The 57,671-nt window shown below is 44.3% G+C and carries 54 protein-coding genes and 1 other annotated feature (2 of these 55 cut by a window edge); of the genes, 16 read left to right on the top strand and 38 right to left on the bottom strand.

The features are described from left to right. The 4 genes from NL644_RS18430 to NL644_RS18415 form a co-directional block, all read left to right on the top strand. On the top strand, positions 1–60 hold the end of the coding sequence (locus NL644_RS18430; RefSeq protein ID WP_005381914.1) for a carbon starvation protein A. It extends 1,425 nt beyond the left edge of the window; only the last 60 of its 1,485 coding nucleotides appear in the window; its start codon lies off the left edge, out of view; the stop codon is at positions 58–60. 193 nt (positions 61–253) lie between these two features. Beyond that, positions 254–1,924 (top strand): sensor histidine kinase, encoded by a 1,671-nt coding sequence (locus NL644_RS18425; protein ID WP_253658698.1) that lies wholly within the window; start codon positions 254–256, stop codon positions 1,922–1,924. A gap of 31 nt (positions 1,925–1,955) precedes the next feature. Next, complete coding sequence (btsR, locus tag NL644_RS18420) at positions 1,956–2,684, top strand: two-component system response regulator BtsR (protein ID WP_006743107.1); 729 nt, start codon at positions 1,956–1,958, stop codon at positions 2,682–2,684. A 71-nt stretch (positions 2,685–2,755) separates the two neighbouring features. Then, positions 2,756–3,229, top strand: coding sequence for a low molecular weight phosphatase family protein (locus NL644_RS18415; RefSeq protein ID WP_253658697.1), 474 nt, complete (start codon positions 2,756–2,758; stop codon positions 3,227–3,229). Between the two features lie 46 nt (positions 3,230–3,275). On the opposite strand, the gene ispH is transcribed toward NL644_RS18415, so the two are convergent. The 6 genes from ispH to murJ all read right to left on the bottom strand — a co-directional run bounded on the left by ispH (position 3,276) and on the right by murJ (position 10,897). Further along, a complete protein-coding gene (gene ispH, locus NL644_RS18410; protein WP_047009110.1) occupies positions 3,276–4,241 on the bottom strand; it encodes a 4-hydroxy-3-methylbut-2-enyl diphosphate reductase in 966 nt (321 codons plus the stop codon). A 23-nt stretch (positions 4,242–4,264) separates the two neighbouring features. Then, positions 4,265–4,696 (bottom strand): FKBP-type peptidyl-prolyl cis-trans isomerase, encoded by a 432-nt coding sequence (fkpB, locus tag NL644_RS18405; RefSeq protein ID WP_012842130.1) that lies wholly within the window; start codon positions 4,694–4,696, stop codon positions 4,265–4,267. Between the two features lie 156 nt (positions 4,697–4,852). Then, positions 4,853–5,362 carry a signal peptidase II gene (gene lspA / locus NL644_RS18400; RefSeq protein WP_005397302.1) on the bottom strand — a complete coding sequence of 170 codons (510 nt, stop codon included), beginning with the start codon at positions 5,360–5,362 and terminating at the stop codon, positions 4,853–4,855. Between the two features lie 73 nt (positions 5,363–5,435). Continuing rightward, positions 5,436–8,264: an isoleucine--tRNA ligase gene (gene ileS, locus NL644_RS18395; RefSeq protein WP_167426875.1), complete on the bottom strand. Its 2,829-nt coding sequence runs from the start codon at positions 8,262–8,264 to the stop codon at positions 5,436–5,438. A 64-nt stretch (positions 8,265–8,328) separates the two neighbouring features. Further along, positions 8,329–9,264, bottom strand: coding sequence for a bifunctional riboflavin kinase/FAD synthetase (gene ribF / locus NL644_RS18390; protein WP_006743103.1), 936 nt, complete (start codon positions 9,262–9,264; stop codon positions 8,329–8,331). 70 nt (positions 9,265–9,334) lie between these two features. After that, positions 9,335–10,897, bottom strand: coding sequence for a murein biosynthesis integral membrane protein MurJ (gene murJ, locus NL644_RS18385; RefSeq protein WP_074192056.1), 1,563 nt, complete (start codon positions 10,895–10,897; stop codon positions 9,335–9,337). Positions 10,898–11,202: 305 nt separating this feature from the next. Here murJ and rpsT point away from each other — a divergent pair, with 305 nt between their 5' ends. After that, entirely contained in the window at positions 11,203–11,463 is a 261-nt protein-coding gene (gene rpsT, locus NL644_RS18380; protein ID WP_005381938.1) for a 30S ribosomal protein S20, read from the top strand. A 306-nt stretch (positions 11,464–11,769) separates the two neighbouring features. Here rpsT and NL644_RS18375 read toward each other — a convergent pair whose 3' ends face one another. Then, a complete protein-coding gene (locus NL644_RS18375; protein WP_005397309.1) occupies positions 11,770–12,072 on the bottom strand; it encodes a metalloregulator ArsR/SmtB family transcription factor in 303 nt (100 codons plus the stop codon). 289 nt (positions 12,073–12,361) lie between these two features. Next, a complete protein-coding gene (gene nhaR / locus NL644_RS18370) occupies positions 12,362–13,252 on the bottom strand; it encodes a transcriptional activator NhaR (protein ID WP_005381942.1) in 891 nt (296 codons plus the stop codon). 386 nt (positions 13,253–13,638) lie between these two features. Here nhaR and NL644_RS18365 point away from each other — a divergent pair, with 386 nt between their 5' ends. Next, positions 13,639–14,784: a Na/Pi symporter gene (locus tag NL644_RS18365; RefSeq protein WP_031780616.1), complete on the top strand. Its 1,146-nt coding sequence runs from the start codon at positions 13,639–13,641 to the stop codon at positions 14,782–14,784. A 148-nt stretch (positions 14,785–14,932) separates the two neighbouring features. After that, positions 14,933–16,075 (top strand): flavohemoglobin expression-modulating QEGLA motif protein, encoded by a 1,143-nt coding sequence (locus NL644_RS18360; RefSeq protein ID WP_237309061.1) that lies wholly within the window; start codon positions 14,933–14,935, stop codon positions 16,073–16,075. A 71-nt stretch (positions 16,076–16,146) separates the two neighbouring features. On the opposite strand, the gene NL644_RS18355 is transcribed toward NL644_RS18360, so the two are convergent. The 5 genes from NL644_RS18355 to rppH form a co-directional block, all read right to left on the bottom strand. After that, complete coding sequence (locus NL644_RS18355; RefSeq protein WP_005381947.1) at positions 16,147–16,998, bottom strand: thymidylate synthase; 852 nt, start codon at positions 16,996–16,998, stop codon at positions 16,147–16,149. Positions 16,999–17,007: 9 nt separating this feature from the next. After that, on the bottom strand, positions 17,008–17,829 hold the full coding sequence (lgt, locus tag NL644_RS18350; RefSeq protein WP_005381948.1) for a prolipoprotein diacylglyceryl transferase: 822 nt from the start codon (positions 17,827–17,829) through the stop codon (positions 17,008–17,010). Positions 17,830–17,916: 87 nt separating this feature from the next. Next, positions 17,917–18,708, bottom strand: a complete 792-nt coding sequence (locus tag NL644_RS18345) for a sulfite exporter TauE/SafE family protein (protein ID WP_006743341.1) — start codon at positions 18,706–18,708, stop codon at positions 17,917–17,919. Positions 18,709–18,714: 6 nt separating this feature from the next. After that, complete coding sequence (gene ptsP / locus NL644_RS18340; protein WP_047009107.1) at positions 18,715–20,961, bottom strand: phosphoenolpyruvate--protein phosphotransferase; 2,247 nt, start codon at positions 20,959–20,961, stop codon at positions 18,715–18,717. A gap of 2 nt (positions 20,962–20,963) precedes the next feature. Further along, positions 20,964–21,485 (bottom strand): RNA pyrophosphohydrolase, encoded by a 522-nt coding sequence (gene rppH / locus NL644_RS18335; RefSeq protein WP_005381953.1) that lies wholly within the window; start codon positions 21,483–21,485, stop codon positions 20,964–20,966. 619 nt (positions 21,486–22,104) lie between these two features. On the opposite strand from rppH, the gene mutH reads away from it, so the two are divergent. Further along, a complete protein-coding gene (gene mutH / locus NL644_RS18330; RefSeq protein WP_253658696.1) occupies positions 22,105–22,785 on the top strand; it encodes a DNA mismatch repair endonuclease MutH in 681 nt (226 codons plus the stop codon). A gap of 15 nt (positions 22,786–22,800) precedes the next feature. Here mutH and NL644_RS18325 read toward each other — a convergent pair whose 3' ends face one another. Then, positions 22,801–23,112, bottom strand: a complete 312-nt coding sequence (locus NL644_RS18325; protein WP_005397320.1) for a DUF6482 family protein — start codon at positions 23,110–23,112, stop codon at positions 22,801–22,803. 154 nt (positions 23,113–23,266) lie between these two features. Between NL644_RS18325 and NL644_RS18320 the strand changes: the two genes are divergently transcribed. Beyond that, on the top strand, positions 23,267–24,301 hold the full coding sequence (locus NL644_RS18320; protein WP_053808599.1) for an NADP(H)-dependent aldo-keto reductase: 1,035 nt from the start codon (positions 23,267–23,269) through the stop codon (positions 24,299–24,301). Between the two features lie 134 nt (positions 24,302–24,435). Here NL644_RS18320 and NL644_RS18315 read toward each other — a convergent pair whose 3' ends face one another. The 8 genes from NL644_RS18315 to xerD form a co-directional block, all read right to left on the bottom strand. Beyond that, positions 24,436–24,687 (bottom strand): hypothetical protein, encoded by a 252-nt coding sequence (locus NL644_RS18315; protein WP_005397324.1) that lies wholly within the window; start codon positions 24,685–24,687, stop codon positions 24,436–24,438. Positions 24,688–25,211: 524 nt separating this feature from the next. Next, positions 25,212–26,546: a cyclic-di-GMP-binding transcriptional regulator VpsR gene (gene vpsR, locus NL644_RS18310; protein ID WP_253658695.1), complete on the bottom strand. Its 1,335-nt coding sequence runs from the start codon at positions 26,544–26,546 to the stop codon at positions 25,212–25,214. 244 nt (positions 26,547–26,790) lie between these two features. Next, a complete protein-coding gene (lysS, locus tag NL644_RS18305) occupies positions 26,791–28,308 on the bottom strand; it encodes a lysine--tRNA ligase (RefSeq protein WP_005397328.1) in 1,518 nt (505 codons plus the stop codon). A gap of 34 nt (positions 28,309–28,342) precedes the next feature. After that, a protein-coding gene (gene prfB, locus NL644_RS18300) for a peptide chain release factor 2 (RefSeq protein WP_100068604.1) occupies positions 28,343–29,441 on the bottom strand; the annotation gives its coding sequence in 2 pieces (ribosomal slippage) (positions 28,343–29,365 and positions 29,367–29,441; 1,098 coding nt in all). 434 nt (positions 29,442–29,875) lie between these two features. Beyond that, a complete protein-coding gene (locus NL644_RS18295; protein WP_046873965.1) occupies positions 29,876–30,655 on the bottom strand; it encodes a hypothetical protein in 780 nt (259 codons plus the stop codon). A gap of 299 nt (positions 30,656–30,954) precedes the next feature. Further along, complete coding sequence (gene recJ, locus NL644_RS18290) at positions 30,955–32,694, bottom strand: single-stranded-DNA-specific exonuclease RecJ (protein ID WP_006742673.1); 1,740 nt, start codon at positions 32,692–32,694, stop codon at positions 30,955–30,957. Positions 32,695–32,738: 44 nt separating this feature from the next. Beyond that, positions 32,739–33,527 carry a bifunctional protein-disulfide isomerase/oxidoreductase DsbC gene (gene dsbC / locus NL644_RS18285; RefSeq protein ID WP_012842135.1) on the bottom strand — a complete coding sequence of 263 codons (789 nt, stop codon included), beginning with the start codon at positions 33,525–33,527 and terminating at the stop codon, positions 32,739–32,741. A gap of 59 nt (positions 33,528–33,586) precedes the next feature. Continuing rightward, positions 33,587–34,504, bottom strand: coding sequence for a site-specific tyrosine recombinase XerD (gene xerD / locus NL644_RS18280; RefSeq protein ID WP_005397336.1), 918 nt, complete (start codon positions 34,502–34,504; stop codon positions 33,587–33,589). 158 nt (positions 34,505–34,662) lie between these two features. Here xerD and fldB point away from each other — a divergent pair, with 158 nt between their 5' ends. Next, complete coding sequence (gene fldB / locus NL644_RS18275; RefSeq protein ID WP_005397338.1) at positions 34,663–35,181, top strand: flavodoxin FldB; 519 nt, start codon at positions 34,663–34,665, stop codon at positions 35,179–35,181. 84 nt (positions 35,182–35,265) lie between these two features. Here the strand turns inward: fldB and brnQ are convergent, their stop codons facing one another. Then, a complete protein-coding gene (gene brnQ / locus NL644_RS18270; RefSeq protein ID WP_006742676.1) occupies positions 35,266–36,576 on the bottom strand; it encodes a branched-chain amino acid transport system II carrier protein in 1,311 nt (436 codons plus the stop codon). Between the two features lie 330 nt (positions 36,577–36,906). Between brnQ and NL644_RS18265 the strand changes: the two genes are divergently transcribed. Further along, positions 36,907–37,626, top strand: a complete 720-nt coding sequence (locus tag NL644_RS18265; protein ID WP_253658694.1) for a tRNA1(Val) (adenine(37)-N6)-methyltransferase — start codon at positions 36,907–36,909, stop codon at positions 37,624–37,626. 107 nt (positions 37,627–37,733) lie between these two features. Beyond that, positions 37,734–38,957 (top strand): ATP-dependent RNA helicase SrmB, encoded by a 1,224-nt coding sequence (gene srmB / locus NL644_RS18260; RefSeq protein ID WP_114323164.1) that lies wholly within the window; start codon positions 37,734–37,736, stop codon positions 38,955–38,957. A gap of 109 nt (positions 38,958–39,066) precedes the next feature. Here srmB and yaaA read toward each other — a convergent pair whose 3' ends face one another. Both yaaA and NL644_RS18250 read right to left on the bottom strand, forming a co-directional pair. Then, complete coding sequence (gene yaaA / locus NL644_RS18255; RefSeq protein ID WP_114323163.1) at positions 39,067–39,843, bottom strand: peroxide stress protein YaaA; 777 nt, start codon at positions 39,841–39,843, stop codon at positions 39,067–39,069. Between the two features lie 111 nt (positions 39,844–39,954). After that, the gene (locus NL644_RS18250) at positions 39,955–41,388 is read right to left on the bottom strand and encodes a sodium:alanine symporter family protein (protein ID WP_005396293.1); all 1,434 of its coding nucleotides are present in this window, start codon (positions 41,386–41,388) and stop codon (positions 39,955–39,957) included. 721 nt (positions 41,389–42,109) lie between these two features. On the opposite strand from NL644_RS18250, the gene NL644_RS18245 reads away from it, so the two are divergent. Continuing rightward, a complete protein-coding gene (locus NL644_RS18245; RefSeq protein WP_005396294.1) occupies positions 42,110–42,295 on the top strand; it encodes a DUF3545 family protein in 186 nt (61 codons plus the stop codon). A gap of 234 nt (positions 42,296–42,529) precedes the next feature. Here the strand turns inward: NL644_RS18245 and NL644_RS18240 are convergent, their stop codons facing one another. The 3 genes from NL644_RS18240 to nfo all read right to left on the bottom strand — a co-directional run bounded on the left by NL644_RS18240 (position 42,530) and on the right by nfo (position 45,045). Then, entirely contained in the window at positions 42,530–43,081 is a 552-nt protein-coding gene (locus NL644_RS18240) for a hemerythrin domain-containing protein (protein WP_005396296.1), read from the bottom strand. Positions 43,082–43,193: 112 nt separating this feature from the next. Continuing rightward, positions 43,194–43,874, bottom strand: a complete 681-nt coding sequence (ung, locus tag NL644_RS18235) for a uracil-DNA glycosylase (protein WP_005396298.1) — start codon at positions 43,872–43,874, stop codon at positions 43,194–43,196. A gap of 283 nt (positions 43,875–44,157) precedes the next feature. Continuing rightward, complete coding sequence (nfo, locus tag NL644_RS18230) at positions 44,158–45,045, bottom strand: deoxyribonuclease IV (protein WP_114323162.1); 888 nt, start codon at positions 45,043–45,045, stop codon at positions 44,158–44,160. A gap of 326 nt (positions 45,046–45,371) precedes the next feature. On the opposite strand from nfo, the gene grcA reads away from it, so the two are divergent. Further along, positions 45,372–45,749, top strand: a complete 378-nt coding sequence (gene grcA, locus NL644_RS18225) for an autonomous glycyl radical cofactor GrcA (protein WP_005381814.1) — start codon at positions 45,372–45,374, stop codon at positions 45,747–45,749. Between the two features lie 90 nt (positions 45,750–45,839). Here grcA and NL644_RS18220 read toward each other — a convergent pair whose 3' ends face one another. From NL644_RS18220 to thrL, 5 genes are all read right to left on the bottom strand, one after another. Further along, on the bottom strand, positions 45,840–46,499 hold the full coding sequence (locus NL644_RS18220) for an NADPH-dependent FMN reductase (protein ID WP_114323161.1): 660 nt from the start codon (positions 46,497–46,499) through the stop codon (positions 45,840–45,842). Positions 46,500–46,614: 115 nt separating this feature from the next. Further along, positions 46,615–47,895, bottom strand: coding sequence for a threonine synthase (gene thrC / locus NL644_RS18215; protein WP_006742682.1), 1,281 nt, complete (start codon positions 47,893–47,895; stop codon positions 46,615–46,617). Further along, complete coding sequence (gene thrB / locus NL644_RS18210) at positions 47,892–48,848, bottom strand: homoserine kinase (RefSeq protein ID WP_253658704.1); 957 nt, start codon at positions 48,846–48,848, stop codon at positions 47,892–47,894. Before thrB ends, thrC begins: the two co-directional genes overlap by 4 nt. Positions 48,849–48,868: 20 nt before the next feature. Next, positions 48,869–51,328, bottom strand: a complete 2,460-nt coding sequence (gene thrA / locus NL644_RS18205) for a bifunctional aspartate kinase/homoserine dehydrogenase I (protein WP_114323160.1) — start codon at positions 51,326–51,328, stop codon at positions 48,869–48,871. Positions 51,329–51,381: 53 nt separating this feature from the next. Next, positions 51,382–51,501, bottom strand: a sequence feature (Thr leader region). Further along, positions 51,437–51,514 (bottom strand): thr operon leader peptide, encoded by a 78-nt coding sequence (gene thrL, locus NL644_RS18200; RefSeq protein ID WP_074192076.1) that lies wholly within the window; start codon positions 51,512–51,514, stop codon positions 51,437–51,439. (Overlaps the previous feature by 65 nt.) Positions 51,515–51,823: 309 nt before the next feature. Here thrL and NL644_RS18195 point away from each other — a divergent pair, with 309 nt between their 5' ends. Beyond that, positions 51,824–52,294 carry a ribonuclease regulator gene (locus NL644_RS18195; RefSeq protein ID WP_065645163.1) on the top strand — a complete coding sequence of 157 codons (471 nt, stop codon included), beginning with the start codon at positions 51,824–51,826 and terminating at the stop codon, positions 52,292–52,294. Here the strand turns inward: NL644_RS18195 and NL644_RS18190 are convergent. After that, complete coding sequence (locus tag NL644_RS18190; RefSeq protein ID WP_005396309.1) at positions 52,291–52,773, bottom strand: putative 4-hydroxy-4-methyl-2-oxoglutarate aldolase; 483 nt, start codon at positions 52,771–52,773, stop codon at positions 52,291–52,293. The genes NL644_RS18195 and NL644_RS18190 overlap by 4 nt on opposite strands. Before the next feature lie 55 nt (positions 52,774–52,828). Next, on the bottom strand, positions 52,829–53,236 hold the full coding sequence (locus NL644_RS18185; protein ID WP_031780532.1) for a DUF3293 domain-containing protein: 408 nt from the start codon (positions 53,234–53,236) through the stop codon (positions 52,829–52,831). Between the two features lie 361 nt (positions 53,237–53,597). Between NL644_RS18185 and arcA the strand changes: the two genes are divergently transcribed. Continuing rightward, a complete protein-coding gene (gene arcA, locus NL644_RS18180) occupies positions 53,598–54,314 on the top strand; it encodes a two-component system response regulator ArcA (protein WP_005381824.1) in 717 nt (238 codons plus the stop codon). Between the two features lie 83 nt (positions 54,315–54,397). On the opposite strand, the gene NL644_RS18175 is transcribed toward arcA, so the two are convergent. The 3 genes from NL644_RS18175 to NL644_RS18165 form a co-directional block, all read right to left on the bottom strand. Further along, positions 54,398–54,847: a hypothetical protein gene (locus NL644_RS18175; RefSeq protein WP_104971276.1), complete on the bottom strand. Its 450-nt coding sequence runs from the start codon at positions 54,845–54,847 to the stop codon at positions 54,398–54,400. A gap of 1 nt (position 54,848) precedes the next feature. Then, positions 54,849–57,203 carry an aerobic respiration two-component sensor histidine kinase ArcB gene (gene arcB / locus NL644_RS18170; RefSeq protein WP_253658693.1) on the bottom strand — a complete coding sequence of 785 codons (2,355 nt, stop codon included), beginning with the start codon at positions 57,201–57,203 and terminating at the stop codon, positions 54,849–54,851. A gap of 241 nt (positions 57,204–57,444) precedes the next feature. Continuing rightward, a protein-coding gene (locus NL644_RS18165) for a diguanylate cyclase (RefSeq protein WP_114323158.1) crosses the window boundary here: on the bottom strand, positions 57,445–57,671 show its 3' end. It continues 1,522 nt past the right edge of the window; the window shows 227 of its 1,749 coding nt (coding positions 1,523–1,749); its start codon lies beyond the right edge, outside the window; its stop codon occupies positions 57,445–57,447.

Here is a 57,671-nt window from a genome sequence, read left to right as displayed (position 1 = left end):
AAAGGTGAAACTGAACTGGCTGACGAAGAGAAACCACAAGCCGTATCAGAAACAGCGTAATACTCGTCACATCCGAGTGACTAAGATAAGAGCCTGCCAATTGCAGGCTCTTTTTGTTTTATACCCAAGTCACTTTAAGATTCAGAACTCGGAGCGCAGCACCACGTATTAAGCTGTCTTTATTTATCTGAGCCAAGTATCTTGAGGTGACTTAGGTATACAATAACAACATTGATTCTAGGTTAGGTTCACTATGGAACTGGTCATTTCCCTTTTACAACAGATGTGTGTTTACTTAGTTTTGGCTTACATGCTAAGTAAAACGCCAATCATCTTACCTTTGCTGAGTATTTCTTCGCGCTTAAGCCACCGCCTAATTTGTTACGTACTTTTTTCTGGCTTTTGTATTCTCGGCACCTATTTCGGTCTGCACATCAACGATGCTATTGCTAATACTCGTGCGATCGGCGCGGTCATGGGCGGGCTGTTTGGTGGACCTGTTGTAGGTTTCGCCGTCGGATTTACTGGTGGCATCCATCGATACTCTCTTGGTGGCTTTACTGACCTAGCCTGCGCAATTTCAACCACCGCCGAGGGCTTAATTGGTGGCTTGCTCCACGTTTATCTTATCAAGCGAAATAAAGGCGCATTGCTGTTTAACCCAAGCGTCGTATTCAGCGTCACGTTTGTTGCAGAAGTGGTGCAAATGATTTTGCTGCTCGCCGTCGCTAAACCCTTTGATCAAGCCTATGAGCTGGTGTCTGCCATTGCAGCACCGATGATCATCGCGAACTCATTTGGTGCGGCATTGTTCATGAGTATCCTGCAAGACAGAAAAGCGATCTTTGAAAAGTTTTCTGCGACGTTTTCGCGTCGAGCACTCACCATTGCTGATCGCTCAGTGGGAATTCTAAGCAACGGCTTCAACACCGAAAACGCAGAGAAAATCGCACGTATTATTTACGAAGAGACCAAAGTGGGCGCTGTCGCGATTACCGACCAAGAAAAAATCTTAGCGTTTGTGGGCATTGGCGATGATCACCATAAACCGAACACGCCGATTTCATCGCAAAGCACATTGGATTCCATGGAGAAAAACGACATCATTTATCTTGATGGCGCAGAACGTCCATACCAATGTTCCATCGCAAAAGACTGCAAACTTGGCTCCGCGCTGATCATCCCACTACGTGCGGGAAAAGAGGTCATTGGCACCATTAAGCTGTATGAACCGAAGCGTAAATTGTTCTCTACGGCCAACATGTCAATGGCGGAAGGGATAGCTCAGCTTCTCTCTAGCCAAATCTTGTATGGCGACTACCAACAACAACAAGCCTTACTCGCTCAAGCAGAAATCAAACTGCTTCACGCTCAGGTGAATCCACATTTTTTGTTTAATGCACTCAATACCATTAGTGCGATTACTCGTCGTGATCCTGATAAAGCACGTGAGCTGATCCAAAATTTATCGCACTTTTTCCGTAGCAATTTAAAGCAAAACATTAATACCGTGACGCTAAAAGAAGAGCTAGCGCATGTGAACTCGTACTTGAGCATCGAGAAAGCCCGCTTTACGGACCGCTTAGAGGTTGAAATCGATATTCAGCCTGAATTGCTGGACATCAAATTGCCAAGCTTTACACTCCAGCCTTTGGTTGAGAATGCCATTAAGCACGGCATTTCAAACATGCTTGAAGGTGGTAAAGTTCATATATACAGCGAAGCACACCCACAAGGTCATTTGATTACTGTCGAAGACAATGCAGGCAGTTTTGAACCGCCAAAAGAAAACCACTCCGGGCTAGGTTTGGAAATTGTCGACAAACGTCTCACTAATCAATTTGGGCGTGATGCATCGCTAAAAATTACGTGCGAGCCACATCAATTTACTAAAATGAGCTTTATCATTCCCCCAAAATCATAAAAGCACGCTGAAGCAATAAAGGTAATGTTGGATGTTAACCGCACTCGTCATTGATGATGAACAGTTTGCTCGTGAAGAGCTGACAGAGTTATTGGATGAAACAGGCCAAGTTGAAGTGGTGGGCAATGCCTCAAACGCGATCCTTGGTCTAAAAAAAATCAATGAGCTCAAACCTGATGTGGTGTTTCTCGATATCCAAATGCCTCAAGTCACTGGGATTGAACTACTTGGAATGCTTGATCCAGAAACCATGCCTTATGTGGTTTTTGTCACGGCTTACGACCAGTATGCAATTCAAGCGTTTGAAGACAACGCCTTTGATTACTTGCTCAAACCTGTCGACCCATGCCGTTTAACCAAAACGGTCAAACGGCTAAATAAAGTCATTAGTCAATCCGCCCTAACTCAACAGCTGTCTGCTATTACGCCCGATACTTTAGATCAGATTCCGTGCATCGGGCACAACCGTATCGTTATCATGGCCACCGACACGGTAGAATGTGCATACAGTGACATCAGCGGCGTGCATGTACGCTCCACCAGCCAAGCCGCGAGCACTCAACTGACATTAAAAACGCTAGAAGAGAAAACCCCACTGGTACGCTGTCATCGCCAATACTTAGTCAGTATTAAGGCCATCAGCGAAATCAAATTACTCGAAAACGGATTAGCAGAAATCATCACCAAAACTGGCTTTGAGATACCAGTAAGCCGCCGCTACCTTAAAGTGCTCAAAGAGATGCTGGGCATTAGCCACTAACACAAAAAGTTCACACATCGCCGCTGAGTTTCCGCTAGCGTATAAATAAGACGCTCCGAAAAGACGAGGCGATGATGTATAAAGTTTTGTTCATATGTAAGCACAATGCTGGACGAAGTGTGCTCGCTGAGTCGATCGCAACCCATATCCTGCCAGCAGAGTTTATTGTCGCCAGCGGTGGCTCTCATCCCACAGGCACAGTTCACCCGGTGGTGCAAAAATATTTAGATGACCACCAACTTCCCATTCCACATATCCACACCCACTCATGGGAAGAGCGAACTCAGTTTCTTCCTGACATCGTGATTATTCTCTGTGACTCTTTACATCAAGAGGCAGCTCCTCAGTGGCTTGCGGGTGGCGTTCGAGTAAACTGGCAAGTCGATGCCTTTCCAACTGAAGGTTCTGATGAAGAGGTGTACGCACATTGCGAAAGTGTTGCTCAGTCGCTTGAGCGAAGAATCACGAAGATGTCCGATATGATTATCGATGGCTTAGGGAAAGACCAAATTCGTGATTACCTAAATGAACTGAGAGAGATGTAAAAAAGGCGACCCACTGGTCGCCTTTTGAATATTCGATAAATGGAGATTAATCCACTTGCTTGATTTGCAGTTCTTTGGGTACTTCAAAGAACATATTCTCTTCACGACCAAGTACTTCATCAACCGCTTCGGCACCGACGAGTTCTTTGATTCGCTCTAGAATCTGATTAACGAGTTCTTCCGGAGCAGATGCCCCCGCAGTCACGCCGACCTTTGTTTTGCCTTCGAACCACTCAGGTTTGATATCTTCCGGACAGTCAGTTAAGTAGCCTGGTGTCCCTAGCTTTTCAGCTAGCTCTTTAAGGCGTGTAGAGTTTGATGAGTTTTTTGAACCCACAACAACCATCACATCTACGTCACCCGCTAATTCACGTACGGCATCTTGGCGATTTTGTGTCGCGTAACAGATATCGTCTTTACGAGGTCCTTGGATATCTGGGAAGACGCGGCGTAGTTCTTCGATAACATCGGCAGTTTCATCTACAGAAAGTGTCGTTTGGCTTACGTAATGAAGATCAGATGGATCTTTCACGATCGACTTCAGTTTCTCAACATCGGCCGGGGTTTCAACCAAGTACATACCACCGGTTTCACTCGCGTACTGCCCCATTGTGCCTTCGACTTCAGGGTGACCTGCGTGACCAATCAGAACCACTTCCATATTGCGGCGGCTTGCTCGCGCTACTTCCATATGCACTTTGGTTACCAACGGGCACGTCGCGTCAAATACCGTCAAATCTCGCTGCTTGGCTTCCTGACGAACCGCCTGCGATACACCATGAGCAGAAAAAATCACAATGTTGTTGTCTGGCACTTCATGCAGCTCTTCAACGAAGACAGCGCCACGTTGTTTTAGCCCTTCAACCACAAAACGGTTATGCACCACCTCATGACGAACATAAATCGGTGGCTGATACATCTCTAGCGCACGCTCTACGATGCTAATCGCACGGTCTACACCAGCACAAAAGCCGCGTGGGTTAGCTAATAGGATTTTCATTTCATTGCTCATGGAAATTATCTTTATTGGGTTCGCTATTCTACTGACAAAATTTCAACTTCGAAAGTCACGTCTTGTCCCGCTAGAGGATGGTTGAAGTCCACAGTGACTGAATCGCCAGCAATCTCTGTAATAATGCCCGGGATTTCCATGCCATCAGGACCACTGAACGCCATGATTGTACCCACTTCTACTTCTGCATCACCTACAAACTTAGTGCGATCCATATGGTGTACATGGTCTGGGTTTGGCATGCCAAACGCGTCTTCTGCTTTTAGCTCAATCGCTTTTTGTGCGCCTGTTTCGAGGCCTATCAAGCACTGCTCAAAGTTTTCACTCAAGCTGCCATCACCCATAACAAATTTCGCTGGTTTACCCATGTTATGAGTACTATCCGCAACCGATCCGTCTTTCATTTTAATTGTAAAGTGAAGGGTTACTACAGATTCATTGGTTATTGTTGTCACGTTACTGCTTCCTTGTTCTTGGGTTATTACGCTGTCAGCTTGGTCTTTTTATACATTGATATGCTGATTGGCGCTCCAACATAATAAAAAGCGTCGCTCGAATCAACGGGCGACGCTTAGGGTTATTCAACTTTTCGCAATATACACTGCCACTACTTAGGCTTTCGCCTCGTCTTTCTTTCGAAAGCCGTCAAGAATAATCATCGCGGCACCAATACAGATCGCCATGTCTGCAAGGTTGAACGCTGGCCAGTGATAATTACCCCAGAAAAAGTCCAAATAATCCACGACAAACCCATGTATTACTCGGTCGAATACGTTGCCTACTGCGCCACCAATAATCATGGCATAAGCAATATTATTCCATTTCTCTTTCGCTGGTAGTTTGCTCATCCAGTAAGTCAAAAGACCTGTAACGATAAAAGCAATACCTGTAAATAACCAACGTTGCCAGCCCGCTTGATCACTCAAAAAGCTAAAAGCAGCGCCATAGTTATGCACGTACAAAAGATTAAAGAATGGCAAAATTTCTATGCGGTTTGCCCAGCCATATCCCATGTTGTTCATTACAACATACTTAATACCAATATCAGCTAAAAAGATAACCACCGCTAACCATAACCAGCGAATACCAGATTGCTTTAAAGACAGTGCTTTTTCACTCATTACTTTACCTACAAACAGCCCCAGTAAATACTGGGGCTGTTAATTTTAAAAAAAGTTCAGTCGTTCTAGGCAATTACGCGAATTTACGTACTTCACCTTCGCCTTCTACGTTAGACACACAACGACCACAGATTTTCTCGTGACCTTCAATTGTGCCTACGTCTGGCGTGTGGTGCCAACAACGATCACACTTCTCGCCTTCAGCTGCTGCTACTTCAACAAACAAGCCTTCGATATCCGTGGCTTGTGCTGCATCAGTCTTCTCACCTAGAGGCTTAACTTTCGCCGCAGAGGTTAGTAGAACAAAGCGCAGTTCATCTTCAAGTTTGTTGATCTTCGCCGCTAAAGCGTCATCAGCAAATAGAGTCACTTCAGCTTGTAGTGCACCACCGATGGTTTTCTCTTTACGCGCATCTTCTAGAAGTTTGTTTACTGCACCACGAACCGCTTGGATCTCAGCCCAGAATTCATTGTTCAGCTCTTCACCTTCAGCAAGGCCGAATAGACCGTCGAACCACTCACCAGTGAATACGAACTTGTCGCGCTCGCCTGGCATTTCGTTCCAGATTTCATCTGCAGTGAACGACATGATTGGCGCCATCCAACGAACTAGCGCTTCTACGATGTAGTAAAGTGCAGTCTGGCAGCTACGTTGAGCGTTGCCGCCACGTTTTGCTGTGTACTGACGGTCTTTAATTACGTCTAGGTAGAAAGAGCCCATTTCGATCGAACAGAATTGCATTAGACGCTGAGTCACACCGTGTGTGTTGTACTCTTCGTATGCTTTAACAATCTCTTCTTGTGCTGCTAGCGCACGACCAACTGCCCAGCGATCTAGCGCAACCATCTCTTCAACAGGAACGATGTCTGTTTCAGGGTTGAAGCCGCTTAGGTTAGCAAGGAAGAAACGCGCTGTGTTACGGATACGACGGTAAGCATCTGCGCTACGTTTTAGGATTTCATCAGAAACCGCAACTTCACCAGTGTAGTCTGTTGAAGCAACCCATAGACGAAGAATGTCAGCACCTAGCTTGTTAGTTACGTCTTTTGGCGCAACCACGTTACCGATAGATTTAGACATCTTACGACCCTGACCATCAACCACGAAACCGTGTGTCAGTACTTGTTTGTAAGGCGCTTCGTCTTTCATCGCGATAGATGAAATTAGAGAAGACTGGAACCAACCACGGTGTTGGTCAGAACCTTCTAGGTATAGGTCTGCACTGTTGCCGTTGTACTCTTCACGAGCATCAACAACGGAGAAGTGAGTCACACCTGAATCGAACCATACGTCTAGCGTATCTAGTACTTTTTCGTATTGGTCAGCGTCAGCACCGAGTAGTTCAGCGGCATCTACATCCCACCATGCTTGGATGCCTTTCTCTTCAACCAGCTTAGCGACTTTCTCGATCAGCTCTAGCGTGTTTGGATGAAGTTCTGCTGTTTCTTTATGAACAAACAGAGCAATTGGCACACCCCAAGTACGTTGACGAGAGATACACCACTCAGGGCGACCTTCGATCATACCTTCGATGCGGCTTTGACCCCACTCAGGCATCCACTCTACGTTCTTGATTGACTCTAATGCTTTAGCACGTAGGCCAGCTTGGTCCATAGAAACGAACCATTGAGGTGTAGCACGGAAGATGATTGGAGTCTTATGACGCCAACAGTGTGGGTAGCTGTGCTCGTAAGCGTGGTGGTGTAGTAGTGCACCTTTTTCTTTCAGTACTTCTACTACTGCATCGTTCGCTTTAAATACGTGCTGACCAGCAAATAGCTCAGTGTCTGGAAGGTAAACACCGTTTGAGCCAACTGGGTTCGCTACTTCTAGGTTGTACTTGTTACCAACCGCAAAGTCTTCTTGACCGTGGCCAGGTGCAGTGTGAACAACACCAGTACCTGAATCAGTCGTAACGTGATCACCAAGGATCGCCGGTACAGTGAAATCGTAGAATGGGTGTTGGAACTGAGAAAGCTCTAGATCCGCACCTTTCGCAAAACCAAGGTTATGGAAATGCTCGATACCTGCGCGATCCATTACGTCTTTCGCCAGCTCAGCAGCAACGATGATACGTTCAGGTTGCTCGCCTTCAACTTGGATAAGTACATACTCAAGGTCATCACGTAGACACACAGCACGGTTCGCAGGAAGCGTCCAAGGAGTTGTCGTCCAGATGACAATAGAGATATCGCCTTTACCTTCATGGCCTTCAGTCAGCTCAAACTTAGACAGAAGCGCAGCTTCGTCAGCCGCTTTAAAACGAACGTCGATAGATGGCGATACTTTATCTTTGTATTCTACTTCCGCTTCAGCAAGAGCAGAACCACAGTCTGTACACCAGTGAACAGGTTTGAAACCTTTTAGCAGGTGACCATTGCTTGCGATCTTACCAAGAGCACGAATAATGTTCGCTTCAGTTGCGAAATCCATAGTGCGGTATGGCTTGTCCCACTCACCCATGATACCAAGGCGTTTGAAGCTCTCTTTCTGACCTTCAACCTGACCTGCTGCGTATTCACGACATTTCTCGCGGAATTCTGCTGCCGTCACTTTTTGGCCTGGCTTGCCTACTTTTTTCTCTACCATTAATTCAATAGGTAGACCGTGGCAGTCCCAGCCAGGAATGTAAGGTGCGTCAAAACCTGAAAGTGTTTTGGATTTAATAATAATGTCTTTAAGAATCTTGTTTAGTGCGTGACCAATATGAATGTCACCATTTGCGTAAGGAGGGCCATCGTGCAATACGAATGACTTTTTGCCTTTTTTAGCTTTACGGATTTCACCGTAAAGATCTTCTTTGTACCAACGCTTAAGCATTTCTGGCTCACGATTGGCCAGGTTGCCGCGCATTGGAAACCCTGTTTCAGGTAAGTTCAGGGTATCTTTATACTCACTCATCGATTCTTAATTCCGTTATATTGGGCGAAAATTAGACATTATGTTGAACGGTGGAATAAACCGCTCAACGCTTAAGCTGACGCAGCCACACCCTTGCCGCTTCAGCATCCAATTCGATTTGTTGTTTAAGTGCTTCAAACGACTCAAACTTTTGCTCATCTCGAAGTTTATGCAAAAGTTCCACTTCTAGTTGCTTGCCATATAAATTGGCATGAAAGTCGAATAAGTGTACTTCTAACTGCTGGCGAACGCCATTGACAGTCGGTCTTTGACCAATATTAGCAACACCACCAACTGGCTTATTTCCTAAGCCAAGCGCTTGAACAACATAGACTCCGGAAACCGGAGAAACACAGCGTTTCAAAGGAATATTCGCAGTAGGAAAACCTATCGTTCTTCCCAGCTTTCTTCCGTGAGAAACACGACCGCTGATGCTGTAGTTTCTTCCCAGCATCTGTTGCGCGGAATGCAAATCGTCACGCGCCAGCGCTTGACGGATAGCCGTACTGCTGACACGTAATTGTTGTAAACAAAAGCTCTGGGTACTCACGACATCAAAACCGTACTTTTCCCCTGCTTCCTGCAGCATTGCAAAGTTACCTGTACGGCCTTTGCCAAAGCAGAAATCATCACCAACGACAAGAAACTTAACACCCAAACGCTCGACCAACAAGTCACGGATAAATTCTTCCGCGGTTAAACTTGCAAAATGACGATTGAAATTGACGCAGAGCAAGCGATCAATATCGAGCTTACTCAATTGCACGAACTTATCGCGTAATCGCGTCAACCGTGCAGGTGCCTTATCTTTGGCAAACAGCTCCATCGGCTGAGGTTCAAAGGTCATCACAACAGAAGGCAATGATAGCCTGTCCGCTTGCTCAGACACTTGCTGCAATACTTGTTGATGGCCTTTATGGACACCATCGAAATTGCCAATAGTCAGCACGCAACCATGATGTCGCGGGGTGATATTGTGAATGCCTCTAATCAGTTCCATTGGATACTGCTTTCTGCCTCTGTTTTTACTTTACACTGTGTGAAACTGACGGATTATATACTAATCACCCTTAGTCTGTCCCAGCTTTTAGGTCTTTTAAGCGTGCACCAGTTAAAAATAGAACCACTAGGTAAACCACGGCTCCTAGAGCGATCAACATTCCTAGTACACCGCTGCGGTGAGCAAAGCTCCAATCGAGCCACACTGACATGTCTTCCAATTGCCATAAGATCGCAGCCACCATCGCCGCACCTGCAATAACCAAACGTATAATAAAGAAGACGGTTCGTTTGGTGATTTGGTATACCCCTGCGATATGTAGACCACGATACAGCAATGCCATATTCACAAACGCCGAAAGTGCCGTCGCGATAGCCAAACCAACGTAACCATAAAAGTACGCAAAAATTGCGTTAAATACCATGTTGGTCACCATCGCAATGATGCCGTACTTTACTGGCGTTTTAGTATCTTGACGCGAGTAATAACCTGGCGCGAGCACCTTAATCAGCATGAAGTTCAACAAACCTGAAGCGTAGGCAAAGAGCGACAATGATGCTTGATGTACGTCTTGAGGAGAAAATTCACCTCGCATAAACAGAACCATCAGCATAGGTTTTGCCAGTACCATCAGACCAAGCATTGCAGGAAGGCCAAGCAAGATCACCATGCGCACCCCCCAATCCATGGTTTGCGCGAAGCCTTCACTTTGTGCGTCAACGTGCTTACGTGAAAGCGCGGGTAAAATCACAGTCGCAATCGCAATACCAAACAAGCCTAAAGGAAATTCCAATAAACGGTCTGAGTAATACAGCCAGCTGATCGAACCGGTTTGCAAAAAACTGGCGATGAACGTATCAAACAACAGGTTAATCTGACTGACCGATACGCCAAATAAAGCGGGGATCATCAAAGTACGGATTTTCACTACACCCGGATCGCGCCAGCCCCATTTTGGCTTAACCATGACGCCTGCTTTAATAAGGAAGGGAATTTGGAATAAGAACTGGACCAAACCACCTAAGAAAACACCAATAGAAAGCCCTATTTCTGGCATTTCCATTTGCGGCGAGATAAACCACGCCGCCAAAATAATCATCACATTGAGGAAAACAGGGGTAAAGGAGGAGACCGCAAATTTACCTAATGTATTGAGGATAGCGCCCGATAGAGCGACAAAGGTAATGAACCATAAATAGGGAAAGGTGATTTTGAGCATCACGCTAGCAAGCTCAAACTTTGCTGCAGCCGGGCCACCATGCATCCAGTCAAGGAACCAACCAAAACCAAACACTGCAGTGACCACGCCGGAGCCTAGGACACCTAAAATGGTAACAATCGAGACTATCACCCCTAACGTACCCGCCGCTCTAGCAATCAGTTCCCGAGTTTTGTCCATGTCACCTTGAGCATGACTTTCCGTTAAAACAGGTACAAACGCTTGGGAAAAAGCTCCTTCAGCAAACAAACGTCGTAAAAAATTAGGGATTTTATTGGCGAAGAAAAAGACGTCTGCGCTTGCTCCTGCCCCCATTAAATTTGCCACTACAACATCACGAACTAGGCCAAGAACGCGGGAAATAAATGTCATAGCACTGACGATCATGCCAGACTTGAGTAGTCGTTTACTCACTGTAACCTCGGAATATCACCATAAGACAGCTAACCCTATACTGTTTCTCTGACAGGTGCTGTAAATAGACGTCAAAAATCTATCCGCGGGTTGTAAGGAATAAGTGTGCCTTTCGCGGATAATTATTAGCATTGGTATAAAAATGCTGTTAGAATCCCCGCCATCTTAACCGCGATAACCTCTCTTACCAAAATTTGTTTTGGCTTAGATCGGTTTTTGCACAAATCATTTGACATTTAAGCGCAAATGAGGGATATTCCTCGCCCTTAAATTGTCACAGAACTAAGTTTTTGGGAGTTAGACCCTTGGCAAATAGTAAATCTGCTAAGAAGCGCGCTATCCAAGCTGAGAAACGTCGTCAGCACAATGCTAGCCGTCGCTCAATGATGCGTACTTACATGAAGAAAACTGTTGCTGCTATCGAAGCAGGCGACAAAGAAGCTGCAACTGCTGCATTCGCTGTAGTTACACCTATCCTAGACCGCATGGCAACTAAAGGCCTTATTCACAAGAATAAAGCAGCTCGCCATAAGTCTCGTTTCGCTGCACAAATCAAAGCTCTTTAATAGAGTCCTGATTTTACAGTGAAGAAAAAACCGACCTTGTGTCGGTTTTTTTATATCTACAAAATTTTCTTAATAAAAAAGCTGGCAATGCCAGCTTTTCTTTTTTCTGCACGCCTATTCAAAGGCATCAGCTTATTTACCTTATAAAGCTCAAACTGGAAAGCACCAATAAAACACTTGAGAACAAAGCAAATTGGTCGATGCGCAACAACTCTACCATCAAAAGTTTAACGCCACTCTCAAATATTCCAACGAGTTAGATTCACAGCCTAAAATGAACGATATATTAGGTATATGTAATTAACGCTAAGCGCTTTCAGCACAATAAAGACTATGCAGTGTTTTTATTAACGCTTTCACTTCATCACTCTTTAATGTGTAGTACACGGTTTGTGCTTCTTTCCTTGTCGTGACTAACTCATCACGGCGAAGCCAAGCAAGATGCTGAGATAATGCCGACTGGCTTAGCTCTAACTTTGCACACAGCTCTCCCACGGACAGCTCTTGGTTATGCAGCATACAAAGGATTTGTAGGCGTCTCTCGTTTGCCATCGCTTTGAGCAACACGACGGCTTTTGCGGAGTTCTGCTCCATTTCTTGTAGATTCATGTGTTGGACCTCTAGCTACAACTTACTTATTCCAACCCTGGCCAGCTTGTTGTGTTGCACTGATTTATATATCTAAGAAAATCAAGATACACTTCCAGAGTCTTCATTATTAGAACCTCTAATTTAGTTGTTAGTGATACACCAATATTATCCACCAAAGTGGAGAATTGATGCGCCATCAATAATTAATAGTTTTGCTCACTAAAACAAGTATCTTGAGTTACTTAGGTATTATTTAGAATTATATTTTTATTGATAGTAATCTATTTATTTGCGCAACGATACGGGTTTACTCAAACATTTGACTGAAATCAGCATCACAAACATTTTTTACCGCTGGGTGTTGGATCATTCGTTCCGCAAAAATCACGTAGTACTCTTCTTTTAACCCATCGACATGACCAATTAGCTGTAGATTTCGGTCGTCCTCAATCTCCGACATGTATACGGTCGGCGCTAAGAAAATCACATCATCGTGATACCGTGCGAAAGCCTTCATCAACGCGACATCATCAAATTCTCCCAACACATTAGGCTGAAGACCTTGACGATCAAACCACTGAATAACCTTACGCCCCATTGCTGTTCGGCTTGCAGGAATCAAAAGCTTTTTCTGTTCCAGAATCTCAGGGAAACGCACATTTTCAATTTCAGAAGAGGCGAAAAAGCTCATGCTGCTCTCACCTAGCTTTTTGCTATAAAGGCCAGGGCTTTGAGTTGAGTCAACGGGACAATCCGAGAGGATCATATCCAGCTTGTGCTGAGACAGTCGTTCAAGTAGCAATTCGTGGGTTGACTCATAACAGCGTAAATGAATACTGTTATCTTCCGGGACAGTCGTCATTAGTACTTTACTGACCAAGCGCTTAGATAACGCATCGGCTACGCCAACTTCAAACAGAATGTTCGAGTGCTGACTGTAATTGACGATATCTAACATCTCATAACTCAAACCAAACATTCGGTCGGCGTACTTAAAAACAAGTTGCCCTAACTCAGTTGGCTCAACTGTACGACCATTTCGTTTGGTTAACTTTCCTTTCATGCGTTCTTCAAGCGCTTTAATCTGCCCTGTCACGGTTTGCGGTGTCAGGAAAAGCGCATCGGCCGCTTTAGTTACAGAGCCCTGTTTGCACACCATCCAGAAATAATATAGATGGTTGTAGTTTAGATGTGACATGATCAAGTCCCGAAAAGAAAGTGATGCTTTTTATACCAAATGTGACAGAGACAAACAATAAACTCGACAAAACCATACAATACATTACAAAAACATAAGTTTTACCGAATATATAAAATTAATACTGTCATAAAAGTTGAACTGAGGCGCATTTTCTCTCTAAAGAAAACGCAATAACCACACAAAACGAAAGCTAAATTTATTCATTAAATTCAAACATTTAAAAACCTTCATTTTTCCCTACTCACACCACTATCAAAAAGAACAATAAAAATTACTCACAGCAAGAAATCTGTAATATTACTGAAATATTTGTTCTCTAACATCGCCCGCAGTTTCAACTACAGACCGAAAAATGAACTGAAAGGTCAACGGAGAAAATTATGATGAACCAAGCTACTTCAACAGTGGCGCCAATTTCGAGCACTGCTCGTTGGTTACGCTGGGCTAACTTGGCATTCATGTTGTATCTGCTTCTTCTAGCAGTATCTATGGTTGGTAGTGGCTTCAAATGGGCAACTGGCGATCAAGCTAAGGTGCTATTTGAGTTTGCCGCTCACCCTGTTGCAGGTCTAATGATCGGCTTGGTGGCAACAGCCTTAATTCAGTCCTCAAGTACTGTTACGTCTATTATTGTAGGTTTGGTTGCAGGTGGCTTACCAGTAGAAACCGCGATTCCAATGGTGATGGGTGCCAATATTGGTACCACAGTGACCAATACGCTTGTTTCTCTTGGTCACGTACGTTGTAAAGAAGAGTTCAAACGTGCATTTGCAAGCGCAACTATTCACGACTTCTTCAACTTACTTGCTGTTGCTATTTTCCTTCCGTTGGAAATGATGTTCGGCATTTTAGAGAAAGTTTCTCATTGGCTTGTTTCTCCACTACTTGCTACTGGCGATATGAGCATTAAAGGCTTCAACTTCATTAAGCCAATAACAAAACCAGTTGTGGGTGCAATTAAAGAGCCACTTTCAACATTCGGTGATACTGTTGGTGGCATCATGCTTATCGTTTTGGGTATTGCGACAATCTTCGTTGCAATTACGGTAATGGGTAAGCTAATGAAGAGCCTAATGGTTGGCCGCGCACGTGAAATTTTGAAAAACGCGATTGGTCGTGGCCCTATTCACGGTATTGTATCGGGTTCAATCGTGACTGTGTTGGTACAATCTTCATCAACAACAACTAGCTTGATGGTTCCACTTGTGGGTACAGGCGTTCTTAAAGTTCGTGATATTTACCCATTCACGCTAGGTGCAAACATTGGTACTTGTATTACGGCGCTACTAGCAGCAACAGCCGTATCGGGTGAGTTTGCGGTATTCGCGCTTCAAATCGCTCTGGTACACCTAGTATTTAATATCATGGCAACGCTGTTTATCTTTGGTATTCCGTTCCTACGTGAAATTCCAGTGAAAGGCGCTGAGATGATTTCTGAAATGGCTATCAAGAACAAAGCTGTTGTCGGTGGCTACCTAATGTCTGTATTCGTTATTTTACCAGGCGCGATCTTAGCCCTAACGACATAACAATAACTTACATACCATCGCTTATTGTTTAGGCTCCACATTGTGGGGCCTTTTTTGCGTTAATGACGCTGTTCAAATTCGTTGTCTGGTGATAATTTGAGCCATACCAGCATACTTATGCTGAGCTACCTCATTTGGAGTCGACAACATGACGCAGCTTAATGGCACTATTTCTGATCAGCTACTCGCAATAGACGAAAACCTAACTCAACTGGTTGCTGATATTGATATCCTCAGTAGCGTGAATCCTCTCAATTATGCTCAGGAAAGAGAGCGCTTTATTAAGAACAAATACTCTCAAGAGCCTAACTTCCAATACTCAACTACCAATCTAGATACTCACAGCGCAAAGCGACGTTTGTATGAACTGCCTTTAGAAAATATTCAAGACACCCAATTACAAAAGCTGTACGCGGATGTGATTCAGTCTTACGCAGATAAATTGGATCAAGTGAATACTATCGGTACACAAGAGTTTCTTTATAACTCCTTGCGCTATTACGGAGAGCCGAGCGCCAAAGATATTGCCAACGCCCATTTCATTTTACACCTTCCCACGGAAGAAGAGAGCAAACCGCAGCATGATAGCCGTGCGATAGCACACTTCATGCAAAACTTTGCTCAACGTAATGGATATGAGTGTGAAATACAGGTGTTGGATGGGATGTTAGCAAACGCACTCGTTTCGGGGTCTCGAGTCAAAATTAACCACGCAGCATACATCACGACCGATGAGTTAGAGGCTCTCGCACATCATGAAATGGGTGTACACCTTCTTACTACGCTTAATGGTCGTCAACAACCGCTAAAGGTCCTGAGCTTAGGGTGCCCAGCCAATACCAACACCCAAGAAGGGCTGGCTATATTGTGTGAATATCTGTCAGGACATTTCAGTATCAAACGCCTAAGAACCTTAGCCTTACGAGTCCTGGCGGTAGAGTCGATGATCAAGGAACGAGATTTCCGCCATACGTTCATGCTATTAAAAGAACAGTATAAAACGTCTGACCTTCAAGCATTTACAACGACTGCTCGTGTGTATCGAGGAGGCGGTTTGACGAAGGATTACTTGTACCTCAGAGGGTTCCGAGAGGTGCTCAATGCCTACGATAAACTGGGCAATGACTTTTCATTGTTGCTATGTGGGAAAACAGAACTGAAGTATTTTGAGCTTATTCACTCATTAGTGAGCAAACAAATATTCACCCAACCCAAGTTTATTAGCCCGGCACTGTCTGCACCGAAGCAGACAAACCCTATTCACCGCTATATTGTCAGTGCACTCAAGTAATATCTTCAAAGTACGAAAAAGCAAAAAAGCTCCATTCGGAGCTTTTTTCATATCTTGAAGAACAACACTGGTTACACTGAGAATGGGTAACGAATAGGGTCGTGATGCTCGTATCCTTCAACCCAAAAGTCATCCAGTGTGACCCATGTTTCCAGATCTTCTAGAGATTTAATCTCTGGATTGATGTGGAACGTCGGCGCTTTTAATGGTTCACGTTTCAACTGAACATCACGCATCAGTTCAAGCTGATCTTCATAAATGTGCGCATTCACAATCTTATGAAATGCCTGACCAGGTTTCTTGCCCGTGATTTGCGCCATGATCGCCAAGAACACGTAAACTTGAACCATATTGAAGTTTAAGCCAAGCGGTACATCACACGAACGCTGAGTACTGTTCAGGTAAAGCGTATCATCCAGCAATGAAAAATGGTGGCTATACATGCAAGGACGCAAGCACCCCATGTGGAATTCACCCGGGTTGTAGAAGTTCAAGATTTCACCGCGATCATCAACACCACGCGTTAAGTCATCCACTATCTTGCGTAATTGGTCAACATGCCCGCCATCAGGCTTCGCCCATGCGCGCCCTTGGACGCCGTAGACACGGCCCATGTCGTCTTCACCTTTACGGTATGGATTATTTAACCAAGCATCATTTAGGTTGGCATTGGCATCCCAGGTTTTCGTGCCCAGCTTACGAAAATCTTCCGCATTATCGTAACCACGAATGTACCCTAGTAGCTCTGCAACGGCTGCTTTCCAAAAACTTTTACGTGTGGTGACCAACGGAAATTGATTGTTCGCAACATCGTAGGTTAAATCCGCGTTGATTACGGTCAGGCAGCGCTTGCCTGTACGCTCATTTTCAACCCAAACACCTTGGTCAACGATGCGTTGACACAAATCTAAATACTGTTTCACACCAATACCTTACTTCGTCTTTTGTGGTAACTCGTCTTTGTAATGACCACGTTTGTATGCCCAAACCATCATTAGGACACCGATAACCACCATTGGCAGGGATAGAATCTGTCCCATGGAAATAAAGCCACCGAATAAACCCAAATGAGCGTCTGGTTCGCGCACGTACTCAACTAGGAAGCGGAATGTACCATATCCAGCTAAAAATAGCCCTGAAACAGAACCTAGAGGACGAGGTTTCTTGATGAACCAATTCAAGATGAAGAAAAGTACGATACCTTCAAGCGCCATTTCATAAAGCTGCGATGGATGACGTGGCAGTGGACCGCCATTTGGGAAAACGATCGCCCAAGGTACATCTGTTACTCGGCCCCACAATTCGCTGTTCATGAAGTTACCTAAACGCCCCATACCCAAACCAAATGGCACAAGCGGCGCGATAAAGTCAGCAACACCGAAGAACGTTCGCCCGTTTTTGTGTGCGTACCAGAACATCGCGGTAATCACACCCAGTAAGCCACCGTGGAAAGACATACCACCGGTCCACACTTTAAACAGATACAAAGGGTCAGCCAAGAAGAGCTCAAAATTGTAGAAAAGCACGTAGCCAACACGGCCACCAATCACCACGCCAAGGAAGCCTGCGAACAACAAATCAGAAACCTGTTCTCGTGTCCAACCACTTCCCGGCTTATCCGCACGTCGGTTCGCCAACCATAGGGCGAACATAAAGCCCACAAGGTACATCAAACCGTACCAACGAACCGAAACAGGACCAATAGAGATTAAAACCGGATCAATATTGGGAAATTCAATATATCCCTGAGACATAAATCATTCTCTTCTTATCACAACAAAATAAATATACCCAAGTAACCTCTAGATGCTTGGTTCAGCGAGAATGACTTGGGTACAAACTTAGAGCAGCATGGTCGCTGCTACAAACATTAAGAACACCGCGAATATCTTTTTTAATACCGCAGTTGGAAGGTTAGTTGCCAGCTTCGCACCCACTTTTGTTGTGAGCATCGAGGCCATGGCAATCGCTAATAATGCGGGAAGATAAACATAGCCAATACTGTATGAAGGTAAGCCTTCCACTTTATAGCCATGTAAGATGAAACCGATCATACCAGAAATAGCAATCACGCAACCACAAACGGAAGATGAACCTACCGCTTTACGCATTTCTATCCCGTGTTTATTTAAAAATGGGACCGACAGTGAACCACCACCAATACCAGCAAGGCTTGATACGACGCCAATCCCCGTGCCATACGCAACGGTCACCGGGCTGCTCGGCATAGGTTTACTGCTCGTAACTTTAATGGAACGGAACATTTGTACTGACAGGCAAAGAACAATGACACCAAATACTTTCGGCAAGTAGTGCGTAGGGATCCACTCAGCAATATTGGCACCGACAAAACCACCTATAACCACACCTGGCATCAACCATTTTACGACGAACATATCGACATTGCCGAGCTTAAGGTGATTCATCGCCGATGAGCCTGACGTGACAATAATACTCGCTAACGAAGTGGCTAGGGCCATGTGCATACTCATTTCTGGAGAGATTCCAGCAAGAGGAAGCAAATACAACAAGGCAGGAACAACAATCAAACCACCACCGATACCGAGTAACCCCGCCATCACACCCACAAAAGCGCCTAGCGCCAACAATAACAAAAATAAAGAGACGGTCACGATTTCCTACTTTTTACCTGCACGGATAAAGCCCGCAAAACCCTGTTGGATGAAGAAGTCATGCATCATTTGATGAATGTCCTCCCCGTAGGACTTTGTCATTGCTTGCTCCGCTAATTTTTCTAATTCTTCTTGTTGGCTATGACGAATCAAATATTTCACCTTAGCCACGTTGGAGGTGTTCATACTCAAACTGGTATACCCTAACCCAAGTAAGAGAAGAGCGCCAAATGGGTCGCCAGCTAACTCACCACAAATACACACTGGCACCTGATACTTATCGCACACGTCATGGATTTGCTTAAGCGCTAACAGTACCGCAGGATGCATAGATTCATAGACATCCGCGACGCGCGAATTGTTCCTATCAACTGCTAATAAATACTGGGTTAAATCGTTTGTCCCGACAGAAACAAAATCAACACGGTGAGCAATCGTTGGCAATAAATACACCATTGATGGCACTTCGATCATGACCCCAACTTGTGGAAACTGAATTCTATCATCAAGCAACACGGCTTCGCTGTGAGCTTGATTAATCAAGCTAATGGCATCGTCTAACTCTTTTACCCCTGACACCATTGGCAATAAAATACTTAAGTTTCCGCTTTCTGCACTCGCTCTTAACATTGCACGCAGCTGGATCAAGAAAATGTCTGGATGATCCAATGTAAAACGAATGCCACGCCAGCCTAGAAACGGATTATCTTCTTCGATGGGCAAATACGGCAAAGGTTTGTCACCACCAATATCCAAAGTACGCATCACTACTCGTTGATTCGGATAACTGTTGAGTATCGCTTGGTATTGATGATACTGCTCATCTTCTGACGGAAAGTGATGCTGAAGTAAAAATGCAATCTCAGTTCGGTACAACCCAACTCCATCAACACCTGTATTGATGGCAATATTACTGTCTGCACTGAGCCCCGCATTGAGCATAATTTCGATGTGGTGATTGTCTTGCGTAACCGCTGGGAGTGCGAGGTCCTTGTTTACCATTGCAAACAATTCTGACTCTTCACTCACTAAGCTGCGATACTCTCGCAATAATTGACGGTTTGGCTCTAGGAAGATCTCGCCCGTATAACCATCCACTATCCCGAGTTTGCCATTGACCACATCCGGGTTAATGTTGGCGCCCATGACAGCGGGAACTCCAAGTGCGCGAGACAAAATAGCCGCATGAGAGTTCGCGCCACCTTCTAGTGACACGACGGCTAACAAAAATTCTTTAGGTACAGACGCGAGCAAGGTGGCAGTGAGTTCATTCGCCACCAAAATAATGGGACGATCAATTGCAGAATTTTCTTGCTCACTGTTGTGCAGAAAATAGAGCAGCCTTTGCCCTAACTCTCGGATGTCTTGCGCTCTCTCGCGCATGTAGACATCCGACATTCTGGCAAATCGATTCGAGTATGATTCTACCACTTGGCGTAACGCCCAATCGGCCCTGTCTCCTTTTTCAATCTGCTTCTTCAAATCACCACGAAGCATCGGGTCATTGAGTAAGTGAGTAAACAGATCGAAGATCGCCAGCGCATCTTTGTTGATTTCACTGTCCAGCTTTTTCCGCATACGGCGAAAGTCATTTAACGCTCGCTCTATCGCCACCAGCAATGTCTCGTGCTCACGTTCTTTATCTAACGTGGACGAAGGGAAAACATCCGATAAACTCGGCTGGGTATTGTCGAACCAAAACTCTCCAATCGCGACACCAGTAGATGCAGGCAAACCTTTTAATACCGTGGGTTTAGATGCCAACTGCCAATGCCCAAGATTCTGCGCATGCGCAATAAGCACTGCTAGCTGAGCGGATAACGTGACAAGAAACGACTCTTCCATCTCACTGAACAAGCGCGGTGTTTTTTGCTGGATCACCAACACACCTAAAACTTGTTTACGATGAATGATTGGAGTGGCTAAAAAGGAGTGGTAAATCTGTTCACCAAGTTGAGGGAAGAATTTGAACTCGGGGTGTTTTGAGGCTTCGGCAAGGTTGAGTGGCTCTGCGCTTCGTTTAACCAACCCAACCAAGCCTTCATTGAAGTTGATATGAATACTATCACCTTCAAAAATAAGGCCTTGAGTTGCCATTAACTCAAGGCGCTGCATTTCTTCATTAGCAAGATAGATAGTACAGCACTCAGTGCGAAGGGCAGCACAAGTCTCTTTCACCAATATATCGAGTGCCAGATGCACATCATCGACCCTGGAGACTTTCTCAACTATTTCCCTTAGCTGACTGAGCATGATTATCCTCTACGTTGCTTTTTTCTTTTCCCTTTCGCTTTTCTCTCTCGAAAAGGCATGGCTAAGGATGCAAACTCTTTCATCGCTCGTCGATAAACATCTCGCTTGAAAGAAACAACTTGCCTAACTGGATACCAGTAACTCACCCAGCGCCAACCATCAAATTCAGGGGATTTTCCGCGTTGCATATTAATACGAGATTCATCGCATTCTAATCTCAGCAGAAACCATTTCTGTTTTTGGCCGATACAAACAGGCTTGGAGTCCCAACGCACCAATCGTTTTGGTAGCTTATATCTTAACCAATGACGACTTGTTGCAATGATCTTAACGTCTTTTTTCGTTAAACCGACTTCTTCATATAACTCCCTGAACATGGCTTGTTCAGGAGTTTCACCTTCGTCAATTCCACCTTGTGGGAATTGCCATGAGTGTTGCCCGTATCGTTTAGCCCAGAAGACCTGACCATGGTTATTACATATCACAATACCAACATTAAGTCGGTAACCATCGCCATCTATCACTGGCTAACCTCTATGAATAAATTTTTTATTACCGTGATTTTTCCACATATCCCCATTACTAGCAAACTTACTGATGTGATATGAGCAAGATTTATTACCTTTTCACCATATTTGGATATCTTTTAATCAAATCATACCTTATCAACACAAGAGTGAGACATTGCCCACATTTATTCACCTTTTCTGTGAATAACTTTGTGAAGAATTCAATTCAAATGAGTAATTCAGTTCAATCCCATCAAAAGCAAAACAAATAAAGAAACAAGAAAATAAACATAAGACATTGATATAAAAATATTTATTTTTAAAAATAACGATAAATCGATCTTCAGTTTCTTGATGATCTTTTCACCAAACTCAGATCGGTTAAAGATCCACCAACAGGCTATTTATCCACACTCACCTGCTATTCGTTTAGATGATTACAACAAAATCAACCCCAAAAACGCATTTTAACCCCTGTTTATTCATACAGACCCCGTCAGGATCTTATCAATACCTTCTCCACCTGTGGATAAGTTATGAATTGATCGTTCTTACACCGCCTCGGTGAAATCTTAAACAGTAGATTTGGCCGGAGTTTGATAAACTATATTTTTTGTAATACCACCTTGTGACTATGAAACCAGAACCACAAACAGAAGCTGAGCTATTGGAACGAGCGCATGATATGGCAGGACTCAGTTTTGCTGAGTTGGCCGCCGAGGCGAATATGATTGTTCCTGAAAACTTAAAACGTGATAAAGGTTGGGTGGGTCAATTACTCGAATGGCACTTGGGCGCCCCAGCTGGCAGTAAACCTCAACAAGATTTCGCAAAACTAGGGATCGAGTTGAAAAGTATTCCGATCAGTCACTCTGGCAAACCATTGGAAACAACCTTTGTTTCGGTGGCTCCCCTCACAGGTGTTCATGGTCTTACATGGGAAACAAGTCATGTTCGAAACAAGCTATCTCGTGTGCTTTGGGTACCAGTGGAAGGGGAACGAGAAATTCCACTTGCAGAAAGACGTGTTGGTAGCCCACTGATTTGGTCACCAGACGACGACGAAGAGCGTATTTTACGAAACGACTGGGAAGAGCTAATGGAGATGATCGTCTTGGGGAAATTTGATCAAATTTCCGCCAGACACGGAGAAGCGCTGCATCTTCGCCCTAAAGCCGCGAATGCAAAAGCACTCACCGAAGCATACAGCTCAAATGGCAAGCCGATAAAAACTCTGCCCCGAGGTTTTTACCTCAGAACACAGTTTACTGAACAGATCTTACTCAAGCACTACATCAACACGCAATCTAAGTAATGTTGTTTCCGCCATTTAGTGCGTCACGAGCGATAACTCGATATCACAGTACGAGGCTGCCTCTTCAGTGCCACATTCGTCATACGCATTGTGCAGCCTTAAGTACGCTTTATCTACCCCTAACCTCAGCAGCTCTTCTTTCACCAAATCTAGCGAACCGAAATGTATCGGATCTTCACCGTCTTTAATTGGCTCAAGTTGATGCTTGTACTCCACTGCTAACAAATAGTCAGAGACATCAGAACACCCAATCACAAATACTTTGGGAGTTTTATAAGTATCTTTATGGGGACCGTGTAACCACATGTCCAATTGATGCTTCTGCATAACGTACCTCCTTCACACGATCATTTAAGTGTAGTTAGGCTATGTATAGCTTTCGAGTTTGGTCTTCCTTTATACGTAAATCATTTGCGATAGCGGTTAAAAATCCCCTATATTGGAATCACTTATTTAGTCGGTAACTCTTCAAGGACGTGATATGCAATACACAAAACTACCGCACTCATCACTTGAGATCAGTAAAATCTGCCTCGGAACCATGACGTTTGGCGAGCAAAATACAGAAAAGGACGCCTTTGAACAGCTCGACTTTGCCCTTGATCATGGGGTGAATTTCATTGATACCGCAGAGATGTACCCTGTACCTCCCAAAGCGGAAACGCAAGGACTCACCGAGCAATACATCGGTAATTGGTTAGCAAAGAGCGGCAAACGTGAAAAAGTTGTGCTGGCAACAAAAGTGGCTGGCCCTCGCGGCGTCCCTCACATCCGAGACAACATGAGCCTTAATCGTCGCCACATCCATACAGCAATTGATGACAGCCTTAACCGCCTACAAACGGATTATGTCGATTTATACCAGTTACATTGGCCTCAACGTCAAACTAACTGCTTTGGTCAACTCAACTACCCATACCCTGACAAACAAGAAGAAGTCACGTTAATTGAAACGTTGGAAGCGCTTACAGAATTAGTGAATGCAGGTAAAGTGCGCTATATCGGCGTATCAAACGAGACGCCGTGGGGTGTGATGTCATTACTGCGTTTAGCTGAAAAGCATGATTTGCCACGCATTGTCTCCATTCAAAACCCATATAACTTATTGAACCGCAGCTTCGAAGTTGGCTTGTCTGAAATCAGCCACTATGAAGGTGTCCAGCTACTGGCCTACTCTCCTTTGGCATTTGGCTGCCTGAGTGGTAAATACCTAAACGGGGCAAAACCTGAAGGCGCTCGATGCACGAAGTGGGAGCGTTTTGCGCGCTACTTCACTCCACAAGGTGTTAAAGCGACCGAAGCTTACGTCAATTTAGCTCAAGAGCATGGTTTGGATCCTGCACAAATGGCACTCGCATTTGTCAATCAGCGCCCATTTGTAGCATCTAATATTATCGGCGCAACCAACCTCAACCAATTAAAAGCCAACATCGACAGTATCGATCTAAAACTAAGCGATGAGCTCCTTACTGAGATTCAAGCAATTGGTACAACCTACTCGAATCCTTGCCCTTAAAAGTAAAGCTCCCCTCAAACGAAAACAGCTGACCTTCAAGGTCAGCTGTTTATCAAATGAAGTATGACTTCATATCGCACGTTAAGCGTGTTGAATGACTCGATAGCAACTCAGTCAGTCCAACACGCTAACGATTACGTCATTATTCGCGACGTTAAAACTCGACGAAGGTGACGAACTCGACGTTCAACTTTTACTGCATCCGGAACATTGGCGCGTGTGGAACGACCATCGCTATCTAAACCAATATCTCTCAATAAATGAACATTCGTCCATGGAACATCATGAGCAGTGCGACGTATGGTTCGCTGCCATTGCTTTTCTTCGCGTTTAAGGTCTGCTTTCAATAGCAAAGTTGCCAGTTGTAGGTAAATAGAGTGACGCATAATATTTTCTCCGATTATCGATGTATTCGACTGGGAAAAATAGTGCGTAAAATGAACAGAGGTGTTCTGTTGATACTAAGCCGCTACTTTTCCGCAGCCTAGTAATAAAATAGGTTACGGATTAATTTTTATCTTGTGAGCCAGTGGTATTGGTATCATCCGACTTAAGAGTCATCGGAGCGATAGGCATACGATCAGCGCAAGCAGTGGTGTTAACAACGTAATGTTTCATCTTGCGCCTCCTAGCTAAAAATTAATCCGTTTATGAAAGGTATAACTCATTGAGTTACGGTTAAATTGTAAGCTTTGATGAATATATATCAAACATTTTTTGTCTTTTTGATTAAAAACAAATCAATACACCGCAATTCAGTTTCATATACTTTTCTATATAACATATTCACCTAGGGAATATATGAAATTACGGATTTTATAAATCAAACTGAATACAAAACAAAAGAGCGGCTTTGTAGCCGCTCCTTCACTGATATTCATTCACCAATTTAACTTCAGAAAGAACAAATTTACATGGCTTGATCAGAAATCAAATTATGTTTGTTCAGTAGTCGATACATCGTCGCACGTGAAACACCGAGCTCTTTCGCCGCATTCGAAACTTGACCAGAATGAGATTCCAAAACAACCAGTAACGCGTCACGCTCACTCTTCTCACGAATCGATTTCAAACTACGCTTTGAGTCATTACGCTGAGGCAAATCTAGGTGATGCTCTTCAATCATTACGCTGTCAGACATCAGAACCGCTCGTTTCACTTGGTTCATCAACTCACGTACGTTACCTGGCCAGAAATAACGTGTCAGTGCCTTGAGTGTATCCTCAGAAAAGCTTTTTGCTTGCGAGTTATACTCTTTAGAAAACTCTTGTAAGTAGTAGCGCGCTAACAAAGAAATATCGCTCGCGCGCTCTTTTAAGCTCGGGACATTAATGCGTAATACGTTAATGTAGTGATAAAGCTCTTCATTAAAATCTCCGTCAATCAAGGCTTTTTCTACATCTGACGAGTTAGCCGCAAGGATGCGCACGTTGACCGCTTTTACACCATCTTTGGTATCAATGGTGCCTTCTTGCAAGAATCTCAGCAGATTCATTTGTTGCTCTTTTGAGATGGTAAGAATGTCATTAAACAACACCGTACCGCCATCCGCTTGTTCGAGCATGCATGCTTCCATATCTTCATCGGCGTTAATACCAAATACTTCCGCCTGGAAACGTTGCTCATTGAGCGCGCGACAGTTAATTGCCATAAACGGTTTATGAGAACGTGAAGAGACTTTGTGGATAGCGCGAGCAACCGCTTCTTTACCTGTACCACTTTCCCCAGAAATCAGAATACTGACGTCCGTCGGACCGATTCGCTTTACTTGATCGCGTAAACGCTTCATCGGGATAGATTCACCGATCAGCCCCATGTCTAAGCTGCTACCAAAACTAGGCCAAACTTTTTTCTCCAACTTGAGCATACCAAGCTGGTGACCAATCGTGCTTAAAAGCTGGGCATCCGGGATTGGCGCAGTGAAAAAGTCGATACAAAAGTTAACAATGAACTGGCATATGGTGTCAGTGCCAAGCTGAGATTCACGAATAAACGCTAACCAACGCACGTGTTTGTGAGAACTGACTAAGTTCGCCAAACCGTTCAAGCTGAATTCGTCATGGCTGAGATCGACAATACCGATACATGGACCAATATCCTCTAACAACGTATTAGCTTTGCGTAAGTCACCCACTTGGTGACACTTCCAGCCCACTTGCTCAAGTACTGATAACCAAGGCTCATAAGTACCGCCAACTACCACAAGCGATCCCGGGATGGAATCCATCTTAAACTGCCCAGCCATTCTCTAACCCTTTTTCATTGTTAATAGAAATTTTGCGCCACAAACCTATCTTTGCGAGCGGGTAACATTATCGAGACTCCGCGCCCCCACGTCTGTCTCAGTATTAAGACTATGCAATAGATTGAGATTTGGCGAATGTTTATTTGCATATCCTATTAAAAAGCAAATGCAACAACTTGAACTTATTTAACTAAAAGGCATAAAAAAACCACCCGAAGGTGGTTTTTTTGATCGTCCTGCCAAATTACGCTTGTGGGCGCATTGCTGGGAATAGGATCACGTCACGGATAGTGTGCGTGTTAGTCAGTAGCATAACCAGACGGTCGATACCGATACCTTGGCCTGCCGTTGGTGGTAGGCCGTGCTCTAGTGCAGTGATGTAATCTGCATCGTAGAACATAGCTTCGTCGTCACCAGACTCTTTAGCTTCAACCTGTGCTTTAAAGCGCGCGTCTTGATCTTCTGCATCGTTAAGCTCTGAGAAGCCATTCGCCACTTCACGGCCGCCGATGAAGAATTCAAAGCGGTCTGTAAAGAACGGGTTGTCATCGCTACGGCGAGCCAATGGAGAGATGTCCGCTGGGTAGCCAGTGATGAACGTTGGCTGCATTAGCTTAGGTTCTGCTGTTTCACCGAAGATTTCTTCTAGAAGCTGACCACATGTCCAGAAGTCTTCTACTTCAACATGTACTGATTTCGCGATAGAAACCATCAGTTCACGGTTTTGTAGATCTTCTTCGGTTAGCGCTTGGATTTGCGCGTGATCTGGGTTGTACTGCTTGATTGCTTCAAACATGCTCATACGAGTGTAAGTGCCACCAAATTCAACCGTTTCATCACCGTAAGGCATTGATGTTGAACCTAGAACTTCTTGCGCTACCGAGCTTAGTAGTTCTTCAGTAAAGTCCATCAGATCTTTGTAATCCGCGTACGCCATGTAGAATTCCATCATAGTGAATTCTGGGTTATGACGTGGAGAAAGACCTTCGTTACGGAAGTTACGGTTAATTTCGAATACGCGATCGAAGCCACCAACCACTAGACGCTTCAGGTATAGCTCAGGTGCAATACGTAGGTACATTGGCATGTCTAGCGCGTTGTGATGCGTGATGAATGGGCGTGCACTTGCACCACCAGGGATCACGTGCATCATCGGCGTTTCTACTTCCATGAACTGTTTTGAGATCATGAAGTTACGAATTGCAGACATTACTTTAGAACGTACAATAAATGCTTTACGTGAATCTTCGTTCACAATCAGATCAACGTAACGCTGACGGTAACGCATTTCTTGGTCAGTAAGACCGTGGAACTTCTCAGGAAGTGGACGAAGTGCTTTAGTTAGCAACTCGTATTCTTCCATGTTCACGTATAGGTCACCCTTACCAGATTTGTGCAGCGCACCTTTAACACCGATGATGTCACCGATATCAAGACCTTGGTATTTCTCTTTTAGCTCTTTTTGTACGTCTTTAGCAGCGTAAGCTTGGATACGGCCAGATGTTTCTTGAATTACTAGGAATGGACCACGCTTAGCCATAATACGGCCAGCAATTGCAACCACGTGGTTAAGCTCTTCTAGCTCTTCCTTCGTCTTTTCACCGAACTCTTTTTGAAGGTCGCCCGCTAGTGCGTCACGACGGAAGTCGTTTGGGTGGCCGTTTGCTTTGCAGCTCTTTCGGATTTCATCCAGTTTAGCGCGGCGTTCAGCAATCAGCTTATTTTCTTCTAGTACAGTTTCGTTTTGAACAGCATCAGTCATTTTCGATGTATCCTGTTTTTGTCGGTGAAAAGCTTTATAGGCCTGATTTCAGGCTAGCTTCAATAAATTTGTCCAGATCGCCATCAAGAACCGCTTGAGTATTACGGTTTTCAATGCCCGTACGGAGGTCCTTAATACGTGAGTCATCCAATACGTAAGAACGGATCTGGCTACCCCAGCCAATGTCAGACTTAGCGTCTTCATTAGCTTGTTTTTCCGCGTTTTGCTTTTGCAATTCAAGCTCAAATAGCTTCGCTCGAAGCTGTTTCATTGCCTGATCTTTGTTCTTATGTTGAGAACGGTCATTCTGACACTGAACCACTGTGTTCGTAGGTACGTGCGTAATACGTACCGCAGATTCTGTGGTGTTGACGTGCTGACCACCTGCGCCTGACGCACGGTAAACGTCGATGCGTAGGTCAGAAGGATTAATGTCGATGTCGATGTTTTCATCAATCTCTGGATAGATGAACGCAGACGCAAATGACGTATGGCGACGGCCGCCTGAATCGAACGGAGATTTACGAACAAGACGATGAACGCCCGTTTCAGTGCGCAACCAACCGTACGCATACTCACCAGAGATGCGAACTGTTGCCGACTTAAGACCCGCGACCTCACCTTCAGAAACTTCAATCACTTCAGCTTTGAAGCCCTTCGCCTCTGCCCAGCGTAGGTACATACGCAGCAGCATGTTGGTCCAGTCTTGTGCTTCCGTACCACCAGAGCCAGCTTGCAAATCGATGTAGCAATCTGAACTATCATGGTCACCCGAGAACATACGACGGAATTCAAGCTTTTCTAGCTTCTCTTCCAACTCAGCAAGTTCTGGTTCAATTTCGTCAAATGTTTCTTGATCTTCTTCTTCTACAGCCAGCTCAAGAAGACCTTCTACGTCTTCTACACCTTGCTCTAGTTGATCAATAGTTTCAACAACCGCTTCTAGCGATGCACGCTCTTTACCCAGTGCTTGTGCACGTTCAGGTTCGTTCCATACATCAGGTTGTTCAAGCTCTGCGTTGACTTCTTCTAGACGCTCTTTCTTCGCGTCATAGTCAAAGATACCCCCTCAGGACATTTGTGCGCTGAGACACGTCCTGCAGACGGTTTTTAATTGGATTGATTTCAAACATGTTTACTCAACATTTTAGAATAGAATTTAACCGAGAAATTCTACTGAAAAATGTGACCGAGATACAGGAAAATTTCGGATGAGAAATCAGATTGCGGTTAGAGAGAGCACGGTCATAAAATTTTACACCCTCTTAGGGGCAACCGTACTCTATAATGGCTTTGATTGCTTTTGAGCTGGAACCTTATTCTATTACTAGTTACAGCTTATTGAAACATGAGCAGTGAAGTGTTTAACAAGGTAACATTCAAGCGTTGAACAATAGTTAGCAAACTCATAAATAGCACATCCAATCACGGCAATAATTATGATATTTACATACTATAAAAGTTTGTTTAAACCGAATGTGGTCTTTAAATTTTAATATTACAAAAACACATATATTCAAAAATGTGACTATTAGGTTTACTTTACCTGTAACTTTATGCGAATGCGTTAATATTGCAGCTTTGTAAAACTAATAGCGTCTTTGCAAATCGAACCATTCTTAAGATCAAGACCTGCATAATTAACCGTATAAGTTCCTGCTGGGTACCACTCTGGAATTGTTAGAGTCCAATCTAGCTCCCTGATGGGAGTGGTTGAAAGCTTAAACTCTTGCGGTGTATCAATTGTTAGAACTTCACCTGTTGGAAAATTTAAATATTTATATAGTTCATTGGTGGTTACTAAGCTTAATGAACTGGCAGAAGTATTAAAATATAGTTTACCTCCATCCTTACCAATCTCGTTCGATTGTGATGTTATCTCAACTTCACAGCGTTCTAAGCTCGGATCATTATCACCGACTAATAAGACTTCAAACTCTAAAATATCACCACGACTAAATGGCCCACCTAAATCCATATGAATACCATCATCGTCAAACCAAGAGTTTTTATAAATCCCAGCATCATCTCGTAGTAGAGTTATACTTGCAACTTCACCTTCATAACCTCGCAAAATATAACCATTAAAAGCTTTCGGACGATCGCCAAACTGATTATTATCAATGTACCTAATTGTAATTTTATTGTTATCGATATTTATTTTTTCATGATGCTGAACGTTAAATATGTCTGAATCCCCATCTACAACAGTCACAGTCTGAGTTTGACCAAAATTGCGTCCAGCATAATCTCGATGGAATGTCACAGTTTGACCTTCAAGGCCACCTATAGCATCGTGACTTAAAACACTTAATATAATACTAAAAAAAGCTATGTGATTTTTCATACTCAATTCCAAACAGTTTACAAAGTGCTCCATACTGTACATAAAAAATCATAAGATTTTGTTTTTAAACAAAAAAATGAGATCTCTTGGGAGAAAAACACATTTGAATATGAAATTATGAAAAATTTGATTAGGCTAGCCGCCTTTAATATTAATTATACCTACTAAACATGAGGCAAAGTTTAATCAGCAAAGTAATGCTTTCATCCCTATATCGATAAACCTCTAAACAGCACGGTCATAAAATTTTACACCCTCTTAGAGGCAACCGTACTCTATAAGAAAGGTTAATCTAGATATTACTTAGCTTCGATATGATCGATCATCAATTGCAGTGATTGATTACCACGAAATTCATTCACATCCAATTTGTAAGCTAAACGTACCGTTTTAACTGATGCATCCGGCCAGCGACGCAAATCGACATTAAATGCAATGCCGTCGATCATCACATTGGTAGGGTGACCTTTGTAAAGCGGCTCTAACATCAATTTAAGATGCTTCTCACCCACCAGCTTTTGATGCAACACTTTAAACTCACCATCAAAGATTGGTTCAGGGAAGGCTTGTCCAAAAGGGCCACCAGACCGCAGCTGTTCAGCGACATGCATAGAGAATTCTTCAGGCTTAAGTTCACCATCTGACATGATCACGCCTTTTAGCGCCGCTTCATCGAGTTCCTTTTTTACCACTTCATCAAATAAACGGCTGAAACGTTCGAAATCCTGCTCTTTAATTGTTAAGCCTGCCGCCATCGCGTGACCACCAAATTTGATGATCAAACCTGGGTTTTGCGTGTCGATGAAATCCAACGCATCACGCATGTGTAACCCCGGAATAGAACGACACGAGCCCTTAATTGTCCCTTCTCCGCCATCAGCAAATGCGATGACTGGACGGTGAAACTTCTCTTTGATGCGCGAGGCCAAAATACCAATCACACCTTGGTGCCAATCACGTTGGAACAAGGCTAATCCGTAAGGAAGCTCACTGCCTTCACCAAACTGAAGACGTTCGCAGAAAGCCATCGCTTCTTGCTTCATGCCTTCTTCAATCTCTTTACGAGTTTGGTTCAAACCATCCAGTTCACTTGCCATACGACGAGCGGCGTGAATGTTGTTACACATCAACAGTTCAACACCAAATGACATGTCATCAAGGCGACCAGCAGCATTGATACGAGGACCTAAAGCAAAACCAAAATCGGACGCCACCAAACGACGCGCATCACGCTTCGCGACCTCAATCAATGCTTGAATGCCAGGGCGCGCTTTGCCCGCACGAATACGTTGCAAGCCTTGGTGTACAAGAATGCGGTTGTTTTCATCCAATGGCACGACGTCGGCGACGGTACCCAGTGCAACAAGGTCAATCAGTTCCATCAACTTAGGCTCTTGCATCCCCTGTTCTGCAAACCAATTGTGTTTTCGCATATGAACGCATAGTGCCATCATGAGATAAAACGCGACCCCGACACCAGCGAGCGCTTTAGACGGAAAATGACAGCTCTCAAGGTTTGGGTTCACCATTGCATCCACATCAGGCAACACTTGTCCCGGTAAATGGTGGTCGGTAACGAGCACGGTAATACCGTTTTCTTTTGCGTAACGCACGCCTTCGATTGATGACACACCGTTATCTACCGTCATGATCATCTCAGCGCCAAGCTCTAATGCTTGGTCAACGACTTCTGGGCTTAACCCATAACCGTCTTCAAAACGATTCGGTACTAGGTAGTCCACATTGTGACTACCAAGCATACGCAGCGCGAGCACCGACAATGCAGAGCTCGTCGCACCATCAGCGTCAAAATCACCGACAACGATGATGCGTTTTTGTTCTTTTATTGCCTGAAACAAAAGCTCGACAGCTTGCTCAATCCCCCCGAGCTTTTGGTAAGAATGCAAACCACGAGCTGACGTTTCTAGTTGCGCAGGATCCGTAATCCCACGGTTGATGTAGATACGTTTTAGAATCGGAGGAATGGAATCAGGAAGAAGGGAAAGATCAGGTTCAGGACGTCGTTGAATTTCTATCATGCTTGAAAAGAGCCGGCGACTTTGCCGGCTCTGCTCCTAAAGGATTATTGTTGCTTTAAACGTTTCAATAGCTCTGCAGGTGGTAGGTAACCGCCAACCATTTCGCCATTCGGTAAGAAGATCGCTGGCGTACCAGAAATTCCCAATTGGCGACCTAAATTGTAATGTGATTGAATGGTTTCTTTACACTGTTTTAAGTCTTTCGCAGGGTTATCAAACGTACGATTCACTTTCGCATTGTGCATTGCCGACTTTGGATCTTCAGCACACCAAATCGTCGCCATTTGTTCTGCCACTGGGCCAGTAGCACCTTGGCGAGGGTAAGCCATGTAGCGCACTGTAATGCCTAGATCGTTATAGCCTTGCATTTGGCTGTGCAGACGCACACAGTAACCACAAGTGATATCAGTAAATACCGTCACAGCATATTTTTCATCGTCTGCTTTGTATTCAATCATGCTATCGGAGAACTGCGCGATTTTCTCCGCATTAAGCGGCGCTTGGCGCTCTGCAATGACATCTTTGTAACTACCATCGTCATTGATGGCATAAAGCGTACCAGCGATAAAATGGCTACCATCATTTGAAGCAAACAAGATCCCGCCATTAGTTTGGATTTCCAATAAACCAGCAACTTCTGATGGCTGAATATCAACGATAGATAAACCAAGCTTTGAGAACTTAGTTTTTAATGCCGCTTCATCAAAACTGCTTTGCGCAGCTGGTGCCACTTGCTGTGCAGGAGTGTCCGTTTTAGCCTGACTTTCTTCTGCACCACAAGCGGTAACAAAAAATGGTAAAGTCAGCAGAGTTAGTCGGCGTAATACGCTCATGAAATTCACCTTAATATAAAATCGTTTTTCCAAGAAGACATGGATGAATCTAACCATTGTTATGCTCTTGGGTGGTGTTGACTGTGGATCTGCTTCAATCGTTCAGTCGCCACGTGAGTATAAATTTGCGTGGTCGATAAGTCACTATGTCCTAATAGCATCTGTACGACCCTGAGATCTGCGCCATAGTTCAATAAATGCGTGGCAAATGCATGACGTAGTACGTGCGGCGACAACTGTTCAGTGTCAATCCCTGCTATCAAAGCATAGTACTTAATACGGTGCCAAAACGTCTGACGAGTCATTTGCCTTGCGCGTTTGCTAGGAAAAACAATATCAGATGATGTATCACCAAGTAACGCAGGACGCCCTTGTTGAATAAACGTCTCGATCCAATCTACCGCGTTCTCCCCCATTGGCACTAAGCGCTCTTTACCGCCTTTACCTGTGACACGTACAACTCCTTGACGCAAACTAATGTTTTCCATAGTTAAACTGACCAATTCCGTCACACGCAAACCAGTCGCATACAGTAGTTCCAGCATCGCTTTATCCCGCAATTCCACAGGATCATTCGGGTCTGGCGCTTCGAGCAAGGCGTCCACTTGCTCTTCACTAATATCTTTGGGCAAGCGTTGTGGCAGTTTAGGACTGACCAAGAGCGCACTCGGATCATCAGCACGTACTTTCTCACGATGCAGATATTGGAATAAACGGCGAATTGCCGACAACATACGCGCACGGGACGTCTGCTTGTAATCCAAGTCTACAAGGTAGCTTTGGTATTCTTGCAAGCCAGACAAACTAATGAAATCAAGACGGTAGCGATGTTTCTCCATCCACGTGAGCAGCTTCATCAAATCATTTCTATAGGAAGCCAGCGTGTTCTCTGATAGCCCACGCTCCATCCACATCGCATCTAAGAATTGCTCAACAAGCGAAAAATCTTGTTGATTGACAGGCTGTTGTGCCGTCATGAACGCTTCCTTATCTGTTTATATTTACAGTATTTAGATTAAGGCACCTGCCGATCCAATACCATAAAAAAATCATCCCGCTTAGGATATTCGCTGCAATCTTCCTCAATTTATGGTTAGAATCTTCCACAACAGCAACAAAAATAACGATGAATATAATGAAAATCGGACTCTTTTACGGCTCAACGACCTGCTACACCGAAATGGCAGCAGAGAAAATTCGTACCATTATTGGTGAAGACCTTGTCGACATTCACAATGTGAAAGAGACACCGTTATCACTAATGGCGGACTACGACTTATTACTCCTTGGCATCTCAACTTGGGACTTTGGTGAAATTCAAGAAGATTGGAACGCGATTTGGCAAGACATCGCAACAACACCATTAAAAGGTAAAGTTGTCGCTCTGTTTGGTCTGGGTGACCAAGAAGGCTACGGTGAGTGGTATTTGGACGCGATGGGCTTACTTCACGATGAATTACAAGCGACTGGCGCAACCTTTATCGGTTACTGGCCAAATGAAGGCTACGAATTTGAAGCATCGAAAGCACTGATTGAAGATGGCAGCAAGTTTGTTGGACTAGCGTTAGATGAAGACTCGCAGTACGAACTGAGTGATGAGCGCATCGAAAAATGGTGTGAACAAGTTCTTGTGGAGTTCCACGACACACTTTAATAGTGTGAACTCTTCAAAGATAAAAATAAAAAGCCCGATGAAGTAGTTCATCGGGCTTTTTAATATCTTGATAGTGCGAAGTTATTACGCTGTTTCTTGTGCTAGCTCTGGACGAGGTTTCGCGATGAAGAACATGCACACAATAGCCGCAAATGTTGGAAGCACCCAACCCATGCCCACTTCGAATAGTGGCAACATGTTAAACGCAGAAACATCAACGCCCGATACTTTTGCTGCATCAACCAACGCAAACAACAGAGATACAAGCAGTACCGCGCGGTAAGCAAAACGTGGATTTGGCAGTTTGCTGCGTACAAATGTTAGTGCAACCAACGCAATCGCCACAGGGTACAGCGCAAACAATACTGGCACTGACAGAGAAATCAGTTGTGCAAGGCCGACATTCGCAACCAACGCACAAACAGAACCGTTAATAAGTACCCATTGCTTGTATGACAGTGGCGTTTTCGAGCTGAAGAAGTCTGAACACGCAGAAATCAAGCCAATAGCCGTTGTCAAACACGCTAGTAATACAATGACAGACAGAACGATTTGACCGTACGGACCAAACAGCGCTTGAACGTATTGGCTAAGTACCAGACCACCGTTATCTGCACCAGCAGCAACAGTTGCACTCGTCGCGCCCAAGTAGAATAGTGAGATGTAAACAAACGCAAGACCGGCAGCGGCAATACAACCTGCATAGATCAGATACTTAGTGGTTGCAGAACGCTCAGTAATGCCTTTACCGCGCAGTGCATCAACCATCAGCATGCCAAACATCAATGACGCGAACGTATCCATTGTGTTGTAGCCTTCTAGGAAGCCTTTGGTCAGTGGTTGCGTTAAGTACTCACCGTGCGCGCCCAGCATGTCACCTTGAGGATCAATAAATACCGCCACAGCAAGAATGATCAAACCGACAAACAGCGCTGGAGTCAGCACTTTACCAATCAAGTCGATAAGACGGCCTTGGAACCATGAGAACATCATCGCCGCAATAAAGAAGATCACTGAAAATGCAGTGAGATGCGTTTGTGACGCTTCAAGGAAGAAAGGTTTCACCGCCATCTCGTAAGCCACTAGGCCAGTACGAGGCGCAGCAAACGCAGGACCGATGATGATGAAGATCAACGCAGCCATAATAACCGCTGCTTTTTTCGGAAGGTCTTGCGTTAAGTGATCCCAAGAACCACCAGCAACAGCAATAGCAACGATAGTAATAAGAGGTAGACCTACCGCTGTTAGCAAGAAACCAAACATTGCTGGCATTAAGTTTTCACCGGCTAGCTGACCCGCTAGAGGTGGAAAGATGATATTGCCCGCACCTAAAAAGAACGCAAATAGCATAAAGCCTACTGCGATAATATCTGTTAGTTTTAACGTCTGCTTCACAGATAACCCTTGTCTTTTAATTAATGAATGTTGTGTATGCTTAGACCACTTTTTGTATACCTAAAGTCAATAAGTACACGTGGTTCAATCTATAAAATTTTCGCCGCATAATGACGAAAGACTCATCATTTGGCAACCTTTAAGAAAAAAACACCATATTAATTTAGTTTTCAAACTTAAAAGCAGTGGATATAACCAGATCTAAATAACAGACCAGTTCTTTATCTCGATCAATTAACAATACAATTTAATAACCAACAAAACAACAATCTATACAATTAAGAAACAATAGAGAAATTCACTTAATTATTGAGCAAACATAAAACAATCATGAAGAGCAAAAAACTGAAAACTAAAGGCTTCAATTTTAAGCAATTTTGTATTGAGGGCGGCGAGAGTGGTATGCCCGTCAGCACTGATGGGGTCATGCTTGGTGCTTGGATTCAAAGCCCGAACAACGCTCAAATTCTCGATATTGGCACTGGCACCGGGTTGCTTGCCCTGATGTGTGCCCAACGCTTTACAGAAGCTCAAATAACCGCGGTCGATATTGAATTAACAGCCATTGAAGCTGCGCAAAAAAATGTGGTTCAGTCGCCTTGGTCAGATCGTGTGAGTGTGTATCATTCCGACATACTAGACTTTACGCCGACGCATCCATTCCAACGCATCATTTGTAATCCGCCCTACTTCAACAGCGGCGAGCAATCGAAACACAGTCAACGTGCAACCGCGAGGCACACTGATACGCTACGCCACAACGCATTGCTACAACGTTGCTATCAGTTGCTTGATGAACAAGGGAAAGCTAATTTTGTGTTACCAATCACCGAAGGCGAACGGTTTATTGAACTAGCATTACACCAAGGTTGGCACCTATCGCGAGTCTGTCGTGTACAGCCATCAGAAAAGAAACTGGTACATCGACTGTTATTTGAATGGGCGAAGCAGCCTTGCGATACTCAAGAATCACATTTAATAATTCATTCGCATGACGGTTACAGTGACGATTTCGTCCAATTAACCCGCGAGTTTTATCTTAAGATGTGAAATAACATGTGATCCTTATCACCAATCACTTTATAATGTGCGACCTTTTTGTATTCTATGCTGTTGTGGCGAACCATTAACCAAGCTTTGCTTGTGGAGAACTCATTGTGATCAGAACCTTTGCTGAACTTGATCTAGACCAAAACCTACTTGAAGCCATTGAAGAGATGGGTTACGAACGCCCAACAAAAATTCAGGCAGAAGCGATTCCACAAGCGTTGGATGGTCGTGACATTCTAGCGTCAGCGCCAACAGGTACTGGTAAAACGGCAGCCTTCGTCCTGCCTGCATTGCAATACTTGCAAGACTTCCCTCGTCGTAAGCCTGGACCTGCGCGTATTTTGATCCTAACGCCGACGCGCGAATTGGCGATGCAAATCGCTGATCAAGCACGAGCTTTGGCAAAAAACACTAAACTGAACATTTTCACCATCACAGGTGGTGTTCAATACCAAGAGCACGCCGATATCCTTGCGACAACACAAGACATTGTGGTTGCAACGCCTGGCCGTTTAAAAGAATACATTGATGCAGAGCGTTTTGATTGCCGTGCGATTGAATGGTTAATTCTGGATGAAGCAGACCGTATGCTAGACATGGGTTTTGCTCCTACTGTCGATCGTCTATCTAACGAGTGCCGCTGGCGTAAACAAACCCTTCTATTCTCAGCAACGCTAGAGGGTAAAGGCGTAGAAGGCTTTACCGCTGATCTGTTGAATGACCCAGCAGAGATCGATGCAAAATCGCCACTGCGTGAGCGTAAGAAGATTGCTCAATGGTACCACCGTGCTGATGATGCTGAACACAAACTAGAATTACTAAAACACATTATTACTCAACAAGCAGAACGCACCATCGTCTTCTTGAAGACACGTGAGCGTTTGGCAGAGCTACGAGCGCAGCTTGAGAGCGCACAGATTCCATGTTCTTGGATTCAAGGTGAAATGCCTCAAGATCGTCGTAATAACGCGATTACACGTTTCCGTGATGGCACAGTTAACGTTCTGCTCGCGACAGACGTAGCGGCGCGTGGTATCGATCTTCCAGATGTGTCACACGTTATTAACTACGACATGCCACGTACGGCTGATGTTTACCTTCACCGTATTGGCCGTACGGCTCGTGCGGGTAAGAAAGGTAACGCTATCTCAATCGTAGAAGCACACGACCAACCAATGATGGATCGCGTTGCACGTTACGTGAAAGAAGACATCAAAGAGCGTTTCGTGAAAGAGATGCGTCCGAAACACAAAAAACCTGTGTTTAAGAAGAAAAAGAAAAAAGAAGACAAGAAGAAGCCAGCGAAAAAGAAAACCGCTAAGAAGAAGTAATCTTGTTGGGGCGAAATAGCCTAAGCTAAAACATAACAAAGGGTTGGCACTGCCAACCCTTTTTCGTTTGTGTTTATTGAGATTAACGTAGACTACGTCTCAATCAGTTTTAGTTTTGCTCTTCGCGTTTAAATACTAACTCTGTTGGTGTCGATTCATCTTCAACAAAGTAGTAACCCGTCCTATCAAACTTAGTCAGGTCTGCCACACTCTCAATACGGTTTTCGATGATGTAACGCGCCATCATGCCGCGCGCTTTCTTCGCGTAGAAGCTGATGACCTTGTATTGGCCATTCTTACAATCTTTGAATACTGGCGTGATCACTTGCGCATCTAAGTGCTTTGGCTTCACCGCTTTAAAGTATTCATTTGATGCAAGGTTGATAAGCACATTATCACCTTGAGCAGAAATCGCTTCGTTAAGCTTATCCGTAATCACATTGCCCCAAAACTGGTACAAGTTTGTGCCCTTGTCGTTTGCAAGCTTGGTACCCATCTCAAGACGGTATGGCTGCATCAAATCGAGTGGTTTTAGTAAACCATAGAGGCCAGACAACATGCGCAAATGATCTTGGGCATACTCGAAGTCCGCATCAGATAAGGTTTCGGCGTCTAGTCCTGTGTAAACATCACCTTTAAACGCTAGGATCGCTTGTCGTGAGTTTTCTGTGGTAAACGTTTCACTCCACTCTTGAAATCGCCCGACATTCAAATCGGCAATCTTGTCGCTCACTTTCATTAAAGAGGCAACATCAGCAGGAGTCAGTTTGCGGCAAACATCGATAAGCTCTTTTGAGTATTCGACCAACTCAGGTTGAGTAAATTTTTCTGTCGCTAACGGAGACTCGTAATCAAGAGTCTTCGCTGGAGAAACTACGATAAGCATGACTTTCCCTTCTCTAATTTTGTTTTTTAATAGGGTACAAAAAAAGCCATGCATTGTCTGCATGGCTTTTTACATCGTACTAATAGCTTTCAACTATGAGTGATAGCTCACTTAGTCTTTTTTATCGTTGTACCAAATGCCTTCTTCAAGCTGAGATTTCAGCTCAGGGAAGTCATTCGCATCAAACGTTGGTACTTTACCTTCACCAAGTTGGCGGTTGTAATCTTTTGCTAGCTTAATCACGATGCCAGATAGCAAGATGATTGCCACCAAGTTGACTATCGCCATCAGCCCCATCGAAACATCAGCAAGTGACCATACGACTGGGAGCGAAGCAAGTGCACCAAACATCACCATACCAAGAACAACAACGCGGAAAATGCTTAGGCCCGCCTTATGGTTGTGCTCTAGGAAGATTAGGTTCGTTTCTGCGTACGAGTAGTTCGCGATGATTGATGTAAATGCAAAGAAGAAGATTGCCACGGCAACAAAGATGCCACCCCAATCACCGACTTGCGAGCTCAATGCACGTTGAGTTAGCTCGATACCCGTCACTTCTGTTGCTTGACCGACATACTCACCTGACATCAGGATGATAGCCACTGTCGCTGAACAGATAACGATCGTATCCATAAATACACCTAGCATCTGAACATAACCTTGAGATGCAGGGTGTGGTGGGTAAGGCGTTGCTGAAGCCGCCGCGTTTGGCGCAGAACCCATACCCGCTTCGTTCGAGAATAGACCGCGTTTAATACCGTTAATCATTGCCTGTGCAATCGCGTAGCCAAGACCACCAGCCGCCGCTTCTTGCAGACCAAATGCGCTCTTAAAGATAAGCATTAATACATCAGGTAGCTTCTCTAGATTAGAGAACATGATGAACAGTGCTAGAGCCAAGTAAAGCAGCGCCATGATCGGAACGATCATCTCTGCGACTTTTGCGATACGCTTGATACCACCGAAAATTACAATCGCAGACAGTACTACAACCGCGATACCAACGTACAGGTCACTCCAACCAAATGCGGTGCTCATTGCATTTGCAATTGAGTTAGCTTGTACGGCGTTGAATACCAAACCAAAAGCGATGATTAGGAAAACTGAGAACAATACGCCCATCCAACGCATGCCCAGGCCTTTTTCCATGTAGTAGGCAGGACCACCACGGTAGTTACCATCATCATCTTTGGTTTTGTATAGCTGCGCCAGAGTACTCTCTGCAAACGACGTTGCCATACCAAGCATTGCGATCAGCCACATCCAGAAGATCGCGCCAGGACCACCTGCAGTCAATGCAACTGCAACGCCCGCCATGTTACCTGTACCAACACGTGCAGCAAGACTAGTACAAAGCGCTTGGAAAGAAGAAATACCAGCTTTGTCTGCTTTACGACTGTTCTTAAGAACAGAGAACATGTGGCCGAAATGGCGGAACTGAATGAACCCTAATCGAACGGTGAAGTAAATACCAACACCAACAAGAAGATAAACCAGAATCGAACCCCAAAGGAGATCGTTCATCAAATTGATTAAGTCTGTCATGTGTACCTCAAAGTGAGTTGCGCCGGTCTATGCGTCCAAGCCATCCACCAAATTGCCTGCTAAGTGTCAAAGTGTGCTTAGCTTTTTAAGTAATGTTTATGGGCAATCTAGAATCGTAAACGTCGCTTCATGCATCCATTTTACGTACCAGCGTATTTTTTGACGGGCGGATAATGCAACCTAGGAGCGCAAAAATCAATATGCAATCATGATAATAACATTGTTATTTTTCACTATAAAGTCACCAAAAAATAACATAATTGGAAGACTTAACACCCATAAACCGCAACATTTCAATTACCAAATGCCAACATAAATAATTATCGCCCACCAAACAGAACGGAGACCTATATAATTAAGACCAAGCTAGTATTCACAAGGTGTTACATAAATTTGCTCTAGTGCCTTACCATCTAATTGAACACTATTTCATCAAACTGGTTTTATGCAACTTTAACCTTTGCACTGTCCCCCCACTCGCCAAATCGAATTAACATTGAAAATCTCTCTATTTAATCGTTTTCTTGAGATCGTTTGTGCATTTTTTAGCCACCACATTGCCATGAAAAGTGTGATTTTGAGAATATTTTTGCACGAAAATGTCATGCTACCGACACAAATGCGAAATATATCATGGTTATTCTCACGGCTATTGTGGTACTTAAAAAACTCCACAAGGACTGGTTACAACAGTTTAGCTTAAGAAAGGTAAAGGTGGCTTATGGAAGGCTTTCAACTAGATGACATTTTTAATCTGGATACTACCTCAACAACCAAATCTCGTGCCAAACCAGTAAAGCGAAAGTGGCGTGAAATAGAAGAGATGAACGACAGGCGCAATTTGCTTAAAGAGCTACGCGAACTTGATGCCTGTACCGACTACAACTTGGAAGACATTAAACTCTAATTCAAACAAAAGGCACCTTAAGGGTGCCTTTTGTTTTTGTTTACAGTAACGGTAAACGACTTGAGTTTAAGCGCCAGGATTTGAGTATGAGTACCGTTATTACTCAATAGGAATTTTCCTGTCTTTTGGTTGAGAAGCGCAAAAGATAAATTTGCGTCCAATTCTCAATAAATAAGAAATGCAGCTAACAAACCCGAGTGATACTTTCGCTCACTCAGGTTTTATCGCACACACTTAAACATACTCAGCATCACTTTGACGCACACGTTCAGCTAACTGTTTATAACGGTCGGCAATGGTGTCACCAAAAACTGGGTCATCTTCACTGACGCTCCATAAGCTTTCAACATGCTGCCAATCCTCGGTAGTGAACAGCTCCTCAATGAGAGGCAGGATTTTTCGCTCCTCTAACTCCAAGTGGCGTCTTTGTGATTCAATGAAGTCCTCTAGGTGGGCCACAAACATGTCTTGAGGCACAACTGCATCCTGCAGGATCATCTCTATCAAGGAAGCAAACTCTTTGGTTTTACTTGCTAACTCTTGGTGTTCTTTCTCTAAGTTTTCCATGGTCTGTTGCTTACCATAGTGCTCCAGAAAGTGGTGATAGAGAATATCTTCTTTCGGATGGTGAACTTTTTCTGAATGATTAGAGAGGTAATCAACTATCTCGCTTACTAATGCGTAGTTGATCGCACGTTCTTCTTTTATCTCATTAAGTTTATGGCGCAGTATCGCCAACAGACGAACCATATAGCCGTGTTCGCGTCGAATTCTTTCGATCATCATAGCGTCTCTCCTTAACACCTACTTTTAATAAGTGTACATGAGAAATTTGCCATCAGCCTCGAGCGTGCTCAAAAAAACAGCGATAATGGCAGCATTATCGCTGTCTCTTCTTTTATACAGTTAATGGCAAATGCCAGTTGATTGGTGCTTTTCCTTGCGAGGCAAGTAACTGGTTTGCTTGAGAGAAATGCTTACAACCAAAAAAACCTCGGTGTGCTGAGAGTGGTGATGGATGTGGTGCGGCTAACACATGATGTTTATTGCGATCAATAAAGCGCCCTTTCTTCTGAGCGTGAGAGCCCCACAATAAAAACACCACGCCTTCCTGATGCTGGTTTATCGCTTCAATCACTCGGTCAGTGAACGTTTCCCACCCCGTTTTTGAATGTGAATGCGCTTTACCTTGCTCAACCGTCAATACCGTATTGAGCAGCAATACACCTTGCTCTGCCCAGCTTTGTAAGAATCCATGCTGAGGGATTTGGAACCCTTCAATATCTTGAGCCAGCTCTTTATACATATTAACGAGTGATGGTGGCGTTTTGATTCCAGGAAGAACGGAAAAGCACAAGCCATGCGCCTGATTTGGACCATGGTATGGGTCCTGCCCCAGAATCACTACTTTAACATCGTTAAACTCGGTAAAACGAAACGCATTAAAGACATCTTTCGCTGGCGGAAAAATCGCTTTGCCTGCGGCGCGTTCTGCTTCTACAAAATTCAAAGTGTCTACAAAGTAGCTCTGTTTTTTCTCTTCGCCGATCACATCGTGCCAAGTGGGTGACTGATTCATGGAAAGTTCCTGTCCTAAATTTTGCTTCTATTCTAACGAGCGAAACCCAAACAAACAAAAACTTACCACGAACTTGAGAACAGTAATAAAAGACTAATGCTTCTGTGGCGTTCGAAAATGCCCCTGTCCAGTAATGTGACGATTAGGCATCGGCAAACGAAGCACGCGGCGGCTATATGCGTAAGAAGCAAAAGAGAGTGGTCGAGACATAGTGGCATCCTTCTTTCTTAATTCAAATTGACTTAAGTGACTAAGAAAGAAAAGTGCCAACTCTGTGATCACATCATTGGTTATCTATCGCCGCTAGATGAAACTGACGCAGTGCGTTGATTTCTTGCTGCCAGATGTCCGGATCAATTGTTTCTAAAATCAGAGGGATATCATCAAAGCGAGGATCTTTCGCGATGTACTCAAAACAATCCCACCCGATCTCTCCTTTGCCTAATGAGTGGTGGCGATCCACTTTGCTGGCAAACTCAACTTTTGAATCATTTAGATGCATTGCTCTTAAATAGTGCATCCCAACAATACGGTCGAATTCAGCAAAGGTATGCTCACAATCCTCTTTAGTACGCAGATCGTAACCGGCGGTAAACGTGTGGCAAGTATCGAGACATACACCAACACGTTCTTTGTCTTCCACCTGATCGATGATTTCAGCAAGATGCTCAAACTTCCAACCTAGGTTTGTACCCTGACCTGCCGTATTCTCGATTACCGCGATCACATTCGGCACCGCTTTGTGCGCAAGATTGATCGACTCAGCGATCGTCGCTAAGCACTCCTGTTCCGAGACTTTCTTTAAGTGGCTCCCAGGGTGAAAGTTCAGCAACGTTAAACCCAATTGATTACAACGCTCCATCTCATCGATGAATGCAGCGCGTGACTTATCCAACTTATCCGCTTCTGGTGCACCTAAGTTAATTAGATAAGAGTCATGGGGAAGAATATGTTCTGCGCCGAAACCCAGCATTTTACAGTTCGCTTTAAACGCACTGATGGTTTTTGCTTCTAAAGGCTTCGCCACCCACTGGCGTTGGTTTTTTGTAAATAGTGCGAACGCATTCGCGCCAATTTCGCGAGCTCTCAACGGCGCTTGATCGACCCCACCAGCAGCAGAGACATGTGCACCAATGAGTTTATTCCCAAGCTTGTTTTTCATGTTTGTCATTTAATCACTTTAGACTTTCAGTATTGCTACCTAAATACAGATAGTTGCGTTAATCAGTTTAAACTTTAAGCTCAACTTGTAGTAAATTTACAACAAAATGAGTTATTAAATATTTTTTATATTATCAAATAAATTGTAATTAGTTTGTTTTCAAAGGTTTTATTGATTTAACTCAACAAAATTACCTTAATAAAAATAATGCTTTTGGTTGTTTTTTGACTTAAATCAATATTAAAATAGTGGATATTAGCTATATAATACTCAGCTCAACGAAAATTCGAAAATTAACACCAATAATCACCACGTAAGTGGTCTAGGAGATAGTGATGATCCAAGGTATCCAAATTACAAAAGCGGCAAACGACGACCTACTAAACTCTATCTGGCTATTAGATAGCGAAAAAAATGAAGCTCGTTGTGTTGCTGCAACTGCTGGCTACGAAGCAGACCAAGTTATCGCAATCAGCGATCTAGGTGAATACGAAAGCCGTGAAGTAGCAATCGAAACAGCTCCTCGCATCGAAGGCGGTCAACACCTAAACGTGAACGTGCTTAAACGCGAAACACTAGAAGATGCAGTTGCACACCCAGAGAAATACCCACAGCTAACAATCCGTGTTTCTGGTTACGCAGTACGTTTCAACTCGCTAACTCCAGAGCAACAACGTGATGTCATCGCTCGTACTTTTACTGAGACGCTATAATCTCAATAAAATCGACTTACTCACATTTAAAAAGCTTGGTCTCAATGGCCAAGCTTTTTTGTTTTCCTAGTATCTAACCGTTCTGTTCCTTTACGGAGCATTTCTCTGTGACGGATCCTTCTTAAACACTTCAGCCAATGAGGTTGGGTCAAGCCTTTCTCTTTGTTGTGAAGCGCCTTCAGACCACCAAATGAGTTGATGTATGGTGCGATTCATATAGCTGTCCCACTGCGTCTGCTGCAATTCATCCGCAACGACACCCTGTTCGTCAAACACTTCTTGCGCTTTCGGAATGTGAATCATCGCCGAGACAGGTAAACATCCAAGTTCAGATAAGAAGGTACGCATAGAAACGGCAGCTCTAACACCACCCCATTGTCCAGCAGAGTAGGTCACGATAGCACTTGGCTTATAAGAAAACAGCGAACTACCAAAATGATTAAGCATATTAGCCAAAGCAGGACTCATCGAATGGTTGTATTCCGGACTGACCATCACGTACCCATCGGCACTTTTAATTTTGTCTGCCAGTTCTCTCAAGTGGGCTGGCACTTTAGCGCGATGGTAAGCAAACTCAGGCTTAAACACGTCGTCAAAGTCGTAGTTCAATGGATCAATGATTTCGACGGTATGTTGCGAATACTGATTCTTAAACAACGTTTCACAAGCTCTACTCACTCGCATGCCCAAGCGGGCTGGTCGTGGCGGTGTGCTGTCCCTTACTGAGCCTAGAAAAATCAAAAAATGCATGCTTCTATTTCCATCTTTAAGTTCATTTCTCAATCATAAAGAGAGTAGAGACTTACCGACAATAAAAAAGGCGAATGATTGCTCATTCACCTTTCGTCGTTCATCATTTTAATAATTACTGTACGCGGCGCAGTACTTGTTTCAATGCATCAAAGTCTGCGTCTAGCTCTTCCGATAGCAGTTCCATCGCCGCGTGCTTCGCTAGCGGTGCAGGAAGCTCGATGTCAGATTGCAAAATGTCATCCACCACTTCTTTGAACTTCGCTGGGTGCGCAGTACATAGGAACAGACCGGTTTCACCATCTTGCAGTTGCTCTTCAAGAACGCGGTAAGCAATCGCACCGTGCGGTTCACATAGGTAGCCCAATGAGTACAGGTCTTTCACAGATTGTGCGCTTTGCTCATCTGAAACCGCGCCTTTACCTAGTGTCTCTAGGCCCCACTCTTTCACTCGGCAGAGCTCTTCGATACGCGGCCAGTTGTTCGGTTGACTCACGTCCATCGCGTTCGATGTCGTTGCAACCGTTGGTTTTGGCTCCCACTTACCTGTTTCTAGGTAGCGCGGAACCGTGTCATTAGCGTTAGTTGCAGCGATAAAGCGTTTGATCGGCAGACCCAGCGCTTTTGCCAGTAGACCAGCAGTTAGGTTACCAAAGTTACCACTTGGTACAGACACGACTAGGTTTTCACGCTCTTGTTTGCTCATTTGCGCAGCTGCTTCAAAGTAGTAACAGATTTGCGCCATCAAACGGCTGATGTTGATTGAGTTTGCAGAATTCAGACCGATCTCTTCACGCAGTGCGGAATCATCGAAAGCTTGCTTAACCAGAGCCTGGCACGCATCGAAGTCGCCATCGATCGCGACAGTGTGAATGTTCTTGCCTAGCGTACAGAATAGCTTCTCTTGCAGTGGGCTGATCTTGCCTTTCGGGTAAAGAATCACAACGTTGATGTCTTCCATACCATAGAAAGCGTGCGCAACGGCTGCGCCAGTATCGCCAGAAGTCGCAGTCAGAATGGTGATCTTGCCACCGTCCGATACCGCCGCAAGAGATTGCGCCATAAAGCGACCGCCAAAATCTTTAAATGCCAGCGTTGGACCATGGAAAAGCTCTAACGCGTAAACACCGTCTTTGACTTGATTGATTGGCGCAGGGAATTGGAACGCTGCGTCCACAAGCGCGTTGACTTGCTCTTCCGCCAGCTCATCACCGATAAACGCTGATAAAATCTTAGTGCTACGAGAAACAAAGTCTTCTGCCAGTAGCGCATCAACGTCTTCAAACTTTGGTAATTCCGATGGGAAAAATAGACCTTGGTTACGGCCTAACCCTTGGCGAACGGCTTGGCCAAAGGAAACTTGTTCATCATTTTCTTTTATATTGTAAAGCTTCATAGCTCACTTCCTGTTACTTTCGAACCCTGTTTATCTAGACGACAAACGTGGACGAATCCTTCTTCGTTTTGTACGTAGTTCTGTTCTAACCAGCGAGCAACTCGCTCAGCGACATCTTTCTCTTTGCAAATACTGAACAGTGTTGGACCACTGCCAGAAATACCGGTAGCCAATGCACCCGCAGAGGCTGCGTATTGACGTGCATTCGCAAAACCCGGAAGCAGTTTCTCACGATACGGTTCTGCGATCACGTCTTTGATCATTTTTGCAGCTAGCTCTGGCTGACCAGAATGACACGCATGAATAAAGCCTGCAAGGTGGCGACCATGGGCAATGATATCTTGTCGGCGGTATTGAGATGGTAGGATCTCACGCGCTTCTGCTGTTGATACTTTGATACCCGGATACGCCATCACCCAGTACCAATCGTCAAAGCAAGGCACTTCTTGGCTAATGATACCTAGCTCTTCCAGCATCAATTGCACACTGCCAAGGTAACATGGCGCCACGTTATCATAGTGAATACCACCAGAGATCTTGCCTTCCATTTCTCCCATCAGCGCTAACAACTCTGTCTCGTTAAGCGGCTGACCATGGAATCGGTTTAATGCATCTAATGCAGCAACGATAGAACAAGCACTGGAGCCAAGACCAGAGCCGATTGGCATGTTCTTTTCTAGCGTCATTTCAAGTGGCTTTAGCTCAACGCCTTTTTTATCTAGCTCACGAGCAAACACCAACCAACAATCGTAAACGATGTTCTCTTTTGGCTCTGTAGGCAACTTAGAGACAAAATTACCCGCAGTTTTCAGACTGAACGGCTCAGTCCCTGCCTTAACTTGCACTCTGTCACCTAGCAAGGTCCCATCCACTGGGGACACCGCCGCCCCCAATACATCAAAACCAACACTTACATTACCAATTGATGCTGGGGCATAAACCACTACATCCATATCACTTGAACTCATTCTTGTTATACCCCTAGTTTCCAACCTAAAGTACGCATCACGTCAGAGAATACACCCGCAGCCGTTACCTCAGTACCTGCGCCATAGCCACGCAACACAAGTGGGATTGGCTGGTAGTAACGGCTGTAAAATGCCAGTGCGTTTTCACCGTCTTTGATTTTATACATCGGATCGTTTTCATCCACCGCAGCGATGCTTACTGTGCACTTGCCCTCGTTAATTTCACCAACGTAACGCAGTACTTTGCCTTCTTCTGCTGCTTTAGCCGATAACTCTTTGAAGTAAGCGTCTGCTTCTGGGAGACGCGCCATAAACTCATCAACACTGCCTGAATCATCAAAGCCTGGCGGTAGCGCTTGGTCAACAACAACGTCTTCAAGCTCTAGTGACATGCCCGCTTCACGAGCTAGGATCAACAGCTTACGCGCGACATCCATACCAGACAGATCATCACGAGGATCTGGTTCAGTAAAGCCATTTTCTTTTGCGATATTCGTCGCTTCACTTAAGCTCATTCCTTCATCTAACTTACCGAAAATATAAGAAAGAGAACCGGAAAGAATACCGCTGAAACGCTCCAGTTCATCGCCTGCAGAAATTAGGTTTTGCAGGTTTTCAATAACCGGTAGGCCTGCACCTACGGTTGTTTCATACATCAATTTACGACGGGAGCTACGAGCCACATCGCGAAGCTGATGGTAGTACGCCATGCTTGCTGTGTTTGCTTTTTTGTTTGGTGTTACAACATGAAAACCTGCCGCTAGGAAGTCGGCGTATTGTTTAGCAATGTCTTCACTGGAAGTACAATCAACCAATACAGGGTTGATAATATGATTGCGTTGTACCAAAGAAATCAGACGCGCTAGGCTGAATTCTTCTGTGGCTGCTGACATACGATCACGCCAGTGCTCGAGCGGTAAGCCTTCGCTATCAAGCAACAGACCTTTGCTGTTTGCTAAGCCACAAACTCGAATCACAATGCCTTTCTCAGCCAGTTTGACTTGTTGGCGCTCGATCTGATCCACCAGCTCGCCACCCACACCACCAACACCAACAACGAACACATCGAGGAAGTGTTTCGAGTTGAATAGGTTTTCGTGACACGCTTTGATCGCCTCAGAAATTTTGTCTTCTGGAATAACGGCAGAAATCGCACGTTCTGATGAGCCTTGTGCTATCGCCACGATATTCACGTTCACTTCAGCAAGAGAAGAGAAGAAGCGAGAAGCCACACCACGCGATGTGCGCATACCGTCACCAACAAGCGTAATGATTGAAACATTATCAATAAACTCGACCGGTTCTAGTAAGCCATCTTTCAGTTCTAGCTCGAACGCATCTGCCAGCACTTGCTGCGCTTTCGCTTTATCTTCAGCCTCAATACAGAAGCTGATGCTGTATTCAGAAGAAGACTGAGTGATCAGAACAATAGATACACCAGCAGACGACATCGCACCGAATACACGGCTCGCCATACCTACCATGCCTTTCATACCAGGGCCTGATACGTTAACCATGGTTAGGTCGTTAAGTGTTGTAATACCTTTGATCGCAAGATTATCTTCACCAGTATCTTGGCCGATAAGAGTACCTGCACCTTGAGGGTTAAAGCTATTTTTGATCAGACATGGAATGTGGAATTGAGCAATAGGGGCGATAGTTTTCGGGTGCAGAACGGAAGCACCAAAATAAGAAAGCTCCATCGCTTCTTGGTAGCTTAGTGATTTAAGTAGGCGAGCATCTTCGACTAAACGTGGGTCACAGTTGTATACACCATCAACGTCGGTCCAGATTTCACAACAGTCTGCGCGTAAGCAAGCTGCAAGAACCGCTGCCGAGTAGTCAGAGCCATTACGACCAAGCGTGACAAGCTCTCCTTGTTCGTTGCCAGCTGTAAAGCCCGGCATAATGTTCACGTGGCCCTGAGGAAGGGGTTTTTGACGGAAGTTTTGCGTTGAAATATCCACATCAACCATAGCTTCAAGATGATCACCTTGGGCATACAGATACTCGACAGGATCGATCAAGCTCGCTTGTTGTCCCTTCGCCTCCAAGACAGCTTTCATCAACTGAATGGAAACACGCTCACCTTTACTAATAATGCGCGCATTTACGTTGTTTGGGCACATACCTAATAGATTGATGCCGTGAACAAATTGACGTAATTGAGATAGCGAGGTTTTCACTTGGTTATCGAAAGCTGAGCCATCAATATTGGGTAGTACTGCTTGGATTTGAGTGAATAGCGTTTTAAACGATTCATCCAACTCTTTTATTTGCAGCTCTGCTTCACCATTGCGCAACGCGCCTTCAATGACCGCAACCAACTTATTTGTTGTTTTACCTGGGGCTGAAAGAACAACCGCCACTTCTTCTTGTTGAGCGTTATTGGCAATGATGTCTGCCGCTCTTAAAAAGCGATCTGCATCAGCTAGTGATGAACCGCCAAACTTCAATACTCGCATCCCTTCCTCCGGTATATCTTCTCAAACTTGTCTAAATTCTGGATAAAAAAGCATAAAAAAAGGCCTGTATCTTGTTGGATACAGGCCTTTTTTGTGAATTTCTTTCGCTCAGCAGCCTGCCCCAACATGTGTCGTGTCGGTAATAATAATGGTCGTGGTCATTACTACTAGGCTGTTAGATGGCATAAATAAATATTCAACGTTAATTGTGTTTGCTTAACTCTACGTTTACCGAGTTTCCGATTCATAGTCAACAAAAAATTGTTTGTTTTTCAGTCTCACTTTTTACTCCATAACTAGTCTGATCTTCGTCATAAAGCGTAAGATCAAATTATGAAAGGGAGTTGTTGACACTTAACAACAACTTAACTGTGACCTATGTTCACAGGATCGAATTATTTAGAAAATAGGTGAGCTAGCTTTCATATTCTATGCTTTAATAGTGAGAAGCTTTGGGCACATACTAATAAAAAGTTGACACAAGGAGTGGTGAGCATGAAAAGAGGGCTTTTTCTGTTGCTTTTTTTTGTGCCTGGCGTTTGTCTAGCAAACGAGCTTCCGCCTCTTCCAGGCAAAACATCCCCTTCTCCTCATAAACTATTTATTTCCAGCGACAGCTATCAATCTGACAGTTTCGATGTTTGGAATATCGACACGGGTTATGCGTACGAACTCTTTGACTCAGTAGACGTTTACGTCGGTGCACGAGTCAACAACTCTCCAACCCAAAACCAAAGCGGTTTTTTGAGTGGGATCAGCTATCACTTCAATGATCGTGTCACACTAAAAAGTACGGTTCGCTCTTACAAGAATGAGACTGCAGAAGGTATTCGCCAAGAAGACAGCAGCCTCGCAGCTGAAGTTTCAAGTCGCGTAAAAATCACCGATAAACTGGATCTTCACGCGACTCTTGATTACCAAGATTGGCAACAAGGTATTGAGGTAGGTTTAGGCTTTCGTTTTTAGAAATCTAATTTTTGCTTTGAAATCAACACACCATTCCAATCAGCGTACACATAATGCTTCGGCTGCACGATTTGGTTTTGCATCGTTAAAGTCACATTGACCTCTCCCATACCTCGCTTCTCTGTCTTAAACGGATTGGTACCAAGTGCTTGCACGCCAATGTCCATCTGAGATATTTGTGCTACGTCGCGTATTGCACCATAGACAATAATGCCTTCCCACCCATTTTCTATTCCGAGTATTGCTAATTGATCGCCAAGCAATGCTTTCTGACACGAACCATGTCCGTCAACAATCAATACTTTCCCCGTTCCATCTTCGCCCAGTACTTCACGTACTTTTGAGTTGTCGTGATAGCAACGCACTGTGACAATTTCTCCGTAAAAAGCGGTGCGTTGACCAAAGTTCTGCAGTGGCAAAGTAAGCAGGGTAACTTGGTCTTCAAATTGGTCACAAATATCGGGTGTAATGTCTCTCATATTTCCTCCGTGAATTTTCTCACCCAAGCAGTGCTTCGGTGAGTAGTATCCTTTCCTATACGAGTCGAGGCTTAAGGGAGCCTAACTTATGCAACACTTTCGGCTGTGAGCACGCAATAAGGTAAAGTTGATCATCAATGACGTAGTAAATCGCGTTTTGTTGAAAGTCATTCGCCAATGCGACCGCCGCCTCTGGTGATAACTCGACGGCAAAGCTTTCCTCATACCATGTAAAAGAGCTGTCACCTACTGTGATAGGCGCGTAATTAACGTGCTGTAGCAGTGTTTCTAATGCTTGATTGCTTATGCAGTTCTCTTCTTTGGACCGCAAATTACTGTATGGGTTCCAAGCGGTTATCACAGCGTAGTTTGAAACGCACCACTCGGCCTCGAATCTGAAAAAAGATTCTGAATAAGCATTCCATAACGATGCGTCTATGTTCGTATTACTTTTTTCTATCATAAGTCTTAAACGATTAATAACAGTTACATTTCATCAATTGATATAAATCAACAAACTGAATGGAATTAACATTTGAGCATTGTTAGCATGCTGTTAACAATATAAAATCCGCTCCATATCTTAGGGTGTTTACGTTTCAGGCCCCACAGAAAGCGGGAAATGAAAGGTAAACAAGCCCTTTAGAATAAACGTCGCCATTGGATACTGGTGAGTTGGCAAAATTCCATGGAGGGCGGATAACTGAAAGAAGTGTTTTTTTGATCAACTTGATTTATTATCAAAATCACATTACCTGTATGTTATATTTTTGCCTAGAATTTATTCTATTAGCACAATTTTGTCACAAATTTAGGTACCGCCAATGCAAACCCCGCAGATTCTTATCGTTGAAGATGAGCAAGTAACTCGTAACACTCTTAAGAGTATTTTTGAAGCAGAGGGATACGCTGTTTTTGAAGCCAGTGACGGTGAAGAGATGCACCAAGTGTTGTCTGACAACTCAGTCAACTTGGTTATTATGGACATTAATCTTCCAGGCAAGAATGGCCTTCTGTTAGCGCGTGAACTACGCGAACAAGCGAACATTGCTTTAATGTTCCTGACAGGCCGTGACAATGAAGTGGACAAGATCCTAGGTCTTGAGATTGGTGCAGATGACTACATCACTAAACCATTCAACCCACGTGAACTGACTATTCGTGCTCGCAACCTACTTAGCCGCTCAATGAGCTCTAACGCGGTGCAAGAAGAGAAGCGCTCAGTAGAAAAGTATGAATTCAATGGTTGGGTACTGGACATCAACAGCCGCTCTCTAGTAAGCCCTGCTGGTGATAGCTACAAGCTCCCTCGCTCTGAGTTCCGAGCTCTACTGCACTTCTGTGAAAACCCAGGTAAGATTCAAACTCGTGCCGATCTTCTTAAGAAGATGACTGGCCGTGAACTTAAGCCGCATGACCGTACTGTAGACGTAACGATTCGTCGTATTCGTAAACACTTTGAGTCTGTTTCAGGTACTCCTGAAATCATCGCGACTATCCACGGCGAAGGTTACCGCTTCTGTGGCGATCTAGAAGACTAATTGAATCGCTAATACGCAAAGGGCTTGCTCATTGAGCAAGCCCTTTTATTTTGGGTTTAGCAATTAGCGGACAATCACTGAATCTAATAAACCTTGTTAATCTTCACGTACTTTTCCACTAACCAGCGCTGTTTACCTGCGTCGTCTAAAAGTACCGCGATATCAACCGATTTTTCTGTGTCCGCGTCTACCTGAGACGTGAAGGCTACTTCCCATTGGCTCTCACTATGAGTTCGAGTTTCTAAAGAGTCTTCATCCACCCACCACTCTTTTTCTCCTTGCTTGATGATAAGCGCTTCGGCAGTCAGGTTGGCTGGGAGTAATTGGTCTCCTTCAAGGTAAAGTGATCCTTGAATGCTTTGCTCTTGCACTTCCCCAACGGTCGGCATCAGGTTCACCCATACGTTACTTTTGAGCTCGACATTCACCTGGTTAATCGTAATCTGACTGTTTTGTTGCCAGTTCACACTTGGAACGGAACTGCAGCCTGCCATCAATGCTATAACCAACGCCAACGGTGCGATTTTTTTCATGTTATTTCCTTTGTTCCAACCAACTTTTGAGGACTTGAATATCGTTTTGGTATTCATTTTTGATCTCTTCAACCCAGTCTGAAATGTTTTCCCACCATGCTGGCATATCGGGAGATTGCGCTTTCTGCGCCACACTTTGGATACGTTTGAGGCCAATCGAACCTGCAGCACCTTTAATTTTATGCGCTTCAGAAACAATCCCATCTTGATCTTTTGCCGTCATGTTTGAGTCTAAGACATCCATATAGTCTGGCATCATGTCCTCAAACATTTTTATGCTGTCGTAGACCGGCTTGGCACCAACAATGTCGACGTAAGACTCTAACATATCCATATCGAGCAAGTGTGTCTCAATCACAGGAGAAGGAGTCGGCTCTTCCACTGTTTCTGGAACGCTCTCAGGTTGCTCTTGCTGCTCTACCTGATGCGCGAAGAATTTATCAATTACAGACTGAATGGCGTTCACAGCAAGCGGTTTACTGATGGCATCATCCATGCCGTTATCTAAGTATTCACGACGATCTTTCATCACATTAGCTGTTAGGGCGACCAATGGAGGCAGATTGTTATAATGCTCGCGATAATAATTTGCGACATCAAACCCCGTCATATCAGGCAGCTGAATATCCAACAACGCCAAGTCATATTTTTCTGGCACAAAGTTCACGAGCGCTTCTTGTCCCGTCATCGCCACGGTAACGGAGTGCCCTAAGCTCTCAAGCAACGATTTGGCAACAGTGACGTTAAGCTCAATGTCTTCGACCATAAAGATGTTGAGATACATATTGTCGCGTTTTGCATCAATGACAGGTTCTTCGAGTTCCACAATAGGAACGTGAATCGATACGGTAAAAGTACTACCAAAACCCTCTTCACTAGCGACAGTAATGTCACCATCCATCATATTGATCAGCTGTTTTGACACCGCCAAGCCTATACCAGTCCCGACAGCATGTAGGTTGTCTTTACCTGATTTCACTTGGTAATACATGGCGAAGATTTTATCAAGCTCATCTTCCGGTATACCAATACCTGTGTCTTCCACTTCCATAATAATGGTGGCAAAATCGTCTTCGACATCCGCACTCACCGTCATCACAACGCCACCTTCTTTGGTAAACTTCATTGCGTTGCTGACCAAGTTCCAAATTACCTGACGCAAACGGGTCGCATCCACTTCAATTGCTTTTGGTAAATCACTCAAACGTTCTAAGTCAAAACGCAGCCCTTTTTGCTCCGCCATCAAAGCAGAGATGCTTTCAATCTCAGCGACGAAGTCTTCGAAGTTAAGTGGCGCAGGTAATAGTTCTAGCTTGCGGCGATCAAACTTATCCATATCGATAATATCGTTGAAGATGTTACCTAGCGTAATCGCACTCACATTGATGGTCTGCATGTGTTTGCGCTGCTCTTCTGTCAACGGACTATCGAGAAGCATGCGACTTAAGCCCACAATGCCATTTAGTGGCGTTCGCAGTTCATGACTGATGGTTGAGATGAAAGTAGTTTTATCACGGCTTGCTTTCTCTAACGACTCTTCATGACGTTTACGTTCAGTGATATCACGGCCAAAACCTACCAAGCCAAGGTGACGACCATCTTTGCTGTAAAACGGCACTTTACGCAGTTCAAAGTAATGTTTGCGTCCATCAGGATACTCTAGCCACTGCTCGTAAGTGATGGCTTGATTATCGGCGAAGACCTTTTGGTCAGTATCAACGATGTGCTCAGCGATTTCTTTGCTATACACATCCCAAGGGCTTAATCCGACTAACTGGTGCTCTTTCTTGCCCGTTAGCTCTTCCATTGCCCGGTTACAACCGGAGAACACACCATCGGCATTGCGGTAGTAAATTAAGTCTGGCGAGGCATCAATAAATGAACGCAGTAGTGCAGTGCGTTCCGCAAGCTCTAACTGAGTACGCTCTCGTTGGAACACCTCGTTTTCGAGATCTTGCATCGCCTCTTCTCGAGCTTCTTCTGCTTTAATGCGCTCTTCAATTTCTTGGTTGAGCTTTTCGATGTTTTGTTGCAGTTGATAATTCAGTTCTTGGTCTCGCGAGCGCATGTCTTTCAGTTTGGACACCAACTTGGTTAAACGCTGGCGAGACTCTTCTAGCTGATCAACAACAACAGAAAGAAAATAAACCGCCCAAGGTGTAATCAAGAGACCAAAAAACACCGAACGGACAATGTCGATATCGTCGACTCGCCCCTTGAGAGCTAAAGTAATCCCCACCTGCACCACAACGGCTAATGCCACCAGCGCAAGGGCCAGCAAAATCGAGAAACGAACAATCCCCAGTTTGACTAGCAAGTCGACATAATACTGGGCGAGATTTTTCATGGGTTTCATTAACTACTCCATGGTGCTGGCTAGATGTTGCCCTTCAATGATAAAAAACGAGCAGACATATTCGGCCTAACGCAATTTAGGTCTGTGTGATTAGTGAAAAATACGTAGTGCGAACTGCGGCTGCTAAACAAGATAAAAAGATAAGTTAACCAACGAACGCACAGGCTTCGGTAAGTTTAACGTGTTTAATACGGCGATTTAAACAATCAGCTATCAACTTAGAGCAAGCGGTCACAAAGCGTTAGTAAGAACTGGGGTGAATACAGGTGCGATTACGTCCATCCGCTTTGGCTTGGTATAGCGCACTGTCAGCCATGGCAATACCCATTTCCGGTTCATCACCATGTTGAGGAATATAAGAGACAAGACCGATACTGACCGTGAGACGTTCCGATGCTTCTGAGCTGTCGTGCTCCATATCGAGTTGTCGAATTTTTTCATGAATACGCTGCGCTACATTGCTCGCGC

Origin of the sequence: Vibrio sp. Y10_XG_PY6 (assembly GCF_024181795.1) — a bacterium.
Lineage (GTDB): Bacteria > Pseudomonadota > Gammaproteobacteria > Enterobacterales > Vibrionaceae > Vibrio > Vibrio diabolicus.
The sequence above is the reverse complement of the archived record's forward strand: the minus strand, read 5'-3'. Positions and strand labels throughout refer to the sequence as shown.

Excerpts from the sequence above, each read along its gene's own strand:
- NL644_RS18425 (WP_253658698.1), top strand. The coding sequence starts at position 254 with ATGGAACTGGTCATTTCCCTTTTACAACAGATGTGTGTTTACTTAGTT.
- btsR (WP_006743107.1), top strand. The coding sequence starts at position 1,956 with ATGTTAACCGCACTCGTCATTGATGATGAACAGTTTGCTCGTGAAGAG.
- NL644_RS18415 (WP_253658697.1), top strand. The coding sequence starts at position 2,756 with ATGATGTATAAAGTTTTGTTCATATGTAAGCACAATGCTGGACGAAGT.
- ispH (WP_047009110.1), bottom strand. The coding sequence starts at position 4,241 with ATGAGCAATGAAATGAAAATCCTATTAGCTAACCCACGCGGCTTTTGT.
- lspA (WP_005397302.1), bottom strand. The coding sequence starts at position 5,362 with ATGAGTGAAAAAGCACTGTCTTTAAAGCAATCTGGTATTCGCTGGTTA.
- ileS (WP_167426875.1), bottom strand. The coding sequence starts at position 8,264 with ATGAGTGAGTATAAAGATACCCTGAACTTACCTGAAACAGGGTTTCCA.
- ribF (WP_006743103.1), bottom strand. The coding sequence starts at position 9,264 with ATGGAACTGATTAGAGGCATTCACAATATCACCCCGCGACATCATGGT.
- NL644_RS18375 (WP_005397309.1), bottom strand. The coding sequence starts at position 12,072 with ATGAATCTACAAGAAATGGAGCAGAACTCCGCAAAAGCCGTCGTGTTG.
- nhaR (WP_005381942.1), bottom strand. The coding sequence starts at position 13,252 with ATGTCACATCTAAACTACAACCATCTATATTATTTCTGGATGGTGTGC.
- NL644_RS18365 (WP_031780616.1), top strand. The coding sequence starts at position 13,639 with ATGAACCAAGCTACTTCAACAGTGGCGCCAATTTCGAGCACTGCTCGT.
- NL644_RS18360 (WP_237309061.1), top strand. The coding sequence starts at position 14,933 with ATGACGCAGCTTAATGGCACTATTTCTGATCAGCTACTCGCAATAGAC.
- lgt (WP_005381948.1), bottom strand. The coding sequence starts at position 17,829 with ATGTCTCAGGGATATATTGAATTTCCCAATATTGATCCGGTTTTAATC.
- ptsP (WP_047009107.1), bottom strand. The coding sequence starts at position 20,961 with ATGCTCAGTCAGCTAAGGGAAATAGTTGAGAAAGTCTCCAGGGTCGAT.
- mutH (WP_253658696.1), top strand. The coding sequence starts at position 22,105 with ATGAAACCAGAACCACAAACAGAAGCTGAGCTATTGGAACGAGCGCAT.
- NL644_RS18325 (WP_005397320.1), bottom strand. The coding sequence starts at position 23,112 with ATGCAGAAGCATCAATTGGACATGTGGTTACACGGTCCCCATAAAGAT.
- NL644_RS18320 (WP_053808599.1), top strand. The coding sequence starts at position 23,267 with ATGCAATACACAAAACTACCGCACTCATCACTTGAGATCAGTAAAATC.
- NL644_RS18315 (WP_005397324.1), bottom strand. The coding sequence starts at position 24,687 with ATGCGTCACTCTATTTACCTACAACTGGCAACTTTGCTATTGAAAGCA.
- vpsR (WP_253658695.1), bottom strand. The coding sequence starts at position 26,546 with ATGGCTGGGCAGTTTAAGATGGATTCCATCCCGGGATCGCTTGTGGTA.
- lysS (WP_005397328.1), bottom strand. The coding sequence starts at position 28,308 with ATGACTGATGCTGTTCAAAACGAAACTGTACTAGAAGAAAATAAGCTG.
- NL644_RS18295 (WP_046873965.1), bottom strand. The coding sequence starts at position 30,655 with ATGAAAAATCACATAGCTTTTTTTAGTATTATATTAAGTGTTTTAAGT.
- recJ (WP_006742673.1), bottom strand. The coding sequence starts at position 32,694 with ATGATAGAAATTCAACGACGTCCTGAACCTGATCTTTCCCTTCTTCCT.
- dsbC (WP_012842135.1), bottom strand. The coding sequence starts at position 33,527 with ATGAGCGTATTACGCCGACTAACTCTGCTGACTTTACCATTTTTTGTT.
- xerD (WP_005397336.1), bottom strand. The coding sequence starts at position 34,504 with ATGACGGCACAACAGCCTGTCAATCAACAAGATTTTTCGCTTGTTGAG.
- fldB (WP_005397338.1), top strand. The coding sequence starts at position 34,663 with ATGAAAATCGGACTCTTTTACGGCTCAACGACCTGCTACACCGAAATG.
- NL644_RS18265 (WP_253658694.1), top strand. The coding sequence starts at position 36,907 with ATGAAGAGCAAAAAACTGAAAACTAAAGGCTTCAATTTTAAGCAATTT.
- yaaA (WP_114323163.1), bottom strand. The coding sequence starts at position 39,843 with ATGCTTATCGTAGTTTCTCCAGCGAAGACTCTTGATTACGAGTCTCCG.
- NL644_RS18250 (WP_005396293.1), bottom strand. The coding sequence starts at position 41,388 with ATGACAGACTTAATCAATTTGATGAACGATCTCCTTTGGGGTTCGATT.
- NL644_RS18245 (WP_005396294.1), top strand. The coding sequence starts at position 42,110 with ATGGAAGGCTTTCAACTAGATGACATTTTTAATCTGGATACTACCTCA.
- NL644_RS18240 (WP_005396296.1), bottom strand. The coding sequence starts at position 43,081 with ATGATGATCGAAAGAATTCGACGCGAACACGGCTATATGGTTCGTCTG.
- ung (WP_005396298.1), bottom strand. The coding sequence starts at position 43,874 with ATGAATCAGTCACCCACTTGGCACGATGTGATCGGCGAAGAGAAAAAA.
- nfo (WP_114323162.1), bottom strand. The coding sequence starts at position 45,045 with ATGACAAACATGAAAAACAAGCTTGGGAATAAACTCATTGGTGCACAT.
- grcA (WP_005381814.1), top strand. The coding sequence starts at position 45,372 with ATGATCCAAGGTATCCAAATTACAAAAGCGGCAAACGACGACCTACTA.
- NL644_RS18220 (WP_114323161.1), bottom strand. The coding sequence starts at position 46,499 with ATGCATTTTTTGATTTTTCTAGGCTCAGTAAGGGACAGCACACCGCCA.
- thrC (WP_006742682.1), bottom strand. The coding sequence starts at position 47,895 with ATGAAGCTTTACAATATAAAAGAAAATGATGAACAAGTTTCCTTTGGC.
- thrB (WP_253658704.1), bottom strand. The coding sequence starts at position 48,848 with ATGGATGTAGTGGTTTATGCCCCAGCATCAATTGGTAATGTAAGTGTT.
- thrA (WP_114323160.1), bottom strand. The coding sequence starts at position 51,328 with ATGCGAGTATTGAAGTTTGGCGGTTCATCACTAGCTGATGCAGATCGC.
- thrL (WP_074192076.1), bottom strand. The coding sequence starts at position 51,514 with ATGCCATCTAACAGCCTAGTAGTAATGACCACGACCATTATTATTACC.
- NL644_RS18195 (WP_065645163.1), top strand. The coding sequence starts at position 51,824 with ATGAAAAGAGGGCTTTTTCTGTTGCTTTTTTTTGTGCCTGGCGTTTGT.
- NL644_RS18190 (WP_005396309.1), bottom strand. The coding sequence starts at position 52,773 with ATGAGAGACATTACACCCGATATTTGTGACCAATTTGAAGACCAAGTT.
- NL644_RS18185 (WP_031780532.1), bottom strand. The coding sequence starts at position 53,236 with ATGATAGAAAAAAGTAATACGAACATAGACGCATCGTTATGGAATGCT.
- arcA (WP_005381824.1), top strand. The coding sequence starts at position 53,598 with ATGCAAACCCCGCAGATTCTTATCGTTGAAGATGAGCAAGTAACTCGT.
- NL644_RS18175 (WP_104971276.1), bottom strand. The coding sequence starts at position 54,847 with ATGAAAAAAATCGCACCGTTGGCGTTGGTTATAGCATTGATGGCAGGC.
- arcB (WP_253658693.1), bottom strand. The coding sequence starts at position 57,203 with ATGAAACCCATGAAAAATCTCGCCCAGTATTATGTCGACTTGCTAGTC.